Annotated in this window: 60 protein-coding genes (2 of these 60 running past the window's edge); 24 read left to right on the top strand and 36 right to left on the bottom strand. The window is 35.7% G+C overall.

The window, feature by feature from the left end:
* On the top strand, positions 1–1,291 hold the 3' portion of the coding sequence (locus EG359_RS04360; RefSeq protein ID WP_076351599.1) for an SEL1-like repeat protein. It extends 1,178 nt beyond the left edge of the window; the window shows 1,291 of its 2,469 coding nt (coding positions 1,179–2,469); its start codon lies off the left edge, out of view; the stop codon is at positions 1,289–1,291.
* A gap of 309 nt (positions 1,292–1,600) precedes the next feature.
* On the opposite strand, the gene EG359_RS04355 is transcribed toward EG359_RS04360, so the two are convergent.
* The 10 genes from EG359_RS04355 to EG359_RS04310 all read right to left on the bottom strand — a co-directional run bounded on the left by EG359_RS04355 (position 1,601) and on the right by EG359_RS04310 (position 7,329).
* The gene (locus EG359_RS04355) at positions 1,601–1,978 is read right to left on the bottom strand and encodes a VOC family protein (RefSeq protein ID WP_076351601.1); all 378 of its coding nucleotides are present in this window, start codon (positions 1,976–1,978) and stop codon (positions 1,601–1,603) included.
* 277 nt (positions 1,979–2,255) lie between these two features.
* Positions 2,256–2,909, bottom strand: a complete 654-nt coding sequence (locus EG359_RS04350) for a DUF2306 domain-containing protein (RefSeq protein ID WP_164463039.1) — start codon at positions 2,907–2,909, stop codon at positions 2,256–2,258.
* A gap of 63 nt (positions 2,910–2,972) precedes the next feature.
* Complete coding sequence (locus EG359_RS04345; protein WP_076351605.1) at positions 2,973–3,431, bottom strand: DUF2750 domain-containing protein; 459 nt, start codon at positions 3,429–3,431, stop codon at positions 2,973–2,975.
* 21 nt (positions 3,432–3,452) lie between these two features.
* Positions 3,453–3,941: a hypothetical protein gene (locus EG359_RS04340; RefSeq protein ID WP_076351606.1), complete on the bottom strand. Its 489-nt coding sequence runs from the start codon at positions 3,939–3,941 to the stop codon at positions 3,453–3,455.
* Between the two features lie 32 nt (positions 3,942–3,973).
* Positions 3,974–4,555, bottom strand: coding sequence for a GDP-mannose pyrophosphatase NudK (nudK, locus tag EG359_RS04335; RefSeq protein ID WP_076352081.1), 582 nt, complete (start codon positions 4,553–4,555; stop codon positions 3,974–3,976).
* 88 nt (positions 4,556–4,643) lie between these two features.
* Positions 4,644–5,219, bottom strand: coding sequence for a hypothetical protein (locus EG359_RS04330; protein ID WP_123867271.1), 576 nt, complete (start codon positions 5,217–5,219; stop codon positions 4,644–4,646).
* Positions 5,220–5,228: 9 nt separating this feature from the next.
* On the bottom strand, positions 5,229–6,140 hold the full coding sequence (locus tag EG359_RS04325; protein ID WP_076351608.1) for a TIGR01777 family oxidoreductase: 912 nt from the start codon (positions 6,138–6,140) through the stop codon (positions 5,229–5,231).
* A gap of 30 nt (positions 6,141–6,170) precedes the next feature.
* Positions 6,171–6,515, bottom strand: a complete 345-nt coding sequence (locus EG359_RS04320) for a hypothetical protein (RefSeq protein ID WP_076351609.1) — start codon at positions 6,513–6,515, stop codon at positions 6,171–6,173.
* A 5-nt stretch (positions 6,516–6,520) separates the two neighbouring features.
* Positions 6,521–7,123, bottom strand: a complete 603-nt coding sequence (locus tag EG359_RS04315; protein ID WP_076351610.1) for an HPP family protein — start codon at positions 7,121–7,123, stop codon at positions 6,521–6,523.
* Positions 7,120–7,329, bottom strand: a complete 210-nt coding sequence (locus tag EG359_RS04310) for an arginase family protein (RefSeq protein WP_174567005.1) — start codon at positions 7,327–7,329, stop codon at positions 7,120–7,122. The genes EG359_RS04315 and EG359_RS04310 overlap by 4 nt, the downstream gene beginning before the upstream one ends.
* 347 nt (positions 7,330–7,676) lie before the next feature.
* Between EG359_RS04310 and EG359_RS04305 the strand changes: the two genes are divergently transcribed.
* The 10 genes from EG359_RS04305 (at position 7,677) to EG359_RS04260 (ending at position 15,200) form a co-directional block, all read left to right on the top strand.
* Positions 7,677–8,009: a single-stranded DNA-binding protein gene (locus EG359_RS04305; protein WP_076351611.1), complete on the top strand. Its 333-nt coding sequence runs from the start codon at positions 7,677–7,679 to the stop codon at positions 8,007–8,009.
* A 14-nt stretch (positions 8,010–8,023) separates the two neighbouring features.
* Positions 8,024–8,479, top strand: coding sequence for an HRDC domain-containing protein (locus EG359_RS04300; protein WP_228434883.1), 456 nt, complete (start codon positions 8,024–8,026; stop codon positions 8,477–8,479).
* Between the two features lie 123 nt (positions 8,480–8,602).
* Positions 8,603–9,970: a histidine--tRNA ligase gene (gene hisS / locus EG359_RS04295; protein ID WP_076351613.1), complete on the top strand. Its 1,368-nt coding sequence runs from the start codon at positions 8,603–8,605 to the stop codon at positions 9,968–9,970.
* Positions 9,971–10,099: 129 nt separating this feature from the next.
* Positions 10,100–10,582 (top strand): SHOCT domain-containing protein, encoded by a 483-nt coding sequence (locus EG359_RS04290; protein ID WP_076351614.1) that lies wholly within the window; start codon positions 10,100–10,102, stop codon positions 10,580–10,582.
* A 111-nt stretch (positions 10,583–10,693) separates the two neighbouring features.
* A complete protein-coding gene (locus EG359_RS04285; RefSeq protein ID WP_084180278.1) occupies positions 10,694–11,557 on the top strand; it encodes an SHOCT domain-containing protein in 864 nt (287 codons plus the stop codon).
* A 141-nt stretch (positions 11,558–11,698) separates the two neighbouring features.
* On the top strand, positions 11,699–12,562 hold the full coding sequence (locus EG359_RS04280; protein WP_084180279.1) for a PH domain-containing protein: 864 nt from the start codon (positions 11,699–11,701) through the stop codon (positions 12,560–12,562).
* A gap of 11 nt (positions 12,563–12,573) precedes the next feature.
* Entirely contained in the window at positions 12,574–13,431 is an 858-nt protein-coding gene (locus EG359_RS22695; protein ID WP_084180280.1) for a PH domain-containing protein, read from the top strand.
* A 10-nt stretch (positions 13,432–13,441) separates the two neighbouring features.
* Positions 13,442–14,089: a GNAT family N-acetyltransferase gene (locus tag EG359_RS04270; protein ID WP_076351618.1), complete on the top strand. Its 648-nt coding sequence runs from the start codon at positions 13,442–13,444 to the stop codon at positions 14,087–14,089.
* Between the two features lie 65 nt (positions 14,090–14,154).
* Positions 14,155–14,688, top strand: a complete 534-nt coding sequence (locus EG359_RS04265) for a PH domain-containing protein (RefSeq protein ID WP_076351619.1) — start codon at positions 14,155–14,157, stop codon at positions 14,686–14,688.
* A gap of 8 nt (positions 14,689–14,696) precedes the next feature.
* On the top strand, positions 14,697–15,200 hold the full coding sequence (locus EG359_RS04260) for a hypothetical protein (protein ID WP_123867270.1): 504 nt from the start codon (positions 14,697–14,699) through the stop codon (positions 15,198–15,200).
* Between the two features lie 99 nt (positions 15,201–15,299).
* Here EG359_RS04260 and EG359_RS04255 read toward each other — a convergent pair whose 3' ends face one another.
* From EG359_RS04255 to EG359_RS04245, 3 genes are all read right to left on the bottom strand, one after another.
* Positions 15,300–15,536, bottom strand: a complete 237-nt coding sequence (locus EG359_RS04255) for a YtxH domain-containing protein (RefSeq protein ID WP_076351621.1) — start codon at positions 15,534–15,536, stop codon at positions 15,300–15,302.
* 97 nt (positions 15,537–15,633) lie between these two features.
* Positions 15,634–16,476: an isoaspartyl peptidase/L-asparaginase gene (locus tag EG359_RS04250; protein ID WP_076351622.1), complete on the bottom strand. Its 843-nt coding sequence runs from the start codon at positions 16,474–16,476 to the stop codon at positions 15,634–15,636.
* Positions 16,477–16,616: 140 nt separating this feature from the next.
* A complete protein-coding gene (locus tag EG359_RS04245) occupies positions 16,617–17,504 on the bottom strand; it encodes a cyanophycinase (RefSeq protein WP_076352082.1) in 888 nt (295 codons plus the stop codon).
* A 201-nt stretch (positions 17,505–17,705) separates the two neighbouring features.
* On the opposite strand from EG359_RS04245, the gene cphA reads away from it, so the two are divergent.
* Complete coding sequence (cphA, locus tag EG359_RS04240) at positions 17,706–20,336, top strand: cyanophycin synthetase (protein ID WP_076351623.1); 2,631 nt, start codon at positions 17,706–17,708, stop codon at positions 20,334–20,336.
* An 88-nt stretch (positions 20,337–20,424) separates the two neighbouring features.
* Here cphA and EG359_RS04235 read toward each other — a convergent pair whose 3' ends face one another.
* From EG359_RS04235 to EG359_RS04195, 9 genes are all read right to left on the bottom strand, one after another.
* The gene (locus EG359_RS04235; RefSeq protein WP_076351624.1) at positions 20,425–20,916 is read right to left on the bottom strand and encodes a MepB family protein; all 492 of its coding nucleotides are present in this window, start codon (positions 20,914–20,916) and stop codon (positions 20,425–20,427) included.
* An 80-nt stretch (positions 20,917–20,996) separates the two neighbouring features.
* The gene (locus EG359_RS04230) at positions 20,997–22,181 is read right to left on the bottom strand and encodes a hypothetical protein (RefSeq protein WP_076351625.1); all 1,185 of its coding nucleotides are present in this window, start codon (positions 22,179–22,181) and stop codon (positions 20,997–20,999) included.
* Positions 22,182–22,274: 93 nt separating this feature from the next.
* A complete protein-coding gene (locus EG359_RS04225) occupies positions 22,275–23,108 on the bottom strand; it encodes a type 1 glutamine amidotransferase (protein WP_076351626.1) in 834 nt (277 codons plus the stop codon).
* Positions 23,109–23,141: 33 nt separating this feature from the next.
* Positions 23,142–24,260 carry a carboxylate-amine ligase gene (locus tag EG359_RS04220; protein WP_076351627.1) on the bottom strand — a complete coding sequence of 373 codons (1,119 nt, stop codon included), beginning with the start codon at positions 24,258–24,260 and terminating at the stop codon, positions 23,142–23,144.
* 31 nt (positions 24,261–24,291) lie between these two features.
* On the bottom strand, positions 24,292–25,245 hold the full coding sequence (locus EG359_RS04215; protein ID WP_076351628.1) for an ATP-grasp domain-containing protein: 954 nt from the start codon (positions 25,243–25,245) through the stop codon (positions 24,292–24,294).
* Between the two features lie 209 nt (positions 25,246–25,454).
* Complete coding sequence (locus EG359_RS04210; RefSeq protein ID WP_076351629.1) at positions 25,455–26,168, bottom strand: alpha/beta fold hydrolase; 714 nt, start codon at positions 26,166–26,168, stop codon at positions 25,455–25,457.
* Positions 26,169–26,200: 32 nt separating this feature from the next.
* Complete coding sequence (locus tag EG359_RS04205; RefSeq protein WP_076351630.1) at positions 26,201–27,415, bottom strand: ATP-grasp domain-containing protein; 1,215 nt, start codon at positions 27,413–27,415, stop codon at positions 26,201–26,203.
* A gap of 142 nt (positions 27,416–27,557) precedes the next feature.
* Positions 27,558–28,973, bottom strand: coding sequence for a leucyl aminopeptidase family protein (locus EG359_RS04200; protein WP_076351631.1), 1,416 nt, complete (start codon positions 28,971–28,973; stop codon positions 27,558–27,560).
* A 73-nt stretch (positions 28,974–29,046) separates the two neighbouring features.
* Positions 29,047–30,168, bottom strand: coding sequence for an alpha/beta hydrolase-fold protein (locus EG359_RS04195; RefSeq protein WP_076352083.1), 1,122 nt, complete (start codon positions 30,166–30,168; stop codon positions 29,047–29,049).
* A 201-nt stretch (positions 30,169–30,369) separates the two neighbouring features.
* Between EG359_RS04195 and glgB the strand changes: the two genes are divergently transcribed.
* The 8 genes from glgB (at position 30,370) to apaG (ending at position 41,361) form a co-directional block, all read left to right on the top strand.
* Positions 30,370–32,316, top strand: a complete 1,947-nt coding sequence (glgB, locus tag EG359_RS04190; protein WP_076351632.1) for a 1,4-alpha-glucan branching protein GlgB — start codon at positions 30,370–30,372, stop codon at positions 32,314–32,316.
* Between the two features lie 2 nt (positions 32,317–32,318).
* Positions 32,319–33,725 carry a glycogen synthase gene (locus tag EG359_RS04185; RefSeq protein WP_076351633.1) on the top strand — a complete coding sequence of 469 codons (1,407 nt, stop codon included), beginning with the start codon at positions 32,319–32,321 and terminating at the stop codon, positions 33,723–33,725.
* Between the two features lies 1 nt (position 33,726).
* On the top strand, positions 33,727–34,263 hold the full coding sequence (locus EG359_RS04180) for an FEKKY domain-containing protein (RefSeq protein ID WP_076351634.1): 537 nt from the start codon (positions 33,727–33,729) through the stop codon (positions 34,261–34,263).
* Positions 34,264–34,279: 16 nt separating this feature from the next.
* Positions 34,280–35,548 (top strand): glucose-1-phosphate adenylyltransferase, encoded by a 1,269-nt coding sequence (locus EG359_RS04175; protein ID WP_076351636.1) that lies wholly within the window; start codon positions 34,280–34,282, stop codon positions 35,546–35,548.
* Between the two features lie 70 nt (positions 35,549–35,618).
* Positions 35,619–36,659: an SRPBCC domain-containing protein gene (locus tag EG359_RS04170; protein ID WP_076351638.1), complete on the top strand. Its 1,041-nt coding sequence runs from the start codon at positions 35,619–35,621 to the stop codon at positions 36,657–36,659.
* Between the two features lie 125 nt (positions 36,660–36,784).
* On the top strand, positions 36,785–39,598 hold the full coding sequence (locus EG359_RS04165; protein ID WP_076351641.1) for a 2-oxoglutarate dehydrogenase E1 component: 2,814 nt from the start codon (positions 36,785–36,787) through the stop codon (positions 39,596–39,598).
* A 39-nt stretch (positions 39,599–39,637) separates the two neighbouring features.
* Positions 39,638–40,891, top strand: a complete 1,254-nt coding sequence (gene odhB / locus EG359_RS04160) for a 2-oxoglutarate dehydrogenase complex dihydrolipoyllysine-residue succinyltransferase (RefSeq protein ID WP_076351643.1) — start codon at positions 39,638–39,640, stop codon at positions 40,889–40,891.
* Positions 40,892–40,971: 80 nt separating this feature from the next.
* The gene (gene apaG / locus EG359_RS04155) at positions 40,972–41,361 is read left to right on the top strand and encodes a Co2+/Mg2+ efflux protein ApaG (RefSeq protein WP_065394208.1); all 390 of its coding nucleotides are present in this window, start codon (positions 40,972–40,974) and stop codon (positions 41,359–41,361) included.
* A 120-nt stretch (positions 41,362–41,481) separates the two neighbouring features.
* Here apaG and EG359_RS04150 read toward each other — a convergent pair whose 3' ends face one another.
* The 3 genes from EG359_RS04150 to EG359_RS04140 form a co-directional block, all read right to left on the bottom strand.
* Positions 41,482–42,036: a 3'-5' exonuclease gene (locus EG359_RS04150; RefSeq protein ID WP_076351645.1), complete on the bottom strand. Its 555-nt coding sequence runs from the start codon at positions 42,034–42,036 to the stop codon at positions 41,482–41,484.
* A 167-nt stretch (positions 42,037–42,203) separates the two neighbouring features.
* Positions 42,204–43,181: a glycosyltransferase family 2 protein gene (locus EG359_RS04145; RefSeq protein ID WP_076351647.1), complete on the bottom strand. Its 978-nt coding sequence runs from the start codon at positions 43,179–43,181 to the stop codon at positions 42,204–42,206.
* A gap of 6 nt (positions 43,182–43,187) precedes the next feature.
* A complete protein-coding gene (locus EG359_RS04140; RefSeq protein ID WP_076351649.1) occupies positions 43,188–44,072 on the bottom strand; it encodes a lysophospholipid acyltransferase family protein in 885 nt (294 codons plus the stop codon).
* 80 nt (positions 44,073–44,152) lie between these two features.
* Between EG359_RS04140 and EG359_RS04135 the strand changes: the two genes are divergently transcribed.
* Positions 44,153–44,722 (top strand): thioredoxin family protein, encoded by a 570-nt coding sequence (locus EG359_RS04135; RefSeq protein ID WP_076351651.1) that lies wholly within the window; start codon positions 44,153–44,155, stop codon positions 44,720–44,722.
* 95 nt (positions 44,723–44,817) lie between these two features.
* On the opposite strand, the gene EG359_RS04130 is transcribed toward EG359_RS04135, so the two are convergent.
* The 4 genes from EG359_RS04130 to EG359_RS04115 form a co-directional block, all read right to left on the bottom strand.
* Complete coding sequence (locus EG359_RS04130) at positions 44,818–46,179, bottom strand: aldehyde dehydrogenase (RefSeq protein WP_076351653.1); 1,362 nt, start codon at positions 46,177–46,179, stop codon at positions 44,818–44,820.
* 53 nt (positions 46,180–46,232) lie between these two features.
* Positions 46,233–47,795, bottom strand: coding sequence for an MFS transporter (locus EG359_RS04125; RefSeq protein WP_123867268.1), 1,563 nt, complete (start codon positions 47,793–47,795; stop codon positions 46,233–46,235).
* A 306-nt stretch (positions 47,796–48,101) separates the two neighbouring features.
* Positions 48,102–49,148: an HlyD family secretion protein gene (locus EG359_RS04120; RefSeq protein WP_076351657.1), complete on the bottom strand. Its 1,047-nt coding sequence runs from the start codon at positions 49,146–49,148 to the stop codon at positions 48,102–48,104.
* A 5-nt stretch (positions 49,149–49,153) separates the two neighbouring features.
* Positions 49,154–50,410 (bottom strand): TolC family protein, encoded by a 1,257-nt coding sequence (locus EG359_RS04115; protein WP_076351659.1) that lies wholly within the window; start codon positions 50,408–50,410, stop codon positions 49,154–49,156.
* Between the two features lie 214 nt (positions 50,411–50,624).
* On the opposite strand from EG359_RS04115, the gene EG359_RS04110 reads away from it, so the two are divergent.
* A complete protein-coding gene (locus EG359_RS04110) occupies positions 50,625–51,428 on the top strand; it encodes a helix-turn-helix domain-containing protein (RefSeq protein WP_076351661.1) in 804 nt (267 codons plus the stop codon).
* A 208-nt stretch (positions 51,429–51,636) separates the two neighbouring features.
* Here EG359_RS04110 and rplI read toward each other — a convergent pair whose 3' ends face one another.
* The 4 genes from rplI to EG359_RS04090 all read right to left on the bottom strand — a co-directional run bounded on the left by rplI (position 51,637) and on the right by EG359_RS04090 (position 54,432).
* Entirely contained in the window at positions 51,637–52,140 is a 504-nt protein-coding gene (gene rplI, locus EG359_RS04105; RefSeq protein ID WP_076351663.1) for a 50S ribosomal protein L9, read from the bottom strand.
* 111 nt (positions 52,141–52,251) lie between these two features.
* Positions 52,252–52,554: a 30S ribosomal protein S18 gene (gene rpsR, locus EG359_RS04100; RefSeq protein WP_034706728.1), complete on the bottom strand. Its 303-nt coding sequence runs from the start codon at positions 52,552–52,554 to the stop codon at positions 52,252–52,254.
* Positions 52,555–52,586: 32 nt separating this feature from the next.
* Complete coding sequence (rpsF, locus tag EG359_RS04095; RefSeq protein WP_034695444.1) at positions 52,587–52,928, bottom strand: 30S ribosomal protein S6; 342 nt, start codon at positions 52,926–52,928, stop codon at positions 52,587–52,589.
* A 151-nt stretch (positions 52,929–53,079) separates the two neighbouring features.
* Positions 53,080–54,432 (bottom strand): chloride channel protein, encoded by a 1,353-nt coding sequence (locus tag EG359_RS04090; protein WP_076351665.1) that lies wholly within the window; start codon positions 54,430–54,432, stop codon positions 53,080–53,082.
* 193 nt (positions 54,433–54,625) lie between these two features.
* Between EG359_RS04090 and EG359_RS04085 the strand changes: the two genes are divergently transcribed.
* Together EG359_RS04085 and EG359_RS04080 are read left to right on the top strand one after the other, a co-directional pair.
* On the top strand, positions 54,626–55,447 hold the full coding sequence (locus EG359_RS04085; protein ID WP_076351667.1) for an NAD(P)H-binding protein: 822 nt from the start codon (positions 54,626–54,628) through the stop codon (positions 55,445–55,447).
* Positions 55,448–55,504: 57 nt separating this feature from the next.
* A complete protein-coding gene (locus EG359_RS04080) occupies positions 55,505–55,858 on the top strand; it encodes a winged helix-turn-helix transcriptional regulator (protein WP_076351669.1) in 354 nt (117 codons plus the stop codon).
* 122 nt (positions 55,859–55,980) lie between these two features.
* Here the strand turns inward: EG359_RS04080 and EG359_RS04075 are convergent, their stop codons facing one another.
* The 3 genes from EG359_RS04075 to EG359_RS04065 form a co-directional block, all read right to left on the bottom strand.
* On the bottom strand, positions 55,981–56,325 hold the full coding sequence (locus EG359_RS04075) for a hypothetical protein (protein ID WP_076351671.1): 345 nt from the start codon (positions 56,323–56,325) through the stop codon (positions 55,981–55,983).
* Positions 56,322–56,513 (bottom strand): hypothetical protein, encoded by a 192-nt coding sequence (locus tag EG359_RS04070; RefSeq protein WP_076351673.1) that lies wholly within the window; start codon positions 56,511–56,513, stop codon positions 56,322–56,324. The genes EG359_RS04075 and EG359_RS04070 overlap by 4 nt, the downstream gene beginning before the upstream one ends.
* A gap of 69 nt (positions 56,514–56,582) precedes the next feature.
* A protein-coding gene (locus EG359_RS04065; RefSeq protein ID WP_076351675.1) for a dihydrolipoamide acetyltransferase family protein crosses the window boundary here: on the bottom strand, positions 56,583–57,671 show its 3' portion. The gene runs 219 nt beyond the window's last position; 1,089 of the gene's 1,308 nt are visible here — the last part of the coding sequence; its start codon lies beyond the right edge, outside the window — the gene reads right to left on this strand; its stop codon occupies positions 56,583–56,585.

Below are 57,671 nucleotides of genomic sequence, written 5' to 3'. Positions count from 1 at the left end.
AGACTACAGCTATACTGCTTTTGCTTACAAAAAAGATAAGGTATGGTATATCTACGACACAAGTAGTGAGCAGTTTAGGCTGGAAAACAATACCATTGAAAATATTCACAGAGACTGGTATTCCCAGTTTATGCAAGACGTATTTCTGCTTTCTGATCAAAATGGGATAGGATTGTATGATGCATCAAAAGACCGTTGGATGATTCCTTCATCCAAAGAATATAAAAAAATTGAAGCCTGTAAACAGGAAGTCTTTCGTATCACTGTTTCCGAGGGAATGCTTTATTATGATCAAAAGACAGATGTGAAAAGTGAGATTTATAATTATATCTGTGAAGGAATAGAATATGATGAACAGTTGCTTTGTCTTTTTAAGGGGAATGAAATGTTTATATTAAATTCCGAAAGAGAATTATACAAGGTTTCCAGCTTTCAAATGGGTTCTTTATATGACAAAAGATATAATCTGCGTGGAAAGGATCAGCAGTATTTTCTTAATTTCTACAATACATGGAAAGAAAAGCTAGGTTCCGGATATGAAGCTCATTTTGATAATGAAACCTTAGCATCGCGGGCCGAAGAATATGCCCAAGAAGGGAACCTTAAAGACGCTATCAGGCTTTACAAGATAGGAGTAGAGAGAGGTGATGCCAATATGATGGTGGAACTAGGATATATTTATACAGATGATAACACTCCTCCGAAGTATTATGACCTTAAGAAAGGAATTGCCTTGTACGAAAAGGCAGCATTACAGGACCAACCCTATGCATTGAATAATCTTGGCTATCATTATCAAAATGGTATAGGATACCCGCAGAACATTAAAAAAGCCTTGAAATGTTTTCGTAAGTCTGCTGAGCTAGGCAATGGGTTGGCTATGCAAAACCTGGGGCTTCTATACTTCTATGGTGATTATGTATTGCAGGATTATGATATTGCGTTGGAATATTACAAACAGGCAGAAAAGAAATTCCATTTCAATGAGGATAAGATATCTGAGATTTATTATCAACAACATGATTATGCAAATCTTCAACGCTATTTAAGAAAAGACAGCGAAAATACCTATTCCAATATCTATTACGGAATCCTGTACGATGAGGGGCTAGGCGTAAAGCCCAACATAAAAAAAGCGATCAGTTACTATGAAAAAGCTTTGGAATATTCTACTTATACCCATGCTTTGAGTAGACTTCTGTATTTTTATAAGGAAGATCCAACTTTTGCCAATCCGGATAAATATAACTATTGGAAAGCATTTGGAGAAGAGAATGATATGGATGTATAATATGAAATTTTTAAACCATTAAGGTGATAAGAAAATTTTATTTCTTTACTAATCTTAATGGTTTAAATTGATCTTTTAATAATAAGTCTGTTTAAACTTAATCACAAATTTTTTTATTTTTAACACTTTAGTACACTTTAGAAAGTGTAAGGAAATATTACACAATTAAGTTCACATAAGATGAAAATCTTTGATTTTCAACAAAACTTTAGTGTACTTCTTATATACAAAGTATACCACTTAAATAGCTTAAGTGTTTAAAAAGCTTGTGTATCTTATTTGTGGTTTAATAAAAAAGTTTAAACAGCTTTAATAATTGCTTACTTCAATGAGATTTTCGTCAGGATCACGGAAATAAACTGATTTTATCTTCCCCACAGCACCCGTTCTATCTACAATTCCCTCAATAATTTTAATGTTTTTCTGTTTCAGTTCTTCCACTACTTCTTGAATATCCGTTTCTGCAATGAAACAAAGATCTGCAGAACCACAGGTTGGTCTGTCAGCCTTAGGTTCAAACTCATGACCTTTTTGATGCAGGTTAATCTTTTGATTTCCAAAGATGAGTGCCTTTCGGTTGTCTCCGAATGTTACTACTTCAAATCCCATAATCTGAGTATAAAATTCAATCGTCTTTTCTATGCTGGCAACCGTTAGTACAATGTGGTCTATATTCTTTATTATCATTTTTTTCTTTTTAGTATAAATGTTTCATGAAAATACCTGAAATCAGTGATTTTTAGAGTTGTTTTGATGTCTTTCAAAAAAAAATATTATATTGGATTAAAATAACTTTATGGGCTGGGAGCTTACTGATATAAACTGGGATTTTCTTTATCTGGTACTTATTTTGGCGATTTTTACTGCAATGGCTTATCTCATGATGCGGTTCTGTAAAAGATGGACAATGAAGAGTAATTATGCCGTATTTTTAAACTTACTGGTTTTCCTTGTTTCATTTTTATCAATACTGTTTACTGCCGTTGTTATTTTCCTGGCGAATGTCTCTTTTGAGCGGTAATAAAGGGCGATTTCTTTTAAGAATTAAATAAGCAATCAATAAGTTTACAACAAGGGCCAGCCAAACATTGAGACCATAGAAAAGCTCATAATCATGGTACTTTTCATTATAAAATAAATTTTTAACGATTCTGAATGTAATGGCAGTCGTGGTAACGGCATAGCTTAGAATCATATAATTTTTATGATCAGCCACATTCCCTTTTTTAATGAAAAGCACAGCTTTAATGGTAAAATAAGCCCAAAGAATATCCTGAATTAGAAATCCTACAATTCCTGTTAATCCACCATTTGAAAATAATCCCAACACAAAGCATGCAGGAACATTAATGACAAGAATATTGTATACGTAGATCTTTCCAATGATTCTATGCAGCTTTTTATTCTCTTCTAAAAACAGATCTGAAAACTGGGTTAAGCCTGCCAAAAGACAAAGCGTTATTGAGAAAATATGGATGTAAAAAAAAGTCATCCAGTAAGGATTATCAATCACGTTTTGTTTAAATGCGAGAAATCCTACATTTTTTTCAAGGGAAGTATATTGGGAAATCGTTTTCAGCATCAGAATACTGAAAATTATGACTGAAATTCCAGCCATTATTTTAATCATCTTTATTCCCAAGGTCTTTAGCATGTGTTGATTAATATAAGGATATGTACATTAATCTTTCAAAATTTCCCTGAACTGGCTTTCAAGGTCCTCCATATTTTCGAATTTTCTCAGTTCCAAAGATTTTCCGGTAGTTCTAAGCTCTTCAATACTATCGATAATAACCTCCAGAGGTTCGGCTTCATAACCGAAAAGATGGCTGTCAAAATTAGTTCCTACGATGAGACCGTCATTGTTCATCCCTAAGCACCAGTTTTCTATAAACTCTCTGAGGGAAATAGGAAAGACTTCATAATGATTCCATTCCTGATCCACACAGGATTTTGCTCTTGCAGCGTCTGACCAGAAACAAACGATCTGTGCCGGTTCACCATCTTCATCTTCTATTTCGTTGGAGTAGGAAGTTGCATATCCTTTTTCATCCTTTAAGGCATACACTGTTTCTGTTTCAATGATTTTTTTTATAAAATCTTTATAACGGTTTTGAATGGTAATATGATCCTGTATCATTTTAAAAATAATTATTATAAGCTATTTTTTACGACTGCTTGTGTATATTATTTCAGGGTTTTTTCCGTCAAGATCTCTTTTTGTTCTGCCAAATAATCCAATTTCTATATCATTGGGTGCTTTATTCTCAATCTCTGACGGGTTTACATAGGTGTACATTCCGTAGCCATGTCCGGAAATTATCCAGCCGTCCGTTTTTGTTAAATGAATGGTACTGAAATCACCGGCAGGACCTCCTGCAAACACCGGCCCAAATTCTTTCATCTGCTTTATTGCTTCATCATTTACATTTTTAATGGTGTCGGTATTTTCAAAAATAAGGTAAGTCCCGTTTTTAAAAAGAACCCAGTCTTGGAATTTAGGGTTTATTGCGAGCTTTACATGTTTAATAATTTCTGAGTTATCCATTATTCTGATATTTGAATTGGTTGCTTTTTGGTCTTTATCAACCTGATTACAACTTGTTAAAAATAGAATAAAAGCTGTAATCAATACTTGAATTTTCTTCATACATGAATTGCTTTAATGCAGACGTTGCTAAACTATATAATATTTTTAAGTCTCAGATATTGCAGCAGCATAATCGTTTTTGCATCTTTAATCTCTCCGGAGTCAATCATGGTAAGTGCTTTGTCAAAAGAAAGTTCTAAAACCTCAATGTTTTCACCCTCTTCTTCAAGACCACCACCGTTTGTTATCTTCATTTCATTGGAATATTCAGCAATAAAGAAGTGAAGAATTTCTGTTACAGAACCGGGAGACATATAAGCTTCAAATACTTTTTCAACTTTTGATATCTTATAGCCTGTTTCCTCTTCTGTCTCTCGTTTTATACAGTCTTCAGGATTGTCATTGTCTAAAAGCCCTGCACAAGCCTCAATAAGCATTCCTGTGGTATTTCCATTGATGTAGGTGGGTAGTCTGAACTGCCTGGTTAGAATAACCGTGTTGGTAATTGCGTTGTAAAGAAGGATAACAGCGCCATTTCCGCGGTCATAAGCTTCTCTGCTTTGCGTTTCAGTAGTTCCGTCTTTTTTTTGAATATTGAAAGTTACTTTGTTTAAAGTATACCAGTTATCTGAAAGGATTTCTGTTTTTAAGATTTTTATTCTGCTGTTCTGCATAAGCGTTTTTTCCATAATATATTTCAATTGCTTGGAGTGATTTTTTAATTTTGGTATTTATTGATGATAGCTTTTAAAATTTGAAAAATTAATTATTCTTCAGGATAAAAGTAAGTTTAGAATTTTTAATGAAGTCTTCCATAGAAGTTGCAGCTGTTGCATTTTTATTGGTAAGTTCAATAAGATAATTGGATGTTCCTGGTGATTTTCCGTCTTTAGAAGTCATATTAAAAACCTTTACTTCGGGACTTGAACTGAGAAAACTCAGATGATGAGTATCCATTATTTTCATATTGGACATATCAAAGGAAGCGCGGGGGTCTTTCTGAAGTTTGTAAAATTTCCTCTGCATCTTGTCGGTATTGTCTGTGAGGAATTTTTCTACCAGATAATCTGTTAAAAGCTGTGGATAGATAATGCCTTCCTGAAGCAGTATTTTTGTTTCCTTATCATTTTTATCGTAATTAATAATTTTATCATCAAACATGACCAGACTATCTTTTACGGTTATTTTACCGGCAAATTTTTTATAATTTTTCTTTTTGTATTCATTTTTGAACTGTTCGGTAAGAGCTTTTTCCTTTGCATTCAGAACCTCGTTTTTCTGTCCAGAAACGGAGATGGAAAGCAGAAGAAAAAGCATAAATACGTGTTGTCTTTTCATAATACCAAATTATTTTTCATGATTTAATAAATTTTCAAGTGCTTCTTTCAAGTCCGGAAACTGAAATTGAAACCCTGCCTCCTGAATTTTCTGTGAAGAAGCCCTTGAACCCTCTAGTATAGCTGTTGCCAGTTCACCAAACATTAATTTTAAAATAAAACCGGGAACATTAGGCATGAATAAAGGTTTATTAAGTACCTCAGCTATCTTCTTGGTCAAATCAGTATTGGTGGCATGTTGAGGTGAGACAGCATTATAAGCTCCATTTATAGAAGTGTTTCTTAAAGCAAACTCATAGATAGAACATATATCCTCAATATGGATCCATGGCATATATTGCTTTCCGCTCCCCAAAGGTGATCCTATATAGGACTTGATAGGAGGGATCATTTTCTTTAACGCCCCATCTTTTTCAGAAAGTACAACAGATGTCCGTATTTTGACAACTCTTTCAGCAATATTTTGCTCTTTGAATTTCTCTGCGGCTTTCTCCCAAAGAACAACCACTTCACTTAGGAAATCACTGCCTGCAGAGTCCTTTTCTGTGAAATTTTTTTCGGTAGTTTCAGTACCATAATAATTGATACCTGAAGCGGAAATAAAAGATTTAAGCCGTATGTCTTTTTTCTTCAATGTATTCAAAAGCAATCCCGCCGAATCAATTCTGCTGGATATTAATTCCTTTTTTCGTTCTTCGGTCCAGCGTTTTTCCGATATATTAGCTCCCGCCAGGTGAATGATATGAGAAACGTTTTCCAGTGCAGATTCATCAATGGTACCCTTTTTTATGTCCCATTCATATTCATTATTACGTTCTTTTTTTCGGGTAAGCAACCGTATGTCATACTCGTTTCCTATTCTTTTAACCAGTTCCCGTGCAATCATGCCGCTGGCTCCTGTAATCAAGACAATTTCTTTCATAATAATACATTTGAGAGAGGTGCAGATAATTTAGACTTGGCTTTTTACAATCAAAATAAAATTTTCTTCCAGAATTTTATAGCCATAATCGTAGATAAACCTATATTCTGATCCATTTTTATAAACTTTCAGGTTGGTGAAATACTCAAAATCAAAACCCAAGCCATCTAGCTTAGATTTTGCAATCTTTGTTTTACCATCGGTATTTATTTCTTTCAGAATACGGTAATTTTTGCGAAGCTTGTTGTTCACATTTCGCATCAGATTTGTAGAATCCTTGTTCTGCTTATTATTGTAGGCATTTCGGCAGGCATCGTTGCAGAATTTTTTATCAGACCTCCCGATAATTTTTTCGCCACATTCCAAACAATTCATAATCTTTATTTTTTCATTTTGTGTGCATGTGCGTGTTTTTTTCTTAATAATCTTATAAACCTGCTATGAGTAGGATAGCTTCTGTTAGATGTTATATTATTAAAAAGTAAAGCCACGAGCAGAAGAATAATACATCCTGACAGAACAGGGGAGATGACGTACCAATATCCTAATTCCGGAATTTTTCCAGTAGAACTCACTGCAATCAATGCGGTAGCTCCACCAGGAGGATGTAAAGTTTTTGTATACTGCATCAATACAATTGAAAAAGCTACGGCAAGGGGTGCAGAAAGCCATATGATATCCGGAACAATCTGATAAATGGTAACTCCCACCAATGCAGAAAGAACGTGTCCACCCACCAAATTTCTCGGTTGAGCCAAAGGACTCTGAATTGCTCCATAAATAAGAACACTTGAGGCCCCAAAAGAGCCAATCAAAAATATATTCTCAGTTTGTGCTAAAGAGTGGGACTGAATAAATGCAATCAATCCAATTCCGAAAAAAGCACCTAAAAATGACCAAAAATGCTCTTTGTAATCAACCAGAGTTTCCTTATAGATTACATATTTTGAGACTCTGAATGTTCTTTTTATAGTCTTCTTCATTTATTCTTCTTTATTTTTATAATTTGAATTAAATTTTCTACAAAAGGTAGGGTATAATTTCCATTTTCATCATAATCAGGATCCAGAATGGTAATTTCTATTCCGAAGCACAGAGGGTTTTCAATCAACGGTTCCAATATCTCCTTAAGATCATCATAACTCAGACCATCTTTCATTCTGCTATCTACGGCGGGTATTATTGTCAAAGATACGGAATTATGCGTTTGTAAATGGGTAGTACTATACGTGTTTTGATTTTTAATTTTTAGATTTTAACGCAGTTTTAATATTAAATTATTCATAGCTTTTTAGTTTTAGAGTTTGTTTTTATTTTATCGTCTTATTCATATTGGAACAGAAGCTAAAAGTAGTATTGAATGTGAGAAAGAATAATGTTCTTTATAAAAATTATCCGACAACAAACGAATACAAATGAATTTAAATAGTTTATAACCGACTGATCCTTGGCGGTATTCCAATCTTTGCAATAGAGATTTGAGAAAACAGTGAACGTCTCTTATCTGAAAACATTAATCTTTAAATTCTAAAACTTATGTCACTAAGAAACAAAGTAACCTTAATCGGTTACACAGGTAAAGAAGTTGAAATGGTAAACTTCGACAATGGGAATGTAAAAGCGAGTGTATCTTTAGCTACCAGCGATCATTACACAAATGCTAAAGGCGAAAAAGTAGAAGAAACGCAATGGCACAATCTGATTGCTTTTGGAAAAACGGCAGAAATTTTTGAAAAATATGTTCCAAAAGGAAAGGAAATTGCCATAGAAGGAAAGCTTACGTACAGATCATATGATGATAAAGATGGCGTTAAGCGATATATTACAGAGATTCGTGTAGACGAGATCCTGCTGTTAGGCGGTAAATAATTTAAAAAACACAAATGATGAAAGTAAAAGTTTTTAAAATCAGGCTTCCTGAAGAATTACTCTACAAGGATCAAAAGATGCTGGATGATTTTCTGGAAGCAAATGAGATTATAAAAGTAGAAACAGCTTTTGTAAATGATGAATGTTATTGGTCTGTTATTTTGTATTTTGAAGAACATAAAATGTTGAAGAATACAGTAAAAGAACCAAAGGCTATTAAATATTCTGCTGATAACGATTCCTTAAGCTATGATGAAGAACAGATTTTGAATGCCTTGAAGCTCTGGAGATCAGAGAAAGCAAGGGAACAAAATCTACCCACTTACTTTATTGCAAGTAACAAGGAACTCGTATCTGTAGCCAAGTATAAGCCTGCTAGAAAAGAAGAATTGCTTGATATTAAGGGGTTTGGAAAGCATAAGATTGAAAATTATGGGGAAGAAATCCTGGAAATCCTGGAAGGCGTCTGATTTTTCAGAATAAATGATCACATAATGACAAAAGCTGAGGAAGATTATTTCTTCGGCTTTTTTATACTGTGTAAATTCCTTGCAATTCCTTACTTTTGCGTATATCAAAATGAAATATAAGAAATGAAGCCAAGTTTAGCAAAAGGAACGAGAGATTTTACGGCACAGGAAGTTTCCAGAAGAAAATATATCATGAATATTTTACAGAATAATTTTGAATTATTCGGATTTCAACCGTTGGAAACGCCAAGTTTTGAAAATCTTTCTACATTAACAGGAAAGTACGGGGAAGAAGGAGATCGTCTAATTTTTAAGATTCTTAACTCAAGTATTAATGAAGCGAAAGATGATAAAAAGACTCTAATGCTTCATGACTTTCAGAGAGCGTTGGAGAAACCTTTCAGTTCAGATAACCTTACAGATAAGGCGCTTCGTTATGACCTTACTGTACCTTTTGCAAGATTTGTAGCAATGAATCATGGAAAATTAACATTTCCATTCAAAAGATTTCAGATACAACCGGTATGGAGAGCAGACAGACCTCAAAAAGGAAGATATAGAGAATTTTACCAATGTGATGCCGATGTGGTAGGAAGTGAAAGCTTATTACAGGAAGTGGATTTGGTTCAACTATACCTGAAGTCATTCTCTGAGTTGAAAGTTCCTGTAACGATTCATATGAACAATAGAAAGATTCTTTCCGGATTGGCTGAATATGCAGGAATTACAGACAAACTGATTGATTTTACCGTTGCTTTGGACAAGTTGGATAAAATTGGAAAAGACGGCGTGGTTAAGGAACTACTGGAAAGAGAAATCTCTCAGGAGTCTATTGATAAGTTGGATTTCTTATTTGAGCAATCTGATGATGCATTAGAAAACCTACTTCAGCTAAAAGAAAAATTTGTTGGTAACGAAATAGGATTACAGGGAGTAGAGGAATTAGAGTTTGTTCTTACACAATCCTTAAACTTAGGGGTTGATATGCAGAATCTGGTATTCAATATTACGTTGGCAAGAGGACTTGATTATTATACCGGAGCAATCTTTGAGGTGAAAGCTGATGAAGTGGCGATGGGATCCATCGGTGGTGGTGGTAGATATGATAATCTGACAGAAGTTTTTGGGGTAAAGAATATTCCGGGAATAGGAATTTCATTTGGACTGGATAGAATCTATTTAGTAATGGAGGAACTAAATCTTTTCCCAGAAGAAGCATCTTCTAAAATAGAATATTTATTTGCTAATTTCGGAGGAGAAGAAACAACTGAAGCACTAAGGTTGATCATGCAGCTAAGAGGAAAAGGAGTTTCAGCGGAACTATATCCTGAAAGCGCAAAAATCAACAAACAATTTACCTACGCTGAAAAGAAAGGAATTAAGAACCTTGTCTTCCTTGGTGAAGAGGAAATAAAAAATGGAACCGTAACTTTTAAAAACCTTGAAGCTGGGGAGCAGAAAACTGTTTCTTTGGAAGAGTTTTTGGGGTAAAAAATAATTTTATAGATAAAGGAACAGCTCAAGGCTTTTTATAAAGAATAACCTTGGGCTGTTTTTATTAGAACTTAAAATGATTAAGGTTTAGAAAACCGTCTTATTTTTTATTTTAATAAGAAACTGATGCAAAATATAAGATATCAAGTTCAATATATTAATCCAGGCTTGCTAGTATGGGTAGTAGAGGATATTGATCAACTTCCGGATATTTTGATGGAGGATGAAAAAGTAATTCATATTATTGATGGACTGTATAATGAAAAGGCAACGTTACTATTGTCAACGGAAACCAGATTAATTTTTAAAGGATTGGGAACCGATGATATCGAAGTTATTCCTCATGAAAGGATAATAGAGTTACAGTATCTGGAGCCTATTCTTAAAATCAATACTGAAGAAAATATTTTTCAATTTGAAAATAAGGATTCAAAGCTTGCCTTAGGATTTTGTAAAGCGGTGAATATCACTCTTGGATATCAGTACGTTGAAGAAGATCAAGTACCTGTTCTTGAACTTTTAGAGCAATTGGGAAAACTTAGAGAAAACGGAATATTTACCGATGAAGAATTTGCAGAACAAAAGAAAAGACTTCTAGAAAAACTCTAAGTCAATTTATGTATTAATCGAATCAGAATTTGTATTTTGGGTCGATAATAGAAAAAATAGAGTAAAAGAGATACTCTGTTTTTAATGAAAAACTTTTAAACATAAAAACAGATGAATACTATTTGTGCATTATGCGGAACACCGCTAACGTCTACGGATATGCTTGTAGGAAAAAATAAACTTGCAGATGGCGGTTACCTGTGTGCTGAATGTTTTAATAAAGCAATTACAATCAACAGAGATCTTATCAATAATCTTGATCAGTTTTATTTCGCTGAAATTACAGGAATGTTCCTTAAAAGTAAAATTGATGCCAGCCAGAATCCTGGAAACTCTCCCTATGCAGGATCTAATAATTTTGAATATGATGCACCAACCAGGCTTGATGAGATCAAGGATCAGATTGTTGCCCTTAATGCCAGACTAAGTGTGTTGGCCAATGAAGAGGTGAATGAGCTTGATAAAGTATTGGATGGAGATGAAAGGCTGGTAGCTATTGCAGAATGTATAGATCTTCATAGCAAAAGGGAGGGAATTATTTTTTCAACACAGAAGAGAGTAATTTTCATGGATAAGAAGTTCTTGGGAGGAATTGTAAAGAGAGAATTTACTCACCAGGACATTATATCCTTAGAACAGATTGAAAACCTTCTGTATTCCATATTGAAAATAAATACAAGAGGAGGTGCAGCAGAGTTTAAACTGCATAATAAAAATGATGGAAGAGCATTTTGTAATATAGCAAACGGACGTATTAACGAGCCTGCAAAACCACTCAATCAACAGGTAAGACAACCACAATCACTATATCAAAATACTTCAGCTCAGACTTCACAAAGTTCAATCAATACTCAAAAAGAATCTCCGGAAGTGATTTTCTCACAGTTGGAAAAGCTTGGAAAACTTAGAGAAATGGGAGTTTTAAGTGAAGAAGAGTTTACGGCTCAAAAAGCAAAATTATTGGAAAGACTTTAATAACTTTCTCAAAAAGAATAACTCAATGACTTACATTTTGATTGAAAATAAATCTTCATTTGTAATTTAAGTTGATATAAATTGGAACGAATTATTTTATCTCTTTTTTGATTTAAATTTTTTTTTAAAATAAAAGCTAGAATGAACACAAATTGTGCTCTATGTGGGATTCCGTTAACAGCCATGGATACAGTTCTGGGGGAAAACAAACTTTCAGACGGAGGCATTCTATGTAATAAATGTCTGAATAAAGCAACAAATATTAATAAAGACCTTGTATATGACCTAGGTAATTATAGCTTAGTACAGGTAAGGGATATTGTGTTGGGAGAAAGCATAGAAGAAAAAGAGGAAGAAATAGAGCTGAAACCTATGGTAGAAACTTCTGTATCACGCACGGTAGTAACATTTTCACATTCTTTTCAGATAAATGTTGGCAAAAAAGAGCCTGAAGAACCCACAAGACTCGACGAGATAAGGGATCAAATCGTTGCCTTGAATGCCCAGATCAGTATTTTTGCAAATGTTGAGGTAAATGAACTGGCCAATGTTCTGGAGAAGGAGGAAAGACTTATTGCCATTGCTGAGGGAAAATATCTAAATAATAACCTGGATGGGATTTTAGTTTCAACGGAGCGTAGAGTGATTTTTATAGATAGAAATCTTTTGGGGAATGGCAGGGAAAATGAATTTCCTCATCATAAGATTGTATCAGTACAACATAGTTACGGATTGGTTTCTTCCGAATTGAAATTATATACAAACGAAGGAATAAAAGCAGAGTTTAAGTTTAATAACCGAAATGCTGCAAAGATTTTCTATGAATCTACACAAAACTATATACACAGTCTTCAAAATCCTTTGAGACAACAGGGAGCCACGAGAGAAGAAGATGCAGGCGCTGTCTTTGAAAAGCTGGAGAAACTGGGAGAACTTAAAGAAAAAGGTATTTTAACCAATGAAGAATTTGAAATGCAGAAGAAAAAACTGCTGGATAAATTATAAAAAACAAGAAAATGAGTAATAACTGTTCATTGTGTAAAGCAGAATTAACGTCTATGGATACTCTTCTGGGAGAGAATAAACTTGCAGACGGTGGCGTTTTATGCAATAAATGCTTAGATAAAATAAGCTATATCAATCAAGAGCTGCTGTACAACCTTAATAAGTTTAGCATTGATGATATTAACAGCATGATAGAAAACAAGAAAGAAGAGCAGAATCAACCTGTAGTGGTAGAAGAAAATCTTCCCATGGCTGCAGATTCTGAACCTCAAAGCATTTCCCGAGAAGTTTTTAAACGTAGAAAGCAAAAAATAAAAAACGAACTTGAAAATCTAAACGTCAATCTTTCCGTTTTTACTAAAGGTGAAATTAAGGAGCTTCCTAACCTTATTTCTGAAGATGAAAAGATTATTGCTGTCACAGATGCACAGTTTGTAAAGACATTAGATGCCGGAATCTTGGTGGCAACACAGAAAAGAATGCTTTCAGTATCAAAATCAATGTTTGGAGCTGCAAAGATCATTGACTATCCCAATGATGCCATTAAATCTGTAAGTTTTGTTACAGATCCAAGATCACCAATCATTAAACTACATTTGGATGAAAGAGTAATAGAGTTTGAGTGCTACCTTGATAGAGAAGATGCTGAAAAGTTCTATGATACCATAAAGGGAATTTATAATCAGCCTCAGGAATCTCAAACCCAGCCTGTGGAAAAGCCTAAAAAACAAACCCAGCCTGTAAAAACACTATCAACCGAAGAAGTTTTTGAACAGTTGGAAAAATTAGGAAGACTTCGAGAAAATGGAGTTTTGACAGACGTTGAATTTGCAGAACAAAAAAAGAAGCTTTTAGAACAACTTCAATAATACTAGTGATATGAAAGATAAAGTCTCTGAAAATCTATTGGAAAAATGGTTGACAGCATGGTCTTTATCCAGAAAATTATCATTGCCTGTTCAGTACAAATCCGGGTTTAAAGTTGAGGTTGGTGAGGAAAAGCAAAAGCAGCGATATGTATTTTCTGAGCCTAATGAGGATTTTTTCGAGCTTTCCTATATCATTGATGAATCTTGGGTTTATCTTAAGGTTTGTGCGGCTTCGGATCGTTTTATAAAAAATATTCCTGAAAAATGGAAAATTGAGCCGCAGGGATACATGATGTACTGCTTTCATCCTATGAATATTCCGGATTCAAAACTTGCTGATGGTTATAATTTGGAATGCAGCGAGGATGGCTTTGTGTTTACCATAAAAATTATTGCAGAAAACGGAGAGCTGGCATCCATTGGACGGCTTGTTTTAGTGGATAATCTGGCGGTGTATGATAGAATTGTTACAGACGAAAAACATAGACGAAAAGGGCTTGCTTCTTTCGTTATTAAAGAATTAGAGAAAATAGCTTTATCGAAAGATGTTTTCAATAATTTTTTGGTTGCTACAGAAGAGGGCAGACTTTTGTATGAAAATCTGGGATGGGAAGTTTTCAGCTTATATACTTCCATTGTCATTCCCTCTAAAATTTAATATTTTTATTGAATTAAATTATTTTCTTGCCAAGAAATAGTAATTTAGACCCATAAACTACTGCTATGAGTAAAAAATCAAGACTGGACGAAATAAAAGAAGAACTTGAACAGCTGGATATTAATCCCACTTTTTTTGCAAGAAAAGAAATTCGTGAATTACCCAATATACTGTCAGAAGATGAAAAGATTGTTTATCTTGTTGAGGGCAGAAATAAAATTACAACCCATCATATTGTCTTAGTAGCGACTGACAGAAGATTGATTTTTGTAGATAAAGAATTCATGTATGGACTGAAAGTTGAAGATTTCTCTTACAGTAAAATAAGTTCCATACAATATGAAACCGAATTGATGCTGGCATCCATAGATATTCATGTATCGGATGACATTGTAGAAATTGATGGAGTAGGGAAATATGACGCAGAATTATTTTGCGAAAAAGTAAGAAACTTCATGTCTCATCCCGAAGAATATTTTCAAAATAAATCAGAACCCAGTACCCTGGATCAGTTAGAACAGTTAGGAAGATTGAAGGAGAATGGAATTTTAAGTGAAGAAGAATTTAACGAGCAAAAGAAAAGATTACTTGATCAATGAGTTATTTCTTGAAAACTTATCTTTTATTTTTACCAGTAATTCTAGTTTCCTCATGTATAAGCCAAACGAAAAATGAGGCCTATGTAAAAGAAGTGGAGTGCCAATGCCAGTTACTGGATGCTGATACAGGATTACAAAAAGAAACCATTGTAACAGGAATAAGTGATGGTAAAAATGATGTTCCCAGTAGTAGTGTAAGCTTAGCTTGTAATGTCCGACAAACAAAATATATAAAGATAGAACATAAAATGATGGTTAACTATATTCATGACTATCAATTCTATTATAAGAATAAAAAACTGATTAAGGCAAAAATAAATATTCACAATAAAGAAGGCTCTGAAAATCAACAAATCAATTACTCTGCTGTTTACTATATACGTCGTAATAAATGTATTAAAAGTATTAACGAAAATTTGAAATGGTCAGATTGCGATAAAGTAAAAGATGATTCAAGAACTGCTTTTCTGGATGCTTTTCCACTCATGAATTTACTTTTAAGAAGAAAATAAAAATTTGAGTATTAGAAACTTAAAAATTAAAAAAGTCATCGTACAATTACGATGACTTTTTCTATATATGAATGTTAAAAAAAACTACTTTCTGTTTTTTTAGTTTAAAGAATCTTCAGCCTTTGTTTTAGCTTCATCTACTTTAGTCTGAACTTGAGAAGCAACGTCATTGGCTTTATTTTTAATGTCATTTCCCCATTTGTTAAGATTATCTTTTGCTGTATTAAGTTTATCCTTTACAGCCTGCTGATCTTCAGGAGTTGAATTCTTATATTTCCAATAAGCTAAAGCACCTAATCCTAGTAAAGCTAATAAGCCTTTTGTTTTGTTTCCCATGATTTCTATTTTTAAGATTTAATATTAAAATTTGTTATTAATAAACATGTAAAATACGTGCCAAAAAATTAATTGGAATGATAAAAAAATGTTAAAATTAAGAAAAGGTTTCAAAATTTTCACCGTCAAAACTAGCAAAAACCATAGTTGGATATGAATCCTGGTGATAAACATTGCCGTCTTTATCAATTGCGATGGCACCTGCAAATCCGTCAATGGTTTTAAGTTCGTCAAAAGTTTTACTGAAAGCACTTTCTAAGCTCATTCCGTCCGTAACTCTTGTCACAATTTTTGTGGCAGTAGCATTGCTTACAATGTCTTCACCTACACCCGTACAGCTTACAGCACAGAAAGCATTGGCATAATTTCCGGCCACTGTGGCAGAATCCGAGATCCTACCGGGAATCTCAAAGCCTTTTCCTCCTGTGGAAGTAGCAACAGCCAGTTTTCCATCCTTATCAATAGCTACACAGCCTACTGTACCTTTTCCGCCATTATTAAGCTTAGCTTCATATTCTTTTCTTCTTTGTGGTATTTCCGTAGAAAAATTCTCAAACCCATGCTCCGTAGCATATTTTTTTGCTCCTTGTCCACCTAAAACCCTGTCATCTTCCCCAATAAGATCCTTTGCCACAAAAATAGGATTCTTTACATCCTGAATATTAATAACCCCGCTTAGCTTTTGGGTTTCTCCATTCATAATGGCAGCACTCATACGAATTACCCCATCACTTTGAATTTGAGAACCAATTCCTGCATTATACAGGGGATCGTCTTCCAATAGAGAAACTCCATAGGCAACTGTATCAAAAGCAGTATGGGTCTGAAGGTATTCAAAAGCCTTTTGAGCTATTTGTTTTAAAGAATCTTGTTTTGCTGTTTTTACCTCATGGCTTTGATCGCTTTCTGAAAAAAAACCGCCGTGGATGATGATTTTCATAGAATATAAATGATAGTTAATAAATGTTTTGACGAAGTTAATTTATAAATAATAGAATAAAGAATAAACTTTGGATGAGTTCTTGGCAGATAATATTAAAAAAAAACGGAACAGAAGTTCCGTTTTTATATTCTATTCAATTATTTATCCTGAGGAATTGGATTAAATTGAGAATTCTCAATAGTAAGCATCTTTGTTGTAAGATCATAATGATCATTCATAGACATTACATGGACGGTCAAATTATCAATGGAAATGGGCTCTCCCAGATTGATGTTCGTAAGGTTGGTATCCTTAATGAATCTTCCATCTACCAGAATAACAAGACCTGAACCTACAGCAGTCATCACATCATTATGGATGAAAAGTCCAGTATCTTCACCAAGCCCTATTCCCAGTGTTCTTGGATTGTTTACGACTGCCTGGAAAAGACGTCCGATTCTGCCTCTTTGTACAAAATGGGTATCAATGATTACATTGTCTATTAAACCTAATCCCTGTGTAGTTTTAATCTCTCCTTTTAAAAGGGCTTCAGAGCTGCTTCCCTGATAAATCATATTTTCAGAGGCTGCCGCTGCACCTGCAGAAGTTCCCGAGTAGATAAAGTCCTGCTCCTGATACTTTAGTAAAATGGTGTCATGAAATCTGGTTCCCCCCAGAATGGAAGTCAGTCTCAGCTGATCTCCTCCGGTGAACATCATTACATCAGCAGCATTGGCTCTTGCTACCATAGCATCAGAATTGGCTTCTTCACGGTTATGAATGTCTAAAACATTCACATTTTTGGCACCCAGGAATTCAAAAGCTTTTTTATATTCAGAACCTACGATCTGAGGAATTTGGGAGGCTGTTGTTACAATTTCAATGACGGAATCTTCTTTGTGTTTTGATTCGTTAATGATCTTTCGTAGGATCCCACGTTCAAAAAAGTTAAGATTCTTTTCGATATTCTGATCATAATCGGTTTCTGAAAAACTTCCCTTGTTTACAGCTCCTCCGATTACTATTAATTTTCCAACAGGTTTCATCATGGTACAAAAATAAAAAATAATTAGCATTCTTTGGCGAAATTCGTGCCATCTTTAGCTGATTTTTAATGTTTTAGAAATGTTAATTAAATTTAATTATTTTTTAGTAAATCTTCAAGCCTCCTGTAGTTTTGTTTAGGGTTTTATATTATATTTGATTTTGAAAAGAGTTATTATTAACTGTTAAAATGCCAATAGACTATGAAAATCGAAAAGATTCAGGCACTACGTGGTCCTAATATCTGGAGTATCAGAAGAAAGAAGCTGATACAGATGAGGTTAGACCTTGAGGAAATGGAGAATTATCCTACCAATAAAATAGAAGGATTCAGGGAGAGAATTGAAAAATTACTCCCATCATTGATCACCCATAGGTGTTCAGAAGGAGTGAAAGGTGGTTTTTTCCATAGAGTGGAAACAGGAACCTGGATGGGGCATGTCATTGAACATATCGCCTTGGAAATACAGACCCTTGCGGGAATGGATGTTGGCTTTGGAAGAACCCGGGAAACAAAGACTCCGGGAGTGTATAATGTAGTATTCAACTATCTTGAAGAAAATGTAGGAATTTATGCTGCTGAGGAAGCCGTAAAGATTGCACAAGCATTAATTGACGGGACTGATTATGATGTGAATGCCTGTATTCACAAGTTAAAGGAAATAAGGGAGCGTGTTCGCCTCGGACCCTCTACCGGAAGTATTGTAGAAGAAGCAGTATCACGAAAAATACCATGGATAAGATTGGGAACAAATTCTTTGGTGCAACTTGGATATGGGGTAAACCAGCAACGCTTTCAGGCTACCATTACCGGAAAAACTAGTTCCATTGCTGTGGATATTGCCTGCAACAAAGAATTAACCAAGAGAATGCTTCACGATGCAGCTATTCCGGTTCCTATAGGAGATTTGGTGGTGGATGAGGATGATTTGACAAATGTTATCAAAAAAATAGGATACCCGATTGTTTTAAAACCTTTGGATGGAAATCACGGAAAAGGTTCCTCCATTAATGTCAACGACTGGGATTCTGCTAAAATAGGATTGGAACATGCTCAAAAATACTCCAGAAAGGTAATTGTTGAAAAATATATTACCGGATATGATTTCAGGGTATTGGTGATTGATAATAAAATGGTTGCTGCGGCAAGAAGAGTTCCTGCCCATATTGTGGGCGACGGAGACCATAATATTCAGGAGCTTATTGAAAAAGAAAACGAAGATCCAAGACGTGGTTATGGGCATGAGAATGTTCTTACCGAGATTGAGGTAGATAAAGATACTTTGGAATTGCTGGAGAAACTTCAGTATACCCTTGAAACGATTCCGCAAAGAGGAGAAGTAGTTTACTTGAAGTCTACAGCTAATCTCTCCACAGGAGGTACATCAATTGATGTTACCGATATGGTACATCCTGAAAATATTACGATGGCAGAAAGAATTTCCAAGATTATTGGATTGGACGTTTGTGGTATCGATATTATGGCAGAAAATCTTACCCAGCCTTTAAAGGAAAGTGGTGGGGCTATTATAGAAGTTAATGCAGCACCTGGATTCAGAATGCATCTGGCGCCAAGCGAAGGACTGCCGAGAAACGTTGCCGCTCCGGTTGTAGATATGCTGTATCCGCAAGGAAAGCCATTTACAATTCCAATCATTGCAGTAACGGGTACCAATGGAAAGACAACAACAACAAGGCTTATTTCACATATTGTAAAGAGTAATGGTTATAGGGTAGGATTTACAACTTCGGACGGAATTTATATCCAAAATACCATGCTGTCAAAAGGAGATACTACCGGACCCATTTCGGCAGAATTTATATTAAAAGATCCTACTGTTGAATTTGCTGTTCTTGAAACTGCAAGAGGAGGAATTCTACGTTCCGGATTAGGGTTTTCGCAATGTGATATCGGAGTATTGACCAATATTGAGGAAGACCACTTGGGTATGAATGATATCCACAGCTTAAAAGATCTTGCCAAGGTAAAGAGAGTAGTACTGGACAGTGTAAAGAAAACCGGTTGGAGCGTATTGAATGCAGATAATGAGTATTCTATGAAGATTGTGAATGATCTTGATTGTAATGTTGCTATTTTCAGTATGGATGAAAACAACCCTCACATTGTAAAATTTGCGAAGGAAGGAAGAATAACCTGCGTTTACGAAGAGGGATTTGTAACCATTAAAAAAGGAGACTGGAAGATCAGGATTGGTAAGGCAAAAGATTTCCCAATTACAATGGAAGGAAAAGCCAGATTTATGATCGAAAATGTATTGGCTGCCAGCTTGGCAAGTTATCTTCATGGATTTGGCATCGAGGATATTTCTAATTCATTGAGAACATTTATTCCAAGTGCACAGCTTACCCCGGGAAGATTAAATGTTTTTAAATTCAAAAACTTTAAAGTTCTTATTGACTTTGCCCATAATCCGTCAGGTTATGAAGCCATTGAAGATTATCTGAAAAACGTTGAATCTACAAAGAAAATAGGTATTATTTCCGGTGTTGGAGACAGGCGAGATAATGATATTAGAGAATGCGGAAAAATTGCCGGCAGAATGTTCGATTATATTATCATCCGAAATGAAAAACACCTTCGTGGAAGAACAGAGGAAGAAATCAACGGATTGATTATCGATGGGATTAATGAAGCTGGTAAGGATGTAAGCTATGAGATTATCCCTAAAGAGATTGAAGCTTTAAAACATGCCATGGGAATGGCAGAGGAAGGAACTTTTATAACGGCTTTAAGTGATGTTATTTCTAATGCGATTGATCTGGTACAGGAATATCAGGCCAGAGAATTGCTGGAAGACAACAAAAATATTTAAAAAACTAAAAGTTAACATAAAGAAAACGGCTGTGCATCATTGTACAGCCGTTTTTTGTAGGTAAAAATTATTGTAAATCTCTATTTTTTTAAATTTTCAACAGAAGTTTAGCCTGCTGTTGCATCTTATCATTTTCCTGTGAAAGCTCCAGAAAATATCTGGTCTGCCATTCCTGTGTTTTTTGAGCCTGTTTACTTTTTACTTCATCCCAGCTAGGGTAAACTCTTATGCCTCGTTTTCCCGGCTTTTTTCCATCAGATAAAATACCTTTTTCCAACAATATGTTTTTCGGGAAAATAAATATTCCGGAAAAATTATCCTTAAAAGACGCTATGAGATAAAAATCAATAGGGTCACTGGCTTCAAAAGGAGTAGTCTCTCCTTTTTCATTCCGTTTCCAGATGGTTACAAACTGTCCTGTTTTGGTAGGTGTTATTTTTGAGATACGAAATTTTATTTTAAGATCGTTTAATGTGAAATTAAACCCCGAATACTCTCCACATTCCTGCTCTTCTTCAGCATTAGAATATTCCAGCCCAAGCGGTTGGAATACTTTTTCTTCAATAGTTTTTAAGGACATTGTATTTAAATTATTTTAGATTGATCTGTTTTTTGCTAATTTTGATCATATTTCTGTATCCTAATCATTTTTTTTATAGATTAACTTTCTGCGAAAAAAGCATTGGAACTTCCAATCCAGATGGCATCTTTCTTATTAAAATCCACATTCACCATTGCTGCTTTTGTCATTCTTCCCAAATTTTCCAATAGAATAGGCCGTTCATCATTTTCTTTCCAGATATACAATAATCGGATCTCTGCTTTTGAAAACTCTCCGTTAATGTCTTCAAAAATAGGTTCATAGGTTACTTTTCTCTGCAAAATATAGTTTTCTTTATCCTCAATAGCATCTGTAATTTCTTTAGTAGGATTTAAATTAACCCCGCTTCCTGCAAATGAAAATAATGGTTTCAATACAAAATCTTCAAGATTTTCTGTTTCCGGAAACTCATGCAGAAAATAGCTTTTAGGAACAAATTGATGTTGTAATAAAGGCAAAAGGAACTTTGATATTTTAAAGAACCAGTTTGGATGAGTGATCCATTTTACATCAACCTCTTGACGGAAATCGAATTCGGTAACAAGATCAGGAATTCTGTCCAGTTCATCAAATATTACCCGATTGTATATTCTTTTGATCTCGGTCAGTTGTCCATTGTTTTCATAGTACAGTTTTTTGCCCTCTTTTTTTACTTTTGTCAGGCAAACTGTTTTTATTCCCAATAATTTTTCTGTCAAAGCAAAATCAATTGCCGTTTTCTGTCTTTCAGGGAAAATTTCAAGGAGAATTACATGTTCGGGATTCTCATTACCAACAATTAATTCCTTTAAATGCTCTTGAAAGGTGCTTTGAGGCATTGTATTTCGGATATCGGCGAGAAAAGGATAGACTTCACAAAACGTGTCTTCAAAGGTTTTTTGAAAGGCATATAATGATGGAAAGGCCTGAAGTTCTATTAATTGTGGTTCTATTTCTCCCTTTTCACTTTTACAGATACCAAAATCAATGGTGAAAAAGTGAGGTTGGTTGGTATCATTGGGAACCCTGCAGTTTTCTGGAATTGCTTTTTGAAGAGTTTCAGATGGAAGAGCCTTAATTTGGGTGATAATACTTTCACTTGTATCCAGTAATTTACCCTCAAATTCTTTAGTAAGAAAAATGGGACTTTCTGAAGTTCTAAAGCCTGGTTCTATACCGCTTTTTTGTTTTAAAATATCCTTGAGTTGCTTGTATTTCTCTCCTGAAAACTCTTGGTTAAACTGTTTTCTATATTTTGGGATCATATTTTCTCTTTTGTGATGTTAAAAAAAATCGAACAAAAATGTTCGATTTAGTATTTTGTAACTATTGGGTATAAACTTGATATCAATTAGCCTTTAAGCTAAAGATTCAACTTCTTTCAAAATGTTTTTTTTTGCGAACTGAAGAAATCTTGGAAGAATTTGATTTCTGGTCAGGATGATTTTATCTTCATCATCTATTCTGTCCATGGTTTCAAGATATTTTTCCATTCCGAAATTTTCAATCATGGCTTCTCTGTTTTTATCATCTTTCAGATTTTCAATCAATCCCTCTGGGCTTGCTTCCGGATGAAACTGAGTTCCAAATATCTCATCTGAAAAACGAACAGCCATTACCGCTCTCTCCAAATTGATATGAGGACGGAATTTTTCAATGGCCATAACCTTCATGCCCAATTCTTCAAAACGTTCGTGATCTGGTTCAATGAATTGATATGCTCTGGAATCTACTGCATAAAAAGGATCCGGTAGATTTTTAAACAAAAATTCATCTTTGCCTTCTCTGGTTTTGTGAACAGGCATTACTCCGAAAGAATAGGATTTTCTTTTGCAGATATTTCCTAGCTTCCAATGAATACTTGCCAGTTGGAATGAGTGACAAATCAGGAAAAGGTATTTTTTATCTTCGTTGTATTTATTATGTTCAAAAACGGTGTCTAAAAAATTAGCAAACCTTTCTTCCCACTCAAAACCTTCTCGGTGTGGGGTTCCTGGCCCGCCTGAAGAAATAAAAATATCAAAGTCTCCAATCTCAGGCATTTCGTCTTTAAATCTCACATCAAATGTCTTGATGATTACATTTTCTTCAGAATTCTGCTGAAACGCTTCGGAAATCTCTTTAATGTTTCTAAAGCCTTGATTTACATGGTTGTTGTTCATGTCCAGCAAGGCAATTCGAATATCTTTCATTACATCATATTTTTTGTAAAGTTACCAAAAATATTATGAAGCAGGTTCGCCATGTGTTATGCCATACTCAGTTTCTGAGATCATGTAATCTACAACCTTTGTAAGGTCTCCTGTTTCCTTGAAGATCTGAAGCTGCCTGTCTGCACCTGTTCCGTTTTCCAGAATTTTCCATGCATATTCTACTTCATGACGGCATCCTAAATCGTCTACAACATCATCAATAAACTCTAAAAGTTCCTTTAATAAAATAGGATAAGGAACGGATTCTTCTTTTCCGAAATCAATCAGATGGGCTTCAATCCCACTTTTGGACGCACGCCATTTATTTTCGTTCAACAGCAGTCTTCTGTAGCTTCTGAAACTTAGATTTTGCTGATGCAGCTTATAAATTTTAGCAACCAAACTTTGCATGATGGCAGCAAGACATACGGTTTCATCAATTCTTAATGGCATATCACAAATTCTGAATTCAATGGTAGGGTAAAAAGGATGAACTCTTAAATCCCACCAGATTTTCTTGGCATTGTCTATGGTACCCGTTTTTATCAAAAGATCAACATAACTGTCAAATTCTCCCAATGAATTGAAGTAGCTTGGAATACCTGTTCTGGGAAATTTTACAAAAATTTCCTGTCTATAAGATTTAAATCCTGTATATCTTCCTATCCAGAATGGTGAATTGGTAGAAAGAGCATAGACGTGGGGTAGAAAGTAGCGCATCACATTTTGTATTCTTACTCCTTCCTCTCGGTTGGGAATTCCAATGTGTACGTGAAGTCCGAAAATAAGATTTTCCCGGGCTACATCTCCCATATCATCTACAATTTTGATGTATCTTTCCCCTTGTGTGATATTATTGTCAGACCAATGTGAAAAAGGATGGGTACCACCTCCGGAAACACGTAACCCCTGTTCATGAGCAGTATTAATAAGATGTCTTCTTAAATTGGTTAGCTCAGCTCTGGCTTCCTGAATATTCTGGCAGATTCCCGTTTCCATTTCAATCATGGATTCGTGCATCTCGTGTTTCAGGTTTTCACTTAATACCGCTTTTCCCCCTTCAATGATTTTTGAAACATGAGAAATAAGATCTCTGCTTTCCACATCGATGATCTGATATTCTTCTTCGATTCCAATAGTAAATTGATGCATTTTGTTGTGTTTTTTTAATTCTTTTTCAATGTTATTTTATGGAATCTTTCACAAAAGTTCCCCAAGCGATATTGGGTTTTCCCGGAACATATTCCTTGGCTTTTTCAATGGCAAGTTTTGCTGCATGTTCTATAATCCATGCGAAATTTTCTTCTCCTACAGAGTTTCTGTCTGCATCAGGTGCCGGGTTGCAGAAATCGATGGCATAAGGAATACCGTCTCTTATGGCAAATTCTACCGTATTGAAATCATATCCTAAGGCTTTATTCATTTTGATAGTGTAATCATGAATGGTTTTCAATAGCTTCTCAAGCTCTTCACCTTGTGTTTGATGGGTTGTTGCATATCTCAGGTGGTGGGGGTTTCTAGGTTCATATGGCATGATGTGAACATATTTTTGACCCAAACAATATACTCTGTAGTAATCATCAAAGACAATCTCTTCCTGAACCATCATCACCAGTTGTTCTGTTTCTCCCAGTTTATTCCAAAGATCATCCGGATTCTCTACTCTGTAAACGTTTTTCCAGCCTCCTCCGTCATGGGGTTTCATATAGGCAGGGAACCCAACATAATCAAAAATATATTCCCAGTCGTGGGGAAACTTCAAGTTCCTGAATGAGGTTTCTGAAGTGTCTGTTGGTCTTTCATGTGATGGCAGCAATACTGTTTTAGGGAGCGGAATTCCGAGCTTGCTCATCAGTGCATTATTGAAAAACTTTTCGTCAGCACTCCACCAGAATGGATTATTGATTACATAAGTGCCATTAAGTGCTGCGTTTTTCAGATAAGCTCTATAAAAGGGGACATTTTGCGAAATTCTGTCGATGATTACTGCATAACCATAATCTGCACCTTGTTCCAGTTTATCAATGGTAACGGGTTCAGCCACAATATCTCCGGCACCCAGTTCATTTACCTTATCTATAAATGCCCAGGGAAATGTGTCTTCCATACCGAATAGGATTCCTACTTTTTTTGTCATAATTTCTGTTTTTAAAAGGGTGTGTATTTTTTTCTGATCAGTCTTTTTATAGTAAAGATGCTGAGTGCTTTAACTTACTAAATTTAATATTTTTTTCTTTATAATCACCTCGGCAAATCTTTGATTTGAAGTGTTTCCGATGGGAAAGAAATGTTATGTCTTAAAATATAATATTGAGAAATTTAAAAACTGTTGTGTCTACATGATATCTAAGAGAAATATGCTCCTATAAATGTTGGAAATACCATTCTCCACAACGGCCAGTCATGACCAATCCATTTTCTTTCATCATACCAGAAATCAATACCTTTTATCCTTAGTATTTCAGCCATTTCAATATTTTTGTCTTTGCAAATGTCCTGATCGGAGGTACTTAATACAATGTGCATGTGCTTGTACTTCCAGGCATCATCATTTCTTACAAACTCCCTTGGACAGTTGAAGTAAACCAGATCATCAGAATAACCATCCATAAAGTTTCTTATACTGAAAGCTCCTGAAAGACAAAACAGATGGGAAACCACATCCGGAAACCTCAACGCAAAATTGGCGGCATGATATCCTCCAAAGCTTGCTCCGGCAACGGCTACACGATGGGTTTTATGAAGCTTTTGGATATAAGGGACAAATTCCTTGATCAGGAACTGTACATACCGTTCATAATTTCTGATTCTCTGCTGTGGCGATATTTTTTCATCATAAAAGCTCCAGCTGTCGATAGTTTGGATATTATAAAGTTTTACTTTTCCCTGTTCTATAAACCAGTTAATACTTCCATTAAGATGAAAATCATGATTCTGGGTATACTGTCCCTGAGAAGTAGGAAACATAATGATGGGATGTCCGTAATGTCCGGTTACTTCTACCTTAAGGCTTATTCCCAGTATATTTGAATAATACTCTGTATGTTCTATATGCGGCATTGAAATTTCTTTACTTTTAATGGTTATATATTCTAACTTCTCAATTTGCTGCTTTTGGGAGGCAGAATGTTAAGCATTTCTGCGTTGATCATTTCAGCTGCACTATCCAATCTTTCCTCTATTATTGAAGCATCGCTGGATTTGTAAACAATTCCGACGTGGTAGTCTATAGGAAGAAATCTTACCACTTCTTCACTTTCAAATTTGCTGTAATCGGGTTCTTTTTCTTTGATTAAAGCTACAATCAATCCTGAATAATATCCTGTAGGAGGCAAGACGTTATAACTTTTGTTTCTTAAAAGAGCATCCTCAATCTTGGCCCATTCTCTCCATATATTGATATTGCTTGACGCTTCCACCAGATCGGGAATGTGGGCGCCACCAACTCTTGAAGAGGTTTCAAGGAAATACCATTTTCCGTCTTCCTTACCTCGGATAAACTCTGTATGGGTTGCACCATTCAGAAGTCCAAAGTTGGAAAGTACCCTGGCATTGATTTCCTCTAATGCTTTAAACTCTTCAGAATATCTCCCCAGTGTTTTGGATCTGAAGACACCGCCCTCATGAGAAACCTGCATAGGAGGAGCCAGATATTTTGATGCAGAGGTAAATACGATCTCTTTATTGAATGTAAGACTGTCTACATGGTAAACATCTCCGGGTTTAAAGCTTTCCAGTAAGAAAAGGTGACGTTCTTCTCCAAGAAATTCCAGAGCTTCATGAAGTTGTTCCTTTGTCGTAATCTTCTTAATTCCTGATGCAGAAGCTTCTGAACGAGGCTTCAGTACCCACGGAGCCGGTACTTTATCAACAAAATCATTAACGATATCGTCATTGAAAACAGCAGTAAATTCTGGAACACTAATTCCCGAATCCTTTGCTTTTTGTCTCATAGCAAGCTTATCCCTGAAGTAGCGGTGGGTAGTTTGCCCCATTCCGGGAATACGGAAAGTCTCCCGGATTAAGGCTGCTTTTTCTACATCGAAGTCATCAAGGGCTACAACGGCGTCTACCTTTCTGGTTTTCATTAGGTGTGAAAACCCCTGAATAAGATGTTCAAGGTTCCATACAGATGGCTTGATTTCGGGCATATAAAATACCTCATCAATGGCATGCCACGGCCAGTTTTTTTCTTTAAGATTTTCTGATGTTACTAATATGATTTTATTACCGAGCTTCTTCATTTCATCCATGAAGTCATAGCCCTTGTAATAGCATGAAATACATACTATAATTTTCTCCTCCATATAATGTTTTTTATGTTTTAGTAAATTTTCAAAAATAAAACTATATTTTTATTATTTGATCAATATTAAAAATTGAAATATGATGCGCTTTTGAAAAAAATACTAATCAAGTATACAGAGATTTTTTGTAATAAACTAATTTTTAGTGATAATTTTCGATTAAATCCACCAATAATTGAACTCCAAATCCGGTTGCTGCTTTTTCCTTGGCATAACCTACATTTCCAAAGGCTACACCTGCTATATCCAAATGCGCCCATTTAGGGTGATTTTCAATGAAATACTCTAAAAATTTTGCAGCAATAATACAATCACCAACAGGTTTCATAGAGAGGTTTTTCAGATCTGCTACATCAGATTGGATGTCATCTTTCCAGACGTCCCACAAAGGCAGATTCCAAAGTCTCTGGTTGGTTTGATCTCCCGTTTTTATTAGCATATTTTTCAGCTCTTCATTATTGGAAAATAGAGCTCCGCAGGTATCTCCAAACATTCTTACAGAACTTCCCGTTAAAGTAGCAAGATCAATAAGAAAATCTGTTTTGTAATTTTTGGATAGATAAGAAAGGCTGTCGGCAAGAATTAATCTGCCCTCGGCGTCCGTATCAAGGACCTCAATTGTTTTTCCGTTGTAAGCTGTAATTACATCACTTGGAAGCAGGGCTTTTTCAGAAATGGCGTTATCCGTGATGGGAAGAATGGCAGTAATATTAACCGGAAGTTTCATTTCTGCAGCATAAATCAATGTTCCAAGAACAGCTGTCGCACCACCCATATCAGATTTCATATAATGCAGATTGGCTGAATTTTTTAATGAAACTCCACCAGTATCAAATAATACACACTTTCCGACCAAACCGAATGTCTTGGCATTTTTAACGGTAGTTTTATATTCTAAAATAGTAAATGCGGCATCATAGGCGCTTCCCTGATTAACAGCAAGGTAAGCTCCCAAGCCAAGTTCCTCACATTTTTTTCTGTTGAAGACAGTGTATTTTAATTCATATTTTTTTGCCAGATTTTTAAGATACAAACTGAAGATATCAGGCTTCTTAAAATTGGCAGGTTTGTTCAGCCAATCCTGACAGGCCATCTGTCCATTACTTAATGCTTCAGCCTTCTGACTTATATGATCCAGTTTTTTCTGGCTTAAATTCTCGAAGTGAAGCTCAAATTTTGTATTCCAGAAAGGTTGATTCCTTTCAAAAGGATAGTTGTAAGTTCCAATAAGTAGTCCTTTCACAAATTCTTCGAACTGCTTTTCATTAAGAAAATCAGCAAGCATTAAGGTAGGAGCGGGCTGTAGCTTTTCTTTTTGGGTTTGCGAAAACTTTAGAGCAACCTGCTGAATCTCAAAATTTTGTAAGGTAGATTTTCCCAGACCAATAAAATAAGTTATTCCCTCTTCATGAGCATTTACAAAGATCTCATGTTTTTTTCCTGTGAAGAAGGTGGCAATGTTTTTATTGAAGTTCTTACCTGTTTTTGCCCATTCTTCTTCAGTGAATAAATGGAAAACCTGAGTATAATTTTTATTTTTTTTGTTGATTAATTTCATACGTTGATATTATTTTTAGATCAAATGAAATTTCTTCTGTCGGTAAACAAATTTCATTTCGCGATTTATAAACTTAGTTTTTAATGCTTTGTTGTTGTGGTTTTACCTCCACAGGATTTTCTGTATTGTTGTAGAACAGCCACTCAATGGCCCTTGGGAATTCCTGCGACCAGTAAAACTCATTGTGAGTTCCTTCCGGATTGATGTTGGTTCTGAATTCGAAATCAAAAAGATTCTTTTTCTCCCATCTTTTCAGGTATTCCTCGAAAATATGAATTCTTTTTACCATTTTGGATCCTTCCTGTCCGCCACCGTATAAATATATTTTTGTTTTAAAAGGAACCCTGAAGTTCATCATTGGGAAATTATTGTTAGGTTCTACCCAAAGAGAGGGAGAGAATATTAATAATTTTGAATAAACCTCGGGGTAAAGAAAACCACTGTAAATACTGATAAGCGCGCCTAATGAGCTGCCTCCAATTCCAGTATTGTCGCGATCTTTCTTGGTACGGTAATTTTCGTCTACAAAAGGTTTTAGGGTATCTGTAATGAAACGGATGTATTTCTTGCCTTCGGAACCGTTGGCAATATTATCATTATCGAAAATATATTCCTTAATTCTGTCTTCGCTTCCATGTTCTATAGCAATGACGATAACATCACCTCGTCCATATTCCGCAAGGATGGATAGTTTTTTGTCGATTTCCCAGTTTCCGAAGCCACTTCCTTCGTTGAAGAGGTTCTGGGCATCCTGAAGATACAAGACAGGGTAGTGTTTATCCGATGTATGGTAATCATACGGAAGTACTGCCCAAACTTTACGATAGCGGTCAAGCTGTGGAATATAGAATTTTTCAGAAATGACTTCTGCAACAGGAAAAAATTCTTTCTTGAATGGTCCCCAGTTCAATCTCCACTTTTCTACAGTATCGGAGGTTTTTTCTATGGACTTTTTAGCCTTTCGGTTAGGGGTAATGTTTCCGTATTTATCCAGTTCAACATTTTCCCAGCCTCCTTTGGTGAATTTATACTCAACTTCTTCCGGAAGTATTTGATTATCAATTTCTATGAAGTAATTGCATGAGTCCGCTTGTGTAAGCTGGTAAGTATAGTCCTTGGGGTTCCAATTATTGAAATTTCCAGTTATAAATACTGGTCTGTCGTCTTTTTCATCAGTATAAAGTTCAAACCTCATCATATGTGTTTAATAAATATTAGTTTGCTAAATTTATAAAAAAGATTGTTTTGGAATCATAAAAAAGTGAATTAAAAAATGATATATTTGATAGATAGACGAAAGAGGAAAACTAACTTGATAATTATTTGAAGAATAATTAATCGCGGTTGTTAGTATTTTTCGTAGTTTCAGGGAAAATATAAATACAAACTGATCTTGATGAATTCTGTTAAAACCTATACGCTTTTCACTGATCATGATGTGTATCTTTTTAAAGAAGGTAGACACTATAAGCTATATGGTAAATTTGGAGCACATTCTGTAGAAAAGGATGGCGTAAAAGGAGTTTATTTTTCAGTTTGGGCGCCTCATGCAAAAAAGGTTTCTGTAATAGGTAATTTCAATAACTGGAATCATAAGGATCATATTTTGTTTCCAAGATGGGACGGATCAGGGATTTGGGAAGGCTTCATTGATGGATTACCCTGGGGTACCTTATATAAATATGCTATTGAGACGGAAAGAGGTGAGATTTTAGAAAAAAGCGACCCTTATGCATTAAGCTGGGAGCAAAATATTCAGGCGGCATCACTGGTTTCTACAACCTGGTATGATTGGAATGATAAGGAATGGATGGAAAATCGCCATGAAAGAAATAGTCTGGAAGCTCCAATTTCTGTTTATGAGCTGCATTTAGGTTCATGGGTAAGAGAAGAAGATCATCCTGATAGCTTTTTGAATTACCGAGACATAGCAAATAAGCTTGTACCTTATATAATGGAAATGGGCTTCACTCATGTAGAGTTTATGCCGGTTATGGAGTTTCCATATGATCCGAGTTGGGGGTATCAGATTACAGGATTTTATGCGGCAACTTCACGTTTTGGATCACCACAAGATTTGATGTTTCTGATTGATGAACTTCATAAAAATAAGATAGGCGTAATTCTGGATTGGGTTCCTGCTCATTTTCCGGGAGATGCCAATGGACTTTACCGTTTTGACGGATCCTATCTGTATGAACATGAAGACCCAAGAAAAGGCTTTCATCCTGACTGGAAATCACACATTTTCAATTATGGAAGAAATGAAGTCAAATCCTTTCTGATTTCCAATGCCATGTTTTGGCTGGACCGTTACCATGCTGATGGATTACGTGTAGACGCGGTAACCTCAATGCTCCATCTGGATTATTCAAGGAACGAAGGAGAATGGGAACCTAATGTATATGGTGAAAATGTAAACCTTGAAGCGAAAGCTTTTCTTCAGGAATTCAATACGGCTGTTTACAAGGAATTTGGAAACAGTATTATAACGATTGCCGAAGAAAGTTCAGATTTCCCATTGCTGACCAAGCCTGTACATGATGGAGGTGTTGGTTTCGGAATGAAATGGATGATGGGCTGGATGCATGATACGCTGGATTATTTTAAGGAAGACTTTACCAACAGGAAGTTCCATCATCATAAACTTACGTTTGCTTCCATGTATATGTATAATGAAAATTATATGATGCCTTTGTCTCACGATGAAGTGGTACACGGGAAAGCAAGTTTAATTTATAAAATGAAAGGGGATGAATGGCAGAAATTTGCCAATCTTCGTACCTTGTATGTATATATGTATACCCATCCGGGAGCAAAGCTGCTTTTCATGGGGGATGAATTTGGACAAACCAGTGAATGGAACTTTACCCAAAGTCTGGATTGGCATTTATTAAAATATCCTGTTCATAAAGGACTACAGGATCTTGTGAAGGAGCTTAATCATTTATACAGATCAGAATCTGCCCTTTATGAAAATCAGTTTGATAAAGCAGGTTTTGAGTGGGTAGAGGCAGATGATCTGGAAAATTCGGTGTATGTATATCTTAGGAAAGGAAAAAAAAGAGAAGATGTTGTGATGGTAGTCCTGAATTTGTCTCCAAAAGTAATGGATTACAGAATAGGGATTCCGGCAGGAACACATTGGGAGGTTGTTTTAAATTCAGATGATAAACAATATAGCGGAAGCGGAGTACAGCCTGAAATATTGGATGAAAAATATGAAGACTGGATGGGACACCAAAAATCCATGACAGTAAAGCTCCCTCCACTGGCCGGTATTATCCTGAGACAGAAGAAAGATAAAAAGTATAAATTACATAGAATTAAACACAAAAGGTAAAAATGGTTGTTTATCATTTAAGTACAGAATGTTATCCTGTAGCAAAAGTAGGTGGTCTGGCGGATGTAGTTGGAGCACTGCCAAAGTATCAGAATAAGATAAAAGGAATAGATGCTAAGGTGGTAATGCCTTGGTATAACAAAGCCTTTGTCTATGATCATGAATTTGAGAAGGTTTTTGACGGATTTATTCATCAGGGATCAAATATGCTGCAAGTTCAGGTCATGAGAGAAACATCCAATGTTTTGGGTTTTGAGCTTTATATGGTGAAAATTCCGGGGTTATTGGATAGGGACAACCCTTATGGCTATCAGGATGAGAGCTTTCAGTTTCTCGCTTTTCAGCAGGGAATTTTGCATTGGTTGTGTGCCATGGAAATAAAGCCGGATATCCTTCATTGTCATGATTATCACACCGGATTGGTGCCCTTTATGGTTGAGCATTGCCCTGAATTTGAATTTCTGCAAGGCGTAAAAACCATAGGAACCATTCATAATGGAGAATATCAGGGAATGATGAGCTGGAACATGGCGAACTATATGCCATCCTTTGATGCCTATAAATGGGGACTGATGGATTGGAACGGGTTCATCAATCCATTGGCAAGTATGATTAAATGTTCCCATGCCTTTACTACTGTTTCTGAAGGATATCTGGAAGAACTTTTCATAAGCTTCCGTGGACTGGAAAGTTTGGTTCGTCAGGAATTTGGAAAAGCGTATGGAATTATCAACGGGATTGACACAGAAGTATGGAACCCTGAAACAGATCCCATGGTGGATTTTAATTTTAATATAAAAAATGCAGTTGCTCAAAAGAAGAAAAATAAAGAAAAGCTGTGTAAAGAATATGGCCTGAAGCCGGAGCTTCCCTTGTTTGCTTTTATAGGAAGATTTGCTACGGAAAAAGGAGCAGACCTGCTTCCTGATGTAGTATGGAGAAGTATTAAGCAAAACTATGGATCATTGAATATCATGGTTTTAGGTTCAGGGAATACCTATGTAGAAAATAAATTAAAGGAATACGATTATACCTATACCAATTTTGCTCTGGATGTAGGATATAAAGAACATCTTTCCCATAAGATCTATGCATCGGCAGACTTCTTATTGATGCCGTCAAGGGTAGAGCCATGTGGTTTGAACCAAATGTATTCCATGAGATACGGAACGGTTCCTGTGGTGAGATATACCGGCGGATTGAAAGATACCGTGGAAGATATTTCAACAGGCGGGGCGGGATTAAACTTTACCTATCCGGGAGTAGATGATATTGTTCATGCAATGAATAGGGCACTTGAAATCTATAATCAAAAAGGGGTAATGGGAGATCTGATCCACGCCAATATGAATTTTGATTTTTCATGGGAGAAATCTGCAGAAAAATATTTAGCTTTATATAATAGCTGATATGACACGTGTTTTTCCTTTTTTACTGATCATAATCATGTTGTCTTCCTGTAAAAAAGAAGATGATGGGCTTCGTGACGGCTACTTTTGGTTGTATGGAGCAGGTCTTAAGGATATGTATGGAGAAGAAGCAACCAATGCTATATCTGAAAAGTGGAAGATAAAATGGGTAGATGCCGGAGGCTGTACCACTGGTTATGAAACACTGAAAGAAATAGCCGACGCCAATAAAAAAACTCTGGCAGCTATTACAAGAAAATATGGCAAAGACTGGGAGGCAAGATATGATAAGGATATAGAGGAGTATGCCATGAAAAGAGCCGATGTAATGGATGTTCTGATTGTAAATAAACTATTCCGGAATAAACTGAGAGATTATAATGTTTCTTTCGATGATGTAAATAATGAAATAACAGCTTTGAAAGACCCTGGGAAATATGAAGTAACTGTATTAAATCCGGAATTGAAATATGAAAATAAAATTTGTTTCAGGGTAAACGTAGATACCCAGAGTAGAACAGTTGACTTAATAAAATAAAAAACGCAAGATAATTATGAATCGAAATGTAATCTCTATTGTATTGGGAGGCGGCAGAGGAACAAGATTATTCCCCTTAACATTTACAAGGTCAAAACCAGCTGTACCTATCGCAGGAAAATACAGATTGGTGGATATTCCCATTTCAAACTGTCTCAATTCAGGACTGAATAAAATATTGGTATTAACCCAGTTTAATTCAGCTTCCCTAAATTCTCATATTAAGAATTCTTACCACTTTGATATCTTTAGCAAGGGCTTTGTAGATATTTTGGCTGCAGAGCAGAATGTAGAAAACGAAAGCTGGTATCAGGGAACGGCAGATGCGGTGCGTCAATCTATGAAGCATCTTGAAAAATATGACTATGATTATATTTTAATCCTATCAGGAGATCAATTGTATCAAATGGATTTTAGGGAAATGCTCGATTTTCATATCGAAAACGGAGGAGATCTTACCATTGCAACAATCCCTGTAAATGCTAAAGATGCCACTGGTTTCGGGATCTTAAAATCTGATGATGAAGGAAATATCACCTCTTTCTATGAAAAGCCGGGCTATGATACGCTGGAAGGCTTAAAATCTGAAGTTTCAGATGAAAATAAGCAAAAAGGGAAAGAGTTTTTAGCATCCATGGGAATTTATATTTTCACCAAAAATATCCTGAAAAAGATGTTTGGTGAAGGAGCTGGCGATGATTTCGGAAAAGACATTATCCCAAGTTCCATCGGAAAATATAAGACCTTAAGTTACCAGTACGAAGGATATTGGACAGATATCGGGACAATAGAATCATTCTACGAAGCCAATCTGGATCTTTGCCTGGATCTTCCGCAATTTAATCTGTTTTCTTCCTCGCCTATTTATACAAGGGCAAGGATGTTGCCACCGTCGAAAATTAATGGATCTTATGTAAGTAAGGCAGTTTTCGGAGACGGATGCATCATCATGGCAGATAAAATTGAAAACTCCGTGATTGGAAACAGAACAAGAATAGACAAAGGAAGTACCATTGTTAATTCCTATGTGATGGGGGCAGATTTCTATCAAAATACAACTGAAATTGTAATGAATGACAGAAGCGGACGCCCGAATATGGGAATAGGGAAATACTGCTATATTGAAAAAGCAATCCTTGATAAAAACTGCTATATTGGTGACAATGTAAAGATCATTGGCGGAAAGCATATTCCTGATGGAGACTACGGAACCCATTCTGTACAGGACGGAATTGTAGTGGTGAAAAAAGGAGCAGTACTTCCTCCGGGAACTCATATAGGTTAATTATTGTTAAACATAAAACAAGAGTGAACAGCATATTGTTCACTTTTTTTATTTGTATTACTTTTGTGCGATGCGTATTTTTAAAATAATAACTGTAATTCTTCTTCTTTTGGGTGGAGCGTATGCTGCTTCCATGTATTATTTTGTGGATGAAAACAAAAATTTCACCGTTGAAAAAGAAATTGATTATCCGGTAGATAAAGTCTTTGCACAGTTTAATAACCTGCAGAGCTTTACCAGGTGGAATAATTTTTTCACCAGTTCACAGTCTATGGATATAGATTATTATACGCCTTATGAAGGACAGGGAAGTGCCATCAGCTACGTGGATTCTAAAAATGATACGGATGGTGAAATGTTCATCAGATATGAAAACCTCAATAAGACTTTAAAATACCAACTTTTTGAGGATAAAAATGAAAATCCAACGCTGGTTGACGTTAAATTTAAGCCTGTTTCTGCTGAAAAAACAAAAATAATCTGGTACGTACATACTCCAAAGCTATCTGTTTGGAGAAGAGTAGAAAACTTCTGGACTGAGGATCGTTTTGCTGAAAATATCACCAAAAGTATGGTGAATCTTAAAAATGCACTAGGAAATAAGGTTGAAAAAGACAATCAAATGGCTGCCATTAAGTATGACAGTCTGATGGTAGAAAATGAAGAGGATAAGCTATTGCTGGGAATTAATGTAAGTACTTCCAACAAGAAAGATGCTCTTTACAAAAATATCGTAATGAACTACAACAAGGTGTATAATTTTGTAACAATGGACCTTGGAAAAAGAGATGATGAATTCGGATATCCGATTCTGATGACCGATGCGGATAATTACAAAGACAAGGAGGTTTCTTACTTCCTCGGAATTCCACTTTCCAAGAAAATTGGGGTGTCTGACAATAACTTTAATTTTAGGTCCGTAAACCCGTCTCAAAACTACGTAATGTACTACAAAGGGAACTACGAAGGGCGAATTAAGGCCATTCAGCAGCTGATTCAGAAAGCCAAAAAAGATGAGATGCGCTTCGGAGATATCCGCCAGACCTTTATTGAACGTCCGATGGAAGGACAGGTGGTGAACATGAAGCTCTCATTATCAGTGTATAAGTGATTTTTTTTTAATAATTTTTTTCTTAATTTTTTTTAACGGTTTCAGACTGTTCTAACTCGGTTTTTTTTATTAAATTTGAAGATTAATTCTACAAATAAATTTTAATAAATAGATAAACTGTAATAATGGACAGATTTTCATTCCTAAACGCAGCTCATTCTCAGTTAATTGAGGATTTATACCAACAGTACTTAAAATTCCCAGATTCTTTAGAACCATCATGGAAAGCTTTCTTTCAAGGCTTCGATTTTGCTTTGGAGAATTATGGAGATGACGATAACATCCAATTTATTCAGGCTCCGGCCAACGCTGCTCCTGCAGTACAACAAATTTCTCAGGCAGTAACAAACGGAGAAGTTCCTGAACACATTAAGAAAGAGTTTAAAGTAGTAAACCTTATCGAGGCTTACAGAACAAGAGGGCACTTGTTTACAAAAACGAATCCAGTTAGAGAAAGAAGACACTACACACCTACTTTGGACATCGAGAACTTCGGTCTTTCTAAAGAGGATTTAAATACAAAATTCAACTGTGCAGTTGAAACAGGAATGAAAGAGCCTGCTACTCTTGCTGATCTTATCAAGCACCTGGAAAATATCTACTGTGATTCTATCGGAGTAGAATATACATACATCAACAATGTTGAAGAAAAAGATTTCATTAAGAAATGGCTTCAGGTAAACGAAAACCATGCAAGCCTTTCTGCAAATGAAAAAACAGAAATCTTATTAAAATTAAATCAGGCTGTTGCCTTTGAAAACTATCTTCATACAAAATTTGTAGGTCAGAAAAGATTCTCACTAGAAGGAGGAGAGTCGTTAATCCCGGCTTTAGATCAGTTGATCTCAAGATCTTCTCAATTAGGAGTAGATGAAGTAGTATTAGGAATGGCCCACAGAGGAAGATTAAATGTATTATCAAACATCTTCGGAAAATCTTACAAGCAGATCTTCTCAGAATTTGAAGGAAAAGAATTCGAAGAGGATGTATTCTCTGGTGACGTTAAATATCACTTAGGATCATCTAAAAAGATCAAAACTGCTTCAGGAGAAGAAGTTTGCATTAACCTTACTCCTAACCCGTCTCACCTTGAAACAGTAGCCGCTCTTGTAGAGGGAATCTGCCGTGCAAAAGTAGATGATAAGTATAAAGATTATTCTAAAGTACTACCAATCATCATTCACGGAGATGGAGCTATTGCAGGACAAGGTATTGCTTACGAAGTAGCGCAGATGATGACTCTTGAAGGATACAGAACAGGAGGTACTGTTCACATCGTTGTAAACAACCAGGTATCTTTCACCACAAACTTCCATGACGCAAGATCTTCAACATACTGTACAGACATTGCAAAAGTTACAGAATCTCCTGTAATGCACGTAAATGCTGACGATGCTGAAGCAGTAGTTCATGCGATCCATTTTGCTGCTGATTTCAGAGCTAAGTTTGGAAAAGATGTTTATATCGACCTTTTAGGATACAGAAAATATGGACATAACGAAGGAGATGAGCCAAGATTTACACAACCTAATCTTTACAAAGCTATTTCCAAGCATCCAAACCCAAGAGAAATCTATAAAGATAAATTAATCAACGATAGCGTAATCTCTAATGACATCATCAAAAAGATGGAAGTTGACTTCAAGGCTCTTTTAGATAAAGACTTTGATGCTTCCAAGGAGATTGAGAAAAACGTAATGGATTTATTTATGGCTGAAGATTGGGTAAATTATCCAATTGGAAAAAGAGGAGTAACTCAATTACCGGTTGATACAAAATATGACCTGGCTAAATTGAAAGAGTTAGCCCTTACAATGTCTACACTTCCTGCAGATAAAAAATTCATCAATAAAATTACAAGACTTTTCGAAAACCGTATCAAGGCTATTAATGGAAATTCATTAGACTGGGCGTTAGGAGAGTGGTTAGCATATGCTACACTTCTTGTAGAAGGTCACAACGTAAGAATCTCTGGGGAAGATGTTGAAAGAGGAACATTCTCTCACAGACATGCAGTAGTAAAAACAGAAGACACAGAAGAAGAATATATCCCATTAAGACATGTTTCAGAAAGCAGATTTGATGTATTCAACTCTCACCTTTCAGAATATGGTGTTCTAGGTTTCGACTATGGATATGCAATGGCTTCTCCAAATACATTAACAATCTGGGAAGCTCAGTTCGGAGATTTCGTGAACGGAGCTCAGATCATCGTTGACCAGTATTTAGCTGCTGCAGAAGAAAAATGGAAACTTCAAAACGGATTGGTAATGTTATTGCCTCACGGTTCAGAAGGTCAGGGTGCAGAACACTCTTCAGCAAGATTGGAGAGATTCTTAACACTTTGTGCTAATGAAAATATGGTAGTTGCTAACATTACTTCACCAGCCAACTACTTCCACCTATTGAGAAGACAATTGAAGTGGGCATTCAGAAAACCATTGATCGTAATGAGCCCTAAATCTTTATTGAGACACCCGAAAGTAGTTTCTCCACTTGAAGATTTTGCAACAGGTTCATTCCAGCCGATTTTAGATGATCCAACTGCAGATCCTAAAAAAGTAGAGAAATTAGTTCTTTGTTCAGGTAAATTATACTTCGAATTATTAGCGAAGAAAGAAGAATTAAACTGTGAAAATATTGCATTAGTAAGATTCGAGCAATTATATCCGCTTCAGACAGATGCTATTGAAGCTATCTTCAGCAAATACGAGAACAGAACACAATTGGTTTGGGCTCAGGAAGAACCAGAAAACATGGGGGCTTGGTCTTATATCCTAAGAAACTTCAGAGATACAGGAATCCAGGTTGTTTCTCCGGTACCAAGCGGTGCTCCGGCTCCAGGTAGCCACAAAATGTTTGAGAAAAACCAAAATGCAGTGATCAACAGAGTTTTCGATAGAGATGATGCGCCTGCAAAAAGACCAGTTACAGCTTAATTAAAATAATAATCAATTAAAAAATAAAAAATACTCAATATGTCAGTTTTAGAAATGAAAGTTCCTTCACCGGGAGAATCCATTACAGAAGTTGAAATTGCAACTTGGCTTGTAAAAGATGGTGATTATGTAGAAAAAGATCAACCTATCGCTGAAGTAGACTCAGATAAAGCAACTCTTGAATTACCTGCAGAACAAAGTGGTATCATCACTTTAAAAGCAGAAGAAGGTGATGTAGTACAAGTAGGTCAGGTAGTTTGTTTAATTGATATGGATGCTGCTAAACCAGAAGGTGGTGCACCTGCTGCTGAAGCTCCAAAGACAGAAGAAGCTCCAAAGGCTGCTGAACCAGCTAAACAAGAGGCTCCAAAACCAGCTGCACCAGTTGCTGCGCCACAAACTTACGCAACAGGGGCTCCATCTCCGGCTGCTAAGAAAATCCTTGACGAAAAAGGAATGGCTGCAGGTCAGGTTTCAGGAACTGGAAGAGACGGAAGAATCACTAAGACTGATGCTGAATTAGCGGCTGTTCCTGCATTAGGAGGAAGCCCTATGACTGCTACAGGTGCTAGAACGACTACAACTACTAAACTTTCAGTTCTAAGAAGAAAAATCGCTCAAAGATTAGTTTCTGTGAAGAACGAAACAGCGATGTTAACTACTTTCAACGAAGTTGACATGTCTGAAATCTTCAGATTAAGAAAGTTATATAAAGAAGAATTTGCTCAAAAACACGGAGTAGGACTTGGTTTCATGTCTTTCTTTACAAAAGCAGTGACAAGAGCATTACAAATGTATCCGGATGTAAACGCATCTATCGATGGAGATTTCAAAATAAACTATGATTTCTGCGATATTTCAATTGCAGTTTCAGGTCCTAAAGGATTAATGGTTCCTGTATTGAGAAATGCAGAAAACATGTCTTTCAGTGGAGTTGAAGCAAACATCAAGGATCTTGCTACAAAAGTAAGAGACGGTAAGATTACTGTTGATGAAATGACTGGTGGTACTTTCACGATTACAAATGGTGGTACTTTCGGATCTATGTTATCTACACCAATCATCAACCCTCCACAATCTGCTATCCTTGGAATGCACAACATTATCCAGAGACCAGTTGCTGTTGACGGACAAGTTGTAATCAGACCAATGATGTATGTTGCAATGTCTTATGACCACAGAATTATCGATGGTAAAGAATCTGTAGGGTTCCTTGTAGCGGTAAAAGAAGGTATCGACAATCCTGTTGAAATATTAATGGGGGGTGACGAAAGAAAAGGCCTTGGTTTATAGTTTTAATAAAATTATAATATAAATATATAATCTCGCCTTAAAAAGGCGAGATTTTTGTATTTAATCTAGAAAATACTACAATGATGTTTTCAAAAATGACTTCCAATATCAAAGTTTCAGTAATACCTGAATATGATAGCAAGAATAGTTATCCATCCGAAAACCGTTATGTTTTTAAATACAATATTACTATAGAAAATGACGGAAGCTTTCCTATAAAAGTATTGAAAAGAAAATGGTTAATCTTCGATGTAGGATTTGGATACACAGAGATCATAGGTGACGGAATAATAGGTCTGACTCCTGAGATCGGAACCGGCGAAAATTTCGCTTACTTTTCCAATGTAATGCTTCGTTCCGGAGTAGGAAATATGAGCGGAAAATACCTTGTTAAAAACCTGGAAACACAGGAAACTTTCGAGATAGACATTCCAAAGTTTAATCTGCTCTCTGAAGTTTTAAGTAACTAGTTGTTTTTATACAATGTAAAAATGTACAAAGTACATGGTATTAATTATGGATTTTGTCGTAAAAAAATTAGGACAAAAGATCAGTTATAGAACAAGAACCCGGGTTTATTTGTATGACTACTACAGTCTTTTGATTTTTGCTTTCATATACTCTTGTACTTCATCATTGCTGGTGAGGAAGAGTTTCTCAAATGCCAGTAAAGAGATCTTTGCACACACTTCTGCATCAGCTCCGGCTCTGTGGTGGTTGAAATCAATGTTATGATATTCAGCAAGAGGCTTTAAACCGTATTTTGGAAGATAATTCCATGATTTTTTCGCAAGCTGAATGCTACAAAGATAGTTCAGATTGGGCGTAAACATTCCATAATGTTCCAGGCATCCCCTTAATACAGATGCATCGAAACCTGCGTTGTGAGCAATCATTAATGTTCCGTACATCATTTCCTGAGCTTCATGCCATATTTCGTCAAAGGTAGGTGCATCTTTCACATCTTCCGGATGAATCCCGTGCACGGCAATATTGAACTTATTAAAATAGGGAAAACTTGGAGGTTTAATCAGCCACGTTTTAGTTTCTACAATTTTAGAATCCTGTACAATACAAATTCCCATCTCACATGCAGAACTTTTCTCATGAGTAGCGGTTTCAAAATCTATAGCACAAAAATCCATTGTTTTAAATTATATGTTGTTACTAGTTGCTGGTTCTCTAGTTTAATGTTCAAAATTTTGGGTTTAAAGTTGACAGTTAATTGAAGTTCTGACTTTTTCTCCTGAAAAAGCTTCCCATATGATTTTTCTTATTACCTATTATCTGCAACCTATAAACCTGTTATCTTCTATTTTCCTCCCAAAAAATGTTTAAAAATTAACCATTCCGATTGGTAGAATTTGTCTTTCTGATGTTTTTGACGAAGTTTCCATGTACCCGGAAGTTGTCCGTAAAAGCCAAAATGAGCTCTTACAACAGCCCAAAGGTGAGGGAATCCATTTTTTAAGCCAAAGTAGATCCCGGCAACTCCATCCAGACAAAGCCTGAAAAAAATCAGCCAGATTAGTTTAGGAAAAGGAAGGTTTTTAAGCATCATAGACAGGTTGTTTCTGATGTTTAAATAAGTCTTTTGGGCACTTTGTTTGTTTAAAGTTCCGCCTCCTACATGATATACTTTAGATGTTCCGGTATAAAAAATCTTTTTTCCTGAATTAATAAGCCTCCAGCAAAGATCAATTTCTTCCTGATGAGCAAAAAATCTTGCATCAAAACCATTCTGTTCCCAAAAATCTTTTGAACGGATAAAAAAACAACATCCTGAAGCCCAGAAAATTTCTGTTTCATCATCGTATTGTCCTTTATCTTCCTCCAGATCATCGAAAATACGACCTCTACAGTATGGATAGCCTAAGTTATCAATCAATCCTCCGGCAGCTCCGGCAAACTCAAAATAATTTTTATTGTTGTAAGATAAAATTTTTGGTTGAACTGCAGAGATTGAGGAATCTTTTTCAAGGAGTTCCAGTGCAGGCTCTATCCAGTTTTCTGTAACTTCTACATCAGAATTAAGAAGACAGTAATATTCATTCTTAATTTCCTTTAGCCCTTCATTATAACCGCCTGCAAAACCATGATTACTAGTGTTTTTAATAATTTTTACACCGGGAAATTGACTACTCAAAAATTCTAGCGAATCATCAGTAGAAAGATTGTCAATGACATAAATATCTGCATTTTGGGAAAATTGAACTACACTTGGAAGAAATTTCTCAAGCCAGTTTCTTCCGTTCCAGTTTAAGATGGCAACAGCCAGTTTTTTCTGCATGTAAATCTATTTTTTTTCAGAATCATAGGTCTTGATAGAATCCTGATACTTCCACTTCCTGTGAGACCAAAGATAATTGTCCGGATGCTTGTGTAGAGTGTTTTCCAGCATTTTGTGGAACTTCTTTACCACCTCATGTTCCACAAACTTTTCATTGTCCGGATATATTCTATAGTAATTGACCTGATAGTAGCCACGTTTTACTTTCTTCATTTCACAGTAGATAAAGGCAAGATCCATTCTTGTTGCCAGCTTATCATAGCCTATGAAGACAGGAGTTTTTTGGTTAAGAAATTCTAGTCCGTAATTGACGTGGGAAGAATGTGGAGTTTGGTCTGCCACAAACATATAAATAGAATCTCCGTCATTTTTATTTCTAAAAATATTAAGAATCACTTCATTAGCTTCCAGGGCCTCATTTCCGAATTTATTACGGACCTTCTTCATTTGGTTTTCCCAAAAATCACTGTTTACTTTCCTGTATACAGGGTGACAGTGCTTTTGAGGAACAATTCTTGCCAAGGCATTAATCCATTCCCAATTAAAAACATGTCCTGCCAGCAAAATAATATTTTTGCCCTCCTTTTGGATATCATGAAACACATCCTGGTTGATGTGCTGCATTCTTACTCTGGATTCCGTTTCAGAAATGCTGAATGATTTTATTGTTTCTACCAGATAATCGGAAAAATTACGATAGAATGCCTTTCGTATTTTTCGGATTTCCTCCTCAGACTTTTCAGGAAAGGAGTTTCTCAGGTTTTGGGTAATAACTGCCTTTCTGTAACCTACCAGATAGTAGTTTAGAAAGAACATAACGTCCGAGAAAATATATAATACTTTAAGCGGAAGTTTTGAGATGAAATATAATATTTTAATTAAGAAGCTCATAAAACAGGCAAATTTAGTAATAATAAAATTATGGTTCTATTTTTGCAGAGGGATAAGTATTATTTTTTTATTTTTATGTTATGAAAAAATTGACATTGATCGCTTTTCTGGGACTAAGCACTTTTGCTTTTTCGCAGGATGTAAAGAATTCCCCGGACAAAGGGAAGCAAAAGACAGCTCTTATTGTACCGACGGAACAGAAAGAATTGGATGCAAAGAAAAAAGCAGCTGAAGAAAAAGCTAAACTTCCTAAGCCTTATAACCCAAAAGCAGATGCTCAGGCAGACATCAAGAAACTGGTTGCCCAAGCTAAAAAAGAGGGAAAAAATATTATGATCCAGGCCGGAGGAAACTGGTGTATCTGGTGTCTTCGTTTTAATAATTTTGTACAGGAAAGCCCTGAGTTAAAAGGAATTGTAGATAAAAACTTTTTATATTATCATTTAAATTTTTCTCCGGATAATAAAAATGAAAAAGTTTTTGCTCAATATGATAATCCTGGTGAAAAATATGGATACCCAGTGTTTATCGTTTTGGACCAAAATGGTAAAATGATAAAGGTTCAGCAAAGTGATGTATTTGAAGAGGGGAAAGGATACAGTTCAGAAAAGGTAAAAGAGTTCTTTAATACTTGGAAGCCTAAAGGATAAATAAAAAAGGTTGTTTCTAATAGAGACAACCTTTTTTATTGCTTGAAATTCTAATTCATTTATTAAATCAAAAATCTTCGATAAAATGAAGATAATCATAACAGTTTTTTGATCCAGCTTAGTTTTTTCTCAGAATAAGGTGGATATTTAATACTCGGTTCTCCCCATGTTAATTTTTCAAGGATAGCTTTCTGATGAGAAAAGGCATCAAAACCGTATTTTCCATGATAGTTTCCAATTCCTGAACTTCCTACACCTCCAAATGGCAGATTATCATTGCTTAGGTGCATCACGGTATCATTGATACATCCGCCACCAAAGGAAAGTTTTTTGGTAAACTGTTCTTTTTCTTCATTGTTATTCGTAAAAAGATAGGCTGCAAGAGGTTTTTCCTGTTCCAAAACAGTATTTAGGGCAATGTTGTAGTTTTTAAAACTAATGACAGGCAGGATAGGTCCAAAGATTTCTTCCTGCATGATTTCGTCATTCCAATCAATAGTATTGAGAATTGTAGGTTCTATATATCGTTTTTCCTCGTTGAGATTTCCCCCGAAGTATATTTTATCTTTGTCAATAAGACTTGCTAATCGCTGAAAATTTCTTTGATTGATGATTTTTGTGTATTGCTCCGAATCAGCATCATATTTAAATTCCAGAATATATTTTCTCAGCATTTCCAAAAACTGCTCCTGAACGGCTTCTTCTATCAGTAGGTAATCTGGAGCCACACAGGTTTGTCCGGCATTTAAAAATTTCCCCCAAACAATTCTTTTGGCTGCAACATCTAAATTAGCATTTTTTGTTACAATGACTGGAGATTTTCCACCCAGTTCAAGAACAACAGGGGTTAAATGTTCCGCGGCCGCTTTGTAAACGATCTTTCCAACTTTGGTGCTTCCGGTAAAGAATATTTTATCGAATTTCAATTTTAGCAATTCCGTGGTTTCATCAATGCCTCCTTCATACACATACAAATATTCGGATGGAAAATTTTCATTGATGATTTTAGACATTGCCTTCATGGTATTTTCAGCAATTTCACTGGGTTTTAGAATACAGCAGTTTCCTGCAGCTATGGCAGCAATAATGGGAGATAATGATAATTGATAAGGATAATTCCAAGCTCCTATAACAAGGATACAGCCTAATGGCTCAGCATAAACTTTGCTGCTTCCTAATTGATTGACCAGATTGGTGCTTACTTTTTTTGGCTTTGAGAGCGACTGTAAGTTTTTCAGATAATAATCAATATCATTTAAGATAAAGGAGATTTCTGTAGTGAAAGTATCAAATTTTGACTTGCCAAAATCCTTGTAAATAGCTTCATATAGGAGATCTTCATGTTTTATGATAAGGTCTTTCATTTTTTCAAGATACATCTTACGAAACTTAATGTTTTTCGTTTGCTGAGTTTTAAAAAAATCCCTTTGATCCTGTATTATTCTTTCAATTTCCATACGTAGCTTTTTGTATTAAACGAAGATGGCTTGTGCGATATTGTCGTTTAAAGTTACATAATATTTCTTACTGCTATTTTTACGGGATGATAAAGGAGTAATAGAATGGCCGTAATTAATGCCAGCCAAAATAATCCGGTAAAAATCTCCATATTGGAAAGTAATATGGATTGGGCTGTTATTTTCGCTTTAAAAGCTCCTGCAGTCATAGAAAGGGATTCGTTGACCGGTAGTTTTGAAATATTGGATCCAAAAATCTGATTCCATTGGCTGTAGAAGATTGGATTGGTATCTGTAAGATTGAAGCTTAGGGTATCAGAATGTTTTAATGTTAGAAAGAGCATCAGGTTTTGCATTAATGCATATCCAATTGCTGTGGTCCAGAAACGAGTTGTAGTTCCGAGGGCTGAGGCATTGGCAACATATTCTTCAGGCATTCCTGAGATTAAGAAAAATACAAGTGGAGTAAACAATAATCCCTGTGCTACTCCTTGTAAAAATAAAGGAGGACAAATAGTGGAAAGGGTAGTGTCCGGATAAAAAGTATAGGTAAACCAAGCGCAATCAACTGCCAGTAAAAGAAATCCTGTAAAAAATACAATTCTTGATGAAACTCCCTTAATAAGACATATTCCTGATAAAAGAACGCCTAAAAGTGTTCCTGCAACATTCCAGTATTGGATGTTTACAATATAATCCCAAGGCCATTTCCAGACTGTTGCCATAATACTGTAGACATTATTAAGTCCTGATCGAATCAAATAAAAGATAAAAAACAGAATCATCCCTGCGATTACATTTTTAGAACTGAAAACCTCAAAATGGAACAATGGTCTTTTTGAGTTTCTCTGTTTAAGCATGAATAATCCACCGGAAAGTAAAAATATGAAGAGACACATGATGATGGTATCAGATTCAAACCACATCAGCCTTTTTCCGTAAATTATAGCATAACCACCGGCCTGCAGACATACCCAAAGCAAAAACCAGCTGGAAATATCCAATTGATACAACGGTTTTTTAGGGAAAAATCTGTTTTTGTTAAAAATGGCTATCCCTATGATAAGTACAAAAACATGAAAATAAACCATCATGAGAACCATATGCTGGAAGTCATAGTTTTCAATACTGGACTTTAGTAAAGAGGTCGTTACTGTTCCTCCCGTAAGCATAATGGAATACATGAATAAGTAGGCCAGGACTTTGGCGTGTCTTGTTTTTAATTCTGCAATAATCAAGGGAAGGAAAATGGCTCCTTCAAGCAATCCGAAAATACCTTCCAGAAACCTGATGACTAAAATAACGTGATAATCATTGGTGATGGATAAAACATAAAGGATGATTACCGAGATGGAAGACATCAACAGAACATAGTACTTTACGCTGAAATAAGCCATAAATCGCTGTAAAACTAAAAGGGTAACCACAAATGTCCCATACATCAAAATCATTAGGTATTGGATGTCGTCCGAATCTACATCCATAAAGGAAGATGTGAAAGCACTGTTGGAATGTAATAGTGACAATAACATCAGGTGGGGAAATAAAGCCAGCACAAGAATTGGCAGCTTTAGCCATTGTGGCACCCATTTATGATAGACAGTATTATGTTGCATAGTTCTTAAAAGGTGAGAAAAGAGGAATTCTAACGAATTATAAAATGGTGAACAGAGAATGAGTCTTCTCTTTTCTGAATATAAAATGCGAAAAGACAAAAGGGCAAAGGTGTAAAAGTAAAAGGTAAAATGGCAAATATGCTAAAAGAAAAAATTTGCAGATTCGCTATTTTGCGGTTTTGCCTTTTCGCTAAAAAAAATAATTTAATTATTAAGTCCGAAACGTGTTGGGTTGAAGATAATTTTGTACTCTAATACTCTAATACTCTAATACTCTAATACTCTAATACTCTCCCACACTCAAACTCATATCTTCTTCGCGCTTACCAGAACATTCATTCCGGAAAGCAGTTTTTCGTTTTCTTTATTATTGTCAAGAATAATTTTTACAGGAAACCTTTGTTCAATCTTTACGAAGTTTCCGGTTGCATTATCCGGTTTTACCAGAGAAAACTGGGATCCTGATGCCGGGGAAACAGAAAGTATCTTTCCCTTGAATTCAATACCGGGATAAGCGTCTGCTGTAATGATAACTTCTTGTTTTTGGTCGATTTGTCCAAGCTGGGTCTCCTTGTAATTGGCAATGATCCATTTTTCCTTGCTTACCATTTGCACCAATGCCTGTCCTTCTTTAATCAATTGTCCTTCCTGAATGGTTTTTTTACCCACCCAGCCATCATAAGGAGCTGTGATTACAGTGTATGAAAGGAAAAGTTTGGCATTATTCAGGCTGGCAGAACTTTGTTGAATCTGGCTTTTTGCAGGAGCAACTTTTGTTTGTTGTTCGCTGGCTCCGGCCTTGATTGCATTTTTCTGTTGTTCCAGTGCCAGCATATTGGCTTTTGACTGTTCGTAGGAAGCCTTTACATTTTCAAAATCCTGTTCAGTAGCAGCATCTTCTGCCAATAGATTTTTATATCTTTTATAGTCCTGTTCAGTTCTCCAGATATCAATTTTTGCAGAGGCAATCTTCGCATCAATTATTTTGGTATCACTCTCCTTGGTATTTACGCCACTTTGGATGGTTGTAATATTTTCAGTGTTCGCATGAAGATTAGCTTCAGCCATATGTACCTGATTCACAAATTCTCTGTTGTCTATAATCAGTAAGGTATCTCCCTTATGTACAAATTGATTTTCATTAAACTTTATGGTTTTGATAAATCCTGAAACCTTACTGGAAACGGGAGTAATATATTGTTCTATCTGCGCATCATTGGTTGTAATATTCTTCCTTGTAAAAAGATAAAAGCTTACCATTCCTGTAACTCCACTGATGATTAGGATCCAGGCCAGTAAAGTAATCGTCTTGTTGATTCTTTTTTCCTTTTGTGTCAGTTGTTTCTGTGCCATAGTTTTTATAAGTTTCCAATCGTATATTGGAGTTGATAGTATTTTAGTTGTCTGTTAATTTTTACCGAGATAAGATTAGATTCAGCTTCCAGATAGGTATTGTCTGCATCTATAAGTTCAGTGATAAGACTTAATTTGTTAGCATATTTTGTTCTTACAATGCGATAGTTTTCTTTGGCCTGGTTAATGGCTTCTTCAGCAATTTTTACCTTTTGATCCGTTTCTTCAAACTTTTTGTAAGCTTCATACACATTATGTCTTATTTTCTCCTCATTCTCTTCAATTTGAAGCTTCGCCAGGTTGATATTTTCTTTGGCTTCCTGCATTTTATATTTGTTTTTGTACAGGTTTTCAATGGGGTAGGTCAGGTTCACTCCCAGCATTCCCAGGCGATAGGCATAAGGTTCAGGGGGGAAAAACATCATATTCGGATACTTTAAGAAATATTCTCCGCCAGCAGTTATTTTGGGTAAATAATTTGCCTTGGTGATTTTCTGGTCCAGTTCCTTTAACGAAAGGTTTTTGTGGGTAATTCCAACAGATTCGTTTTTGTTTAATGCCGTTTCTGTAAGATCATTGATGTAAGGAATTGCTGCTTTATCTGAGATCAAATCCTCTGTATCTACATGCATCTCCTGAGATTCCGGAAGAGAAAGAATAGTTTTCAGCTTATGTTCGGCAATCTGTATGTCGTTATCCAGTTCTGTCCAGCTCATTTTGTGATTAGAAAGCTGTAGGGATGTTCTTAAAACCTCATTCACTGTTACAACACCGTTTGCTTTCAATGCTTTTACCTGCTTGATGTTTACCGAGTCTTCCTTCATCTTGTCATTAATAAGTATCTGTTGTTCCTTTAGATGATGAATTTGTAAAAAGGCAGTAATGATCTCCATTTTTAGAAGTCTTTCATCAAGATGCGTTCTTAAGGTTGAAATCTCAGTATCAATAGCCGCTTTCTTCTCTGTGTTTTTAATCTTTCCGCCCATGTATACCGGAATGGATGCTGATAAGGTGAAATCATACATCCCATTGATGGCATCATATTTTGTAGGTTTACTAAATACGCCATCCTGATACTGAAAAAGATTGGTAACCTGTGTATAGCTCGTATGAAATTCAACGTCCGGAAGTTTTTCCATTGTAAGGTCTTTCTCTTTGGTAGCGGACATTTCCTGTTTTAGATGGCTGATCTGAATATTCTTGTTATTCTTTAGGCCAATCTCTATAGCCTGTTGTAGGCCAAGATGTTGGTAGTCTATCATCTGTGCGTTAAAAAAATTGCTCAATAGTAGGCACAACGCTATGCACTGATATCGGCACGCGTTAAATATCATATTCATAAATTAATTAAAGGATTTTTGCTAAAATGATTTTGATAGGGCAAAGGTACGACGGACTCCATCAGACAGTATTTGTGAAACAAGAAAAAGATTTGTTCATTTACGCCATTTTGAAATTTATTCATACCTTTATTTCATGAATAACAGTCATTTTAAAGAAGTAGAAGAGGAAGATGCTGAATTTTATGTCTATCATGTTCTTACCGGTAACATTACAACAGATATTCATTATCATAGTTCTGCGCAGTTAGTGTATGCAGAGGGAGGTATTGTACATGTTTTTACAGATCTGAAGCATTGGTATCTTCCGGCAAGGTGTTTTATGTGGATTCCTGCAGGAACCCCACATTATCTTTTTTCAACCAGTCCTAAGGTAGATTTATATAATTTTTACTTTAAAAAAGAGGAAGAAGAAAGTGGCTTTTTTGATGAAATTAATATTTATTCAGTTAATGAACTGCTTCGGGAGATGATTTTATATACCAAAGACTGGGATGGAAAAATCACAAAAAATGACGGTTCAAAATATTATTTCCTTAAAGCCTTAAAAGGAGTTTTACCTGAAAAAAGAGATAAAAAGCTTGCATTCCCTGTTCAGCATCCCTTTCCAAAGGATGAAACTTTACTGAAGATTGCAAGATATATTCACGCTAACCTGGAAAAGCCTCTTACCATTGAATCTACGGCCAAGGAATTCGGAATGAGCACAAGAACCCTTTCCAGAAAGTTCAAGGAAATTTTGGGGATGAATTACGTTCGTTTTTTAAGAGCCTTAAGAATTACCCGCTCGCTTGAGCTGATGCTTGAAAGTAAATATAATATGTACGAAATCGCCATGATGGTGGGCTACAATAGCCTGTCTTCCTTTAGCAATATTTTTAAAAAAGTGATTGGAGTAGCTCCTACGGAATATCAGCAGAAATTAAGAGGGGATAGGTGATTGGGCAGGTTGTTGTGTTGGAGGTTTTTTGAGTGTTAGTGTGTTAGAGTTTTTGTGTTGATGGGAAAATCATAATTTAGCTTATATTAATTCTCTGAATAAATATCTTGAATCTTGGCTCTTTGATTTTCATGCTTTATTACATAAAAAAACCACTTCAAATTGAATTGAAGTGGCCTTGTATTGTGAAAAATTTTCGGTCGCTTAATTAAGCTTCTTCAGATTTAACTTCTTCTTTTTTAGCAGCAGGAGCAGCTACAACTGGAGCGTCAGATACGATATCGAATTCGAAATTGTACTCAACGTTTCTGTGTAATCTAACGTTTGCTGTTACTTTACCAGTTCTCTTAATAGTGTTCCCTGGGATTTTGATGTATTTCTTCTCTACAGAAACTCCAGCTTTAGCAAGAGCAGCAGAAAGATCTGCATTGTTGATAGATCCGAATAATTTGTCACCAGAACCTACTTTTGCAGGAATAGTGATAGAAGTTTTCTTCAATTGATCAACTACAGCGTTAGCAGCAGCGATTAATTTAGCTTCTTCTTCTTTTCTAGCTTCTAAAGTAGCTTCTAGAGCTGCTTTGTTTTTAGGTGTAGCTAAAAGTGCAATTCCTTGAGGTAGTAAGAAGTTTCTTGCATAACCTGGCTTTACACTTACTGTATCAAACTCAAGTCCTAAGTTTTCTACGTCTTGTTTTAGGATGATATCCATTGTTGTTGTCCTTTTTTAAGATTTTAGAATGATCTAAAATCAAGTTAGAATTAATTATTTATTCAGCAACAAAAGAAGAGATTGCTCTCTTCTTCTATTTATTTTTTTGTCTTATTTCAATAAGTCAGCTACGTAAGGTAGTAAAGAAAGGTGTCTTGCTCTTTTGATAGCAGCAGAAACTTTTCTTTGGTATTTTAAAGAAGTTCCAGTGTATCTTCTTGGTAAGATTTTACCTTGCTCGTTTACGAATTGTAATAAGAAATCAGCATCTTTGTAATCAACGTGCTTAATTCCGTATTTTTTGAATCTACAATATTTCTTTTCAGATTTTGTATTGATATCAAGTGGAGTAAGGAATTTTACTTCTGATTCTCCTCCTGCAGAGGCTTGTTTAGCCATTTCATCTATTGCCATGTCTTGTCTTTTTTAAAAAATAGGGTTAATAATTAAGCTTTAGCTGCTTTTACTTTAGCTCTTCTTGTTACAGCGTATTCAACAGCGTGTTTGTCAAGTTTTGTAGTTAGGTAACGGATTACTCTCTCGTCACGCTTAAATGCTAATTCTAAATCAGCAACTACAGTACCTTCACCTTTAAACTCGATTAAAGTGTAGAACCCATTCTTTTTCAATTGGATAGGGTAAGCTAGCTTTTTCAATCCCCAATTTTCTTTAGCAACGATTTCGCAGTTCTTTTCTTTGATAAGATCTACATACTTGTTCACTGCTTCCTCTACCTGTGCCTCAGATAGAACGGGAGTTAAAATGAAAACAGTTTCGTAATTGTTCATAATGTTAAATGAATTTGTTAATTATTTCGAGGTGCAAAATTAGATAATATATTTGTAATATACAATACTATTGGTGAAATAGTTGAAAGTTAATATTGATGAGATTGAAGATTTAATGGCTGTGTAAGTGGGAATCTTCTTTCATTTCCAATTAATCCTTTGACCTGATTTCCGTTAAAAAGTTCACTTTCAATACATCATACAAAGAATGTCTGCTTACTAATAGGGACGCAATGGAAGAAACCATTCCCGCAAGCATCAGGTGGAATATTAAAGAATGCCTGTCAGTCATTTCCAATACAATAATGGCTGATGTGAATGGTGCACGGGTAATTCCTGTAAGAAAAGCGACCATTCCGCCAAGGATTACTACATTGGTTTCATTGGGCGTTAAATGGATAGCCCCTGAAATAACAGATCCGATACTTGCCCCCGCAGTAAGTGCTGGTGCAAAGATGCCTCCTGCACCTCCGGAAGTAAAGGATAGGGCGGGACCCAGCATTCTTAGGATAGGAACATACCAGTCTTCATGTTTATCTTTCGTAAAAAGAACCCGTTCCATAATCTCTTTTCCGGAACCCAGAATTTCCCGATTGATAAAATAGGCAATGGAAGCAATGATTAAAGCGCAGATCACTAAAAATATAACATTGGCTTTATCTGTTTTCAGTTTTTTCTTTTTCCATCCATTGATCTTAAGCATGATGACAGAGAGCTGGCTTGCAAGAATGCCTGCTGTAGCGGCCACAAGAACAATGGGAAACATTACCATTAAAGATACATCATTCGTTTTTGGGTAACCAAGGTATAAATAAGATCCTGCTAATGTCTGAGCTGTTAAACCGGCAATGATGACGGCTGTAAATAAAGCTGTTTTAAAGTAATTAATATGCGTTTTTGATAATTCCTCTACCGCAAATACAATTCCTCCCAAAGGGGTGTTGAAAGCTGCTGCAAGTCCGGCTGCTGCTCCTGTCATGATCATGTTTTTCTTGGAAATCTTGGGCCACCATTCAGGTAAATATTCATTCACCTTTCTGAAAACTGAACCCGCAATCTGAATGGTGGGACCTTCACGACCCACTGCACCACCTCCAATAACCAATACAACAGAGGAAATGATTTTAAATATAATAATCTTTAGACTTAAAAGGCTTCTGATTTTTTTATGTTCTTTAGGATTAGCCAATTCTACAGCTGCCATAACCTGTGGAATGCCACTTCCTTTAGCGTTGGGAGCAAATTCTTTTACCAGCCACCACGAAAGAACAAAACCAATGGGAGCAATAATGAAGATCATCCATGCATGCCAGTCAAAAATGAAGTTCATGAGATGTTCACCCCAAGCAAATACCTGAGCATATAACACTGCAAAAAAACCTGTAATAACAGACCCAATCCAAAAGGGAATTGCCTGAAGAAGATTATACTTCAGTTGTTCATTCCGAATATTATCGAAAGATTTTTTTAGGGATTTCTGTATAAGGGTAAAGATTTTCAGCATTTGTTTGTGTTGTGGGATTTTATTTGAAAAATAGGAAAATTAGATGGGATTTGAAAATATATTTTGTGAAAATTGATTGTTTTGTAGGCTAAACGGGCATAGTAAAAAGAACGATAGCTATACTTGATTATAGTTAAGCGATATGAATCATCTGCCATCCATAGATTTGTATTATCAATTAAAAATTATAGAAATGAATGAAAATATTTTAGTCATTGGTGGAGAGGGTAAAAATGGTCGTCGAGTTGTGGAAAAATTAAGAAATATGGGATTTAGTGTATTTTCTACAACAAGAACAAAAGAGGAAGTAAAAACAGATTTGCTTTTTTTTGACTGGAATGATGTGTCGACCTACGAGCCGGCTGTGAGTAATATTGATAAAGTATATATTGTACATCCCGATACATCTGTTCCGGATGCCTATGAACAAATTAATCTGTTGATAAGTTGGATGGTGAAGAAAGGAGTTTCGAAGGCTGTATTACTTTCCGGGAGGGGGCAGGAATCAGTCCAGAAATGCGAAGATATTCTCATAAATTCGCCATTAAAATGGACGATTATCCGTTCCGCATGGTTTAATCAAAACTTTAGTGAGGGGCATTTTCTGCATGGCATACAGTCGGGATCTGTTACTTTTATGGCAGGTTCCGTGAAAGAACCATTTGTAGATTTGGATGACTTGTCTGATGCTGTGGTGGAATGCCTGATTCATGAAAAATATAATGGAAAAATCTATGAAGTTACAGGAGATGGATTGCTGACCTTTGAAGAAGCTGTTGAAACCATTGGAAATAGCCTTGGTCGTGATATAAAGTATAATTTTCTTAATAAAAACGAATATTTAGAGCTGTTGAAAAATATAGGGTTACCCCATTTTGTTGCAGAACATATGACTATTGCTTTTGGCGAAATTTTAGATGGAAGAAATGAAAATATAGGAAGTGGTATTCAAGAAATTTTAGGAAGAAGGCCCAAGAAATTCAGAGATTTTGTAAAATCAAGCCAATTTAGCTAATTATTTTTTTACATTCAGTGAGGATTCTTAATTTTATAGATATTAAAAGTTCAATGTATGAAAGAAAATGAATGCCCATTATATTCCTCAAAAATAATGTTATCTATTGGGGATGCTCTTGAAGCTGTAAATGGTAAGTGGAGAATTAAGATCATCGCTGCTCTTCTGGATGAGCCTAAAAGATTTAAACAAATTTCGAATTTGATTGATGGTATTACAGACAGAATGCTTTCCATTGAACTTAAAAAGCTGGAAATTAATCTTCTGGTACAGAGAACTTCGAAATACTCCTCTCAGGCAGAATACGAACTTACAGACCATGGAAGATCATTGAAGCCTCTCATTATGGAACTTATGAACTGGGGTAAACTACATAGAGAAAAAGTGATTGGAAAACAGGAGGTTCTATGAAAAACCATTATAATAAATAGACTACTGAAGTCTAAAGACTCAAGACCATTACCATTGAATATTAAAAAGATAAAACGCTTCCAAAGCTGGAAGCGTTTTATGATTTATATTGAAGATTTCTATTAATCCAGAAATATCATAATAGCAGCTATACCATAGATTAGTAAAAGAATTCCACTGAGAGTTAGATTAGCATTCCTGAGTTTCAATTTTTCAATGCTTTGAAGAACTATTGCTTCAATAAGAATGAAAAGAAACCAGAGTGAATGAAAAATAACCATATAGATTGCAACACCTAAAACACCCCATCCACTTGCCATGCTCATAGCAATAGAGAATGCGATAGTTCCTAAAATAAGTACGGCAAGACGTATTAAAACATGAGTTCCTACGTTTTGACGGGCCGGTGGATTATTTTTTTTCTCTTCCTGCTTTATTTCAAAAAGTTCTCTTAGTTCAGGGCTCATTCTTTCTGTTTATTGTATAATTTAACAAAAAACTGCAGAATTCCCACAAATCCTAAAAGGTTTAGAACTCCAAAAACACGGTACATCCACATGGAATAGACCTCGAAAAAGCTGAGAATAAACTGAATAAGATCAATAAGAATAAGTGCACTTAAAGAAATTATTGCGATTAAGGTTGCATTTTTCATATCTCAGCTTTTTTGGTTATTGGTTAGAATTCCTTTTTTGGATTCAATTTCAAAAGAAAATCTTCTGTTTTATATTTCTGTGTTCAGATCCCAGTTTTCAAGATAATCGTGAACATGCTTCAGCATCATTCCACCTAGAGAACCGTCTACCACTCTGTGATCGTAAGAGTGAGACATGAACATTAAGTTTCTGATAGCAATTACATCACCATCTGCGGTTTCAAGAACAGCCGGCTTCTTCACAATAGCTCCTATTGCCAAAATAGCAACCTGAGGCTGAGGAATAATTGGAGTTCCCATAAGGTTTCCAAAGCTTCCTACGTTAGAAATTGTATAAGTTGCTCCCTGAGTATCTTCAGGTCTTAATTTTTTGTTTCTTGCTCTGTAAGCTAAGTCATTGATTGCCTTTGCAAGACCGGAAAGTGATAACTGATCTGCATTTTTGATTACAGGAACAATAAGGTTACCGTCTGGAAGAGCAGTCGCCATACCAATGTTGATGTTTTTCTTTTTGATGATGTTATCACCGCTTATAGAAACATTGATCATTGGGAAATCCTGAATCGCTTTTACAATCGCTTTTACAAAGATTGGCATGAAAGTAAGTTTTTCACCTTCACGTTTTTCGAAGATCGCCTTATTTTTATTTCTCCATTTTACAACGTTGGTAACGTCTGTTTCAATGAAAGAAGTTACGTGTGGAGCAATGTGTTTTGCTTTCACCATGTTTTCAGCGATGATCTTTCTCATTCTGTCCATAGGAATGATCTCATCACCAGCGCTCACCGGAATAGTAGCTGTAGGCGCAGAAACTGCCGGTTTTGGCATAGTTGCTTCCTGTACCGGAGCAGCCTGTTGAGCAGGTTGGCTTCCTCTGTTGGCAACATACGCTAATATATCTTCCTTAGTAATTCTTCCTTCTAAACCGCTTCCCTTAATGGTTTTAAGCTCAGTTTCAGAAATATTTTCCTGTTGTGCAATTGATTTTACAAGTGGAGATAAGTAAAGATCTCCTGAGAATTCTACATTTGAAGCAGCAGCAGTTTGTAAAGGCTGTTCAATTGTTGTTAATGTTTCAGTATCCGGAGTAGCAGCCGGAGTTTCAGTTTTTACTTCCTCTGATGCAGTGCCCTCTCCTTCAATTTCTAAAATAGCAAT

Source organism: Chryseobacterium joostei, from assembly GCF_003815775.1.
Taxonomy (GTDB): domain Bacteria; phylum Bacteroidota; class Bacteroidia; order Flavobacteriales; family Weeksellaceae; genus Chryseobacterium; species Chryseobacterium joostei.
The sequence above is the reverse complement of the archived record's forward strand: the minus strand, read 5'-3'. Positions and strand labels throughout refer to the sequence as shown.

Coding starts and splice junctions, on each gene's coding strand:
- EG359_RS04145 (WP_076351647.1), bottom strand. CDS start 43,181: ATGCAGAAAAAACTGGCTGTTGCCATCTTAAACTGGAACGGAAGAAAC.
- rplI (WP_076351663.1), bottom strand. CDS start 52,140: ATGGATATCATCCTAAAACAAGACGTAGAAAACTTAGGACTTGAGTTT.
- EG359_RS04315 (WP_076351610.1), bottom strand. CDS start 7,123: ATGAAGAAGACTATAAAAAGAACATTCAGAGTCTCAAAATATGTAATC.
- EG359_RS04185 (WP_076351633.1), top strand. CDS start 32,319: ATGGTTGTTTATCATTTAAGTACAGAATGTTATCCTGTAGCAAAAGTA.
- EG359_RS04285 (WP_084180278.1), top strand. CDS start 10,694: ATGAATACTATTTGTGCATTATGCGGAACACCGCTAACGTCTACGGAT.
- EG359_RS04130 (WP_076351653.1), bottom strand. CDS start 46,179: ATGGAAATTGAAAGAATAATACAGGATCAAAGGGATTTTTTTAAAACT.
- EG359_RS04230 (WP_076351625.1), bottom strand. CDS start 22,181: ATGATCCCAAAATATAGAAAACAGTTTAACCAAGAGTTTTCAGGAGAG.
- EG359_RS04120 (WP_076351657.1), bottom strand. CDS start 49,148: ATGGCACAGAAACAACTGACACAAAAGGAAAAAAGAATCAACAAGACG.
- EG359_RS04140 (WP_076351649.1), bottom strand. CDS start 44,072: ATGAGCTTCTTAATTAAAATATTATATTTCATCTCAAAACTTCCGCTT.
- EG359_RS04345 (WP_076351605.1), bottom strand. CDS start 3,431: ATGATACAGGATCATATTACCATTCAAAACCGTTATAAAGATTTTATA.
- EG359_RS04325 (WP_076351608.1), bottom strand. CDS start 6,140: ATGAAAGAAATTGTCTTGATTACAGGAGCCAGCGGCATGATTGCACGG.
- EG359_RS04125 (WP_123867268.1), bottom strand. CDS start 47,795: ATGCAACATAATACTGTCTATCATAAATGGGTGCCACAATGGCTAAAG.
- EG359_RS04245 (WP_076352082.1), bottom strand. CDS start 17,504: ATGAAACCTGTTGGAAAATTAATAGTAATCGGAGGAGCTGTAAACAAG.
- EG359_RS04115 (WP_076351659.1), bottom strand. CDS start 50,410: ATGATAGACTACCAACATCTTGGCCTACAACAGGCTATAGAGATTGGC.
- EG359_RS04180 (WP_076351634.1), top strand. CDS start 33,727: ATGACACGTGTTTTTCCTTTTTTACTGATCATAATCATGTTGTCTTCC.
- EG359_RS04085 (WP_076351667.1), top strand. CDS start 54,626: ATGAATGAAAATATTTTAGTCATTGGTGGAGAGGGTAAAAATGGTCGT.
- EG359_RS04290 (WP_076351614.1), top strand. CDS start 10,100: ATGCAAAATATAAGATATCAAGTTCAATATATTAATCCAGGCTTGCTA.
- EG359_RS04235 (WP_076351624.1), bottom strand. CDS start 20,916: ATGTCCTTAAAAACTATTGAAGAAAAAGTATTCCAACCGCTTGGGCTG.
- hisS (WP_076351613.1), top strand. CDS start 8,603: ATGAAGCCAAGTTTAGCAAAAGGAACGAGAGATTTTACGGCACAGGAA.
- EG359_RS04195 (WP_076352083.1), bottom strand. CDS start 30,168: ATGAGGTTTGAACTTTATACTGATGAAAAAGACGACAGACCAGTATTT.
- EG359_RS04255 (WP_076351621.1), bottom strand. CDS start 15,536: ATGGGAAACAAAACAAAAGGCTTATTAGCTTTACTAGGATTAGGTGCT.
- EG359_RS04270 (WP_076351618.1), top strand. CDS start 13,442: ATGAAAGATAAAGTCTCTGAAAATCTATTGGAAAAATGGTTGACAGCA.
- EG359_RS04135 (WP_076351651.1), top strand. CDS start 44,153: ATGAAAAAATTGACATTGATCGCTTTTCTGGGACTAAGCACTTTTGCT.
- EG359_RS04280 (WP_084180279.1), top strand. CDS start 11,699: ATGAACACAAATTGTGCTCTATGTGGGATTCCGTTAACAGCCATGGAT.
- EG359_RS04200 (WP_076351631.1), bottom strand. CDS start 28,973: ATGAAATTAATCAACAAAAAAAATAAAAATTATACTCAGGTTTTCCAT.
- EG359_RS22695 (WP_084180280.1), top strand. CDS start 12,574: ATGAGTAATAACTGTTCATTGTGTAAAGCAGAATTAACGTCTATGGAT.
- EG359_RS04110 (WP_076351661.1), top strand. CDS start 50,625: ATGAATAACAGTCATTTTAAAGAAGTAGAAGAGGAAGATGCTGAATTT.
- EG359_RS04150 (WP_076351645.1), bottom strand. CDS start 42,036: ATGGATTTTTGTGCTATAGATTTTGAAACCGCTACTCATGAGAAAAGT.
- EG359_RS04340 (WP_076351606.1), bottom strand. CDS start 3,941: ATGAAGAAAATTCAAGTATTGATTACAGCTTTTATTCTATTTTTAACA.
- EG359_RS04330 (WP_123867271.1), bottom strand. CDS start 5,219: ATGAAAAGACAACACGTATTTATGCTTTTTCTTCTGCTTTCCATCTCC.
- cphA (WP_076351623.1), top strand. CDS start 17,706: ATGAAAATCGAAAAGATTCAGGCACTACGTGGTCCTAATATCTGGAGT.
- EG359_RS04210 (WP_076351629.1), bottom strand. CDS start 26,168: ATGCCGCATATAGAACATACAGAGTATTATTCAAATATACTGGGAATA.
- nudK (WP_076352081.1), bottom strand. CDS start 4,555: ATGCAGAACAGCAGAATAAAAATCTTAAAAACAGAAATCCTTTCAGAT.
- EG359_RS04215 (WP_076351628.1), bottom strand. CDS start 25,245: ATGACAAAAAAAGTAGGAATCCTATTCGGTATGGAAGACACATTTCCC.
- EG359_RS04350 (WP_164463039.1), bottom strand. CDS start 2,909: ATGGCTGGAATTTCAGTCATAATTTTCAGTATTCTGATGCTGAAAACG.
- rpsF (WP_034695444.1), bottom strand. CDS start 52,928: ATGAACAATTACGAAACTGTTTTCATTTTAACTCCCGTTCTATCTGAG.
- EG359_RS04165 (WP_076351641.1), top strand. CDS start 36,785: ATGGACAGATTTTCATTCCTAAACGCAGCTCATTCTCAGTTAATTGAG.
- EG359_RS04070 (WP_076351673.1), bottom strand. CDS start 56,513: ATGAAAAATGCAACCTTAATCGCAATAATTTCTTTAAGTGCACTTATT.
- EG359_RS04265 (WP_076351619.1), top strand. CDS start 14,155: ATGAGTAAAAAATCAAGACTGGACGAAATAAAAGAAGAACTTGAACAG.
- EG359_RS04080 (WP_076351669.1), top strand. CDS start 55,505: ATGAAAGAAAATGAATGCCCATTATATTCCTCAAAAATAATGTTATCT.
- glgB (WP_076351632.1), top strand. CDS start 30,370: ATGAATTCTGTTAAAACCTATACGCTTTTCACTGATCATGATGTGTAT.
- EG359_RS04305 (WP_076351611.1), top strand. CDS start 7,677: ATGTCACTAAGAAACAAAGTAACCTTAATCGGTTACACAGGTAAAGAA.
- EG359_RS04250 (WP_076351622.1), bottom strand. CDS start 16,476: ATGAAAATCATCATCCACGGCGGTTTTTTTTCAGAAAGCGATCAAAGC.
- EG359_RS04170 (WP_076351638.1), top strand. CDS start 35,619: ATGCGTATTTTTAAAATAATAACTGTAATTCTTCTTCTTTTGGGTGGA.
- EG359_RS04075 (WP_076351671.1), bottom strand. CDS start 56,325: ATGAGCCCTGAACTAAGAGAACTTTTTGAAATAAAGCAGGAAGAGAAA.
- EG359_RS04205 (WP_076351630.1), bottom strand. CDS start 27,415: ATGGAGGAGAAAATTATAGTATGTATTTCATGCTATTACAAGGGCTAT.
- odhB (WP_076351643.1), top strand. CDS start 39,638: ATGTCAGTTTTAGAAATGAAAGTTCCTTCACCGGGAGAATCCATTACA.
- EG359_RS04175 (WP_076351636.1), top strand. CDS start 34,280: ATGAATCGAAATGTAATCTCTATTGTATTGGGAGGCGGCAGAGGAACA.
- apaG (WP_065394208.1), top strand. CDS start 40,972: ATGATGTTTTCAAAAATGACTTCCAATATCAAAGTTTCAGTAATACCT.
- rpsR (WP_034706728.1), bottom strand. CDS start 52,554: ATGGCAATAGATGAAATGGCTAAACAAGCCTCTGCAGGAGGAGAATCA.
- EG359_RS04225 (WP_076351626.1), bottom strand. CDS start 23,108: ATGAAAGATATTCGAATTGCCTTGCTGGACATGAACAACAACCATGTA.
- EG359_RS04220 (WP_076351627.1), bottom strand. CDS start 24,260: ATGCATCAATTTACTATTGGAATCGAAGAAGAATATCAGATCATCGAT.
- EG359_RS04090 (WP_076351665.1), bottom strand. CDS start 54,432: ATGCTGAAAATCTTTACCCTTATACAGAAATCCCTAAAAAAATCTTTC.
- EG359_RS04355 (WP_076351601.1), bottom strand. CDS start 1,978: ATGATAATAAAGAATATAGACCACATTGTACTAACGGTTGCCAGCATA.
- EG359_RS04320 (WP_076351609.1), bottom strand. CDS start 6,515: ATGAATTGTTTGGAATGTGGCGAAAAAATTATCGGGAGGTCTGATAAA.
- EG359_RS04300 (WP_228434883.1), top strand. CDS start 8,024: ATGATGAAAGTAAAAGTTTTTAAAATCAGGCTTCCTGAAGAATTACTC.